The sequence below is a fragment of the Modestobacter lacusdianchii genome (assembly GCF_054177765.1).
Map to the genome: position 1 here is coordinate 57,339 of NZ_JBJJTJ010000011.1, position 54,495 is coordinate 111,833.

Consider the following 54,495-nt stretch of genomic DNA (forward strand, 5'->3'; position numbering starts at 1 on the left):
AGCCCGGGTTCGCCCCGCCCTGGCCGGAGGTCACTTCGACTCCCCGGCCTCCGCCTCGGCCCGCCGGGCCTGGGCGAACTCGGCCAGCGCGTCGACCAGCGGCCCCACGGCCGCCGTCTCGGGCTGGACGTCGACCCGCAGACCGAACTCCGTGGCGCTGGCCGCGGTGGCCGGGCCGATCACCGAGACGACGGTGCGGGCGTGCGGCTTGCCGGCGATGCCGACCAGGTTGCGCACCGTGGAGGACGAGGTGAAGCAGACGGCGTCGAAGCCACCGCCCTTGATCGCCTCGCGCACGGCGGCCGGCGGCGGCGCAGCCCGGACGGTGCGGTAGGCGGTGACGTCGTCGATCTCCCAGCCGCGCTCCTTGAGCCCTGCGGCGAGGGTCTCGGTGGCGATGTCGGCGCGGGGCAGCAGCACCCGGTCGATCGGGTCGAACACGTCGTCGTACGGCGGGAAGTCGGCCAGCAGGCCCTCGCTGGACTGCTCCCCGGAGGGCACCAGCTCGGGCACGATGCCGAACTCGCGCACCGCGTCGGCGGTCTGCTGCCCGACGCAGGCGACCTTGACCCCGGCGAAGGCGCGCGCGTCCAGGCCGAGCTCGGTGAACTTCTCCCGCACCGCGCGGACGGCGTTGGTGGAGGTGAAGACGATCCAGCCGTAGCGACCGGTGACCAGGCCCTTGACGGCGCGGTCCATCTGGGCCGGGCTGCGCGGGGGCTCGACGGCGATGGTCGGCACCTCGACCGGCACGGCGCCGTAGGCGCGCAGTCGCTCGCTCATGTCGCCGGCCTGCTCCTTGGTGCGCGGCACCAGCACCCGCCAGCCGAACAGCGGCCGGCTCTCCCACCAGGAGAGCTTGGCGCGCTTGTCGACGGCCGCACCGACGGTGACCACGGCCGCGCCGCTGAGCGAGTCCAGCCCGGCGCTCTTCTCGGCGACCGCGGACAGCTTGGCGGCCACGCTCTTCTGCGCCGTCCCGGTGCCCTCGGTGGTGACCAGCACCGGGGTGTTGCCGGAGAGGCCGCCCTCGACCAGGCCGGCCGCCGTGCCGGCCAGCTGCTCGGCGTTGGCCTGCAGCACCAGCGGGCTGCCGGTGCCGGTCGCGGCGGCGGCCAGCGCCGCCAGGTCCACGGCGGCGTCGACCGCACGCAGGTCGGCGTGCACCGAGCCCGCGCCCAGCGGGACGCCGGCGTAGGCCGGCACCGCGGTGCCGACGGCGACGCCCGGGACGACGTCGAACGGCACGCTGGTGCGGGTGACGGCCAGCGCCTCCTTCACCACGGCGTCGCTGGTGAACGGGTCACCGGCGACCAGCCGGACGACGACCGAGCCGTTCTTGGCGGCGGCGACCGCGCCCTTGGCGACGTCGGCGGGCTCGCCGCTGACGGTGGTCAGCTCCAGGTCCGGGTGGGCCTCCTGCAGCGCCTCGCGCACGGCGGCGGAGACGTCCGGGTCGGCCAGCACCGTGTCGGCGCCGGCGATCGCGGCGCTGGCCCGGGCGGTCAGCAGCTCCGGGTCACCGGGCCCGGCGCCGACGAAGACGACCGTGCCCTTCCCGTTGCCGTTCTGCTTGCGTGAGCGCGTCATCGCGTGCTCCTGTTCCTGCCCCTGGTGGGGGTCGCTGCGGGTGGTACGGGACGAGTGGGGCGGGCGGCGCACCGGGCGCCGGCCGCGGGGTGGGGCCTCATCGGCACAGCGGAGCTCATCGGCCCAGCGCCATGAGGGTGGCGGCGCCGCGGTCGAGCAGCTCCTCGGCGAGCTGGCGGCCCAGCGCCTCGGCCTCCACGGCCGGCCCGGTGACCGAGCCCCGGACGCCGTCGCTGCCGTCGATCGCGGTGACCGAGGCCCGGAGGTAGAGCTCGGCGGTGCCGTCCTCGGCCTCGGCGAACTCGGCGTGCGCGGCGACCGGGGCGCTGCACCCGGCCTCCAGCGCAGCGAGCACCGAGCGCTCGGCGGCCACGCAGGCGCGGGCGGACGGGTCGTCGAGGGCGGCGAGCAGGTCGCGGACCCGGGTGTCGTCGGTGCGGCACTCGACGGCGAGTGCGCCCTGCGCCGGGGCCGGGAGCACCTGGATCGGGTCGAGCACCTCGGTGACCGCCGCCATCCGGTCGAGCCGGGCCAAGCCGGCCCGAGCCAGGACGACGGCGTCCAGCTCACCGGAGGTGACCTTGCCCATCCGGGTGTCGACGTTGCCGCGGATCGGCACGACGTCCAGCCCCAGCCCGAGGGCCCGCAGCTGCGCCATGCGGCGCGGTGCGCCGGTGCCCACCCGGGAGCCGGGGGGCAGCTCGCCGAGCGTGAGGCCGTCGCGGGCCACCAGCACGTCCCGCGGGTCCTGCCGCGGCGGGACGGCGGCCACGGTGAGCCCGGGGGCGGCCGCGGTCGGCAGGTCCTTGAAGCTGTGCACGGCCAGGTCGACGGTGCGGGCGTTCAGCGCGTCGCGCAGGGCGCTGACGAAGACGCCGGTGCCGCCGAGCTGGCTGATCGCCTCGGTCGAGCGGTCGCCGAAGGTGCTGACGTGCACCAGCTCGACGGGGACGCCGCTGGCCGCGGTCAGCGCATCGGCGACGTGCTGGGACTGGGTGAGCGCCAGCTGGCTGGCCCGGGTGCCCAGCCGCAGCGGGGCCTGCGCGGCGGTCACGGGGCACCGCCGTCGCGGGCGGCGTCGATCCGCGGGTCCAGCGCCGACAGCGGGGTGCCGGCCGGCAGCTGCGGGTCGACGGCGACGGCGTCGGAGAGGGTGGCCCGGTCGCCGTCCAGGCCGAGGCCGAACAGGGCGCGCAGGGCGTCGGCGTAGTCGGTGCCGCCGGGGGCGCCGGCCAGCTCCTTGACCCGCACGGTGGGCTCGTGCAGCAGCTTGTCGACCACCCGGCGCACGGTGCGGGCGATCTCGCTGCGCGCCTTCGCGTCCAGGTCCGGCAGCCGGGTGGACAGCCGCAGCAGCTCGGCGTCGACCACCTCGGCGGCCTGGCTGCGCAGCGCGGAGACGGTGGGGGCCACCGCGGCGGCCTGCCGCTCGGCGCGCAGCAGGGAGGTCTCCAGCTCGACCAGGGCGTGCGCGGCGGCGATGTCGTCGGCGGCCACCGACCCCTCGACCGGCCGGCCGGGGTGCGCGGCGCGCTCGCCCTGCAGCATCGCCAGGTCGACGACGTGCACGCCGGGCAGCGCGGCGACGCCCGGGTCGACGTCCCGGGGCAGGGCCAGGTCCACGATCGCCAGCGGCCGGCCGGCCCGGGCCGCCAGCGCGGTGCTGACCACGTCGGTGCCGATGACCGTGCCGGTGGCGCCGGTGCAGGTGACCAGCACGTCGGCCGCGGCGAGCTCCTGCGGCAGCTGCTCCAGGTCGGCCTGCCGGCCGCCGATGGCCTCGGCCAGCCGGGCGGCGCTGGCCGGCGTCCGGCTGCTGACGGTGACCGCGGCGCCGCGGCGGGCGAGCGTGGTCGCGGCCAGGGCGCCCATCGACCCGGCGCCGACGACCAGCACCGGGCGGCCGGACAGCTCGCCGAGGGCCTCGGTCACCCGGTCCAGGGCCACCGACACCAGGGAGGCCCCGGCCCGGTCGATGCCGGTCTCGGCGTGCACCCGCTTGCCGACCCGCAGCGCCCGCTGGGCGATCGGGTGCAGCTCGCGCCCGACCGTGCCCTCCTCCTGGGCCAGCGCGTAGGCCGCCCGGAGCTGGCCGAGCACCTGCGTCTCGCCCACGACCATCGAGTCCAGGCCCGCGGCGACGGTGCACAGGTGCCCGATCGCCTGGTCCTCGTAGTAGACGGTGACGTACGGGGAGAGCTCCTCCACCGTGGCCCCGGCGTGCCGGGCGAGCACCCGGCTGACGTCGGTGACCCCGCCGTGGAAGCGGTCGACCTCGGCGAAGACCTCGATGCGGTTGCAGGTGGCCAGCACGATGGCCTCGCTGACGTGGTCGCTGTCGACCAGCTCGTGCAGCGTCTTGACCTTGTCGTCGCCGGTCATGCTCACCTGCTCGAGCAGGGAGACCGGGGCGGTCTGGTGGCTGATGCCCACGGCGAGCAGGCTCATCGGAGCGCCCCCTGGGCAGTCGCCCGCACCGGGGCGAGCACCGGCGGGGCGCCGTCCCGCTGCTGGTCGAGGAACGCCAGCACCTGCAGCTCCACCGAGAGGTCCACCTTCCGGACGTCGACCCCGGCGGGGACCGACAACGCCACCGGCGCGAAGTTCAAGATGCTCCTCACCCCGGCCGCGACCAGGCGGTCGCAGACCGACTGGGCCACGTCGGCCGGTGTCGTGATGACCCCGATGGTCGCCTGGGTCTCGGCGACGAGGCCCTCCAGCTCGGCCACCGGGCGGACGGTCAGCCCACCCACCTGGTGCGCGACCGTGGCCGGGTCGGTGTCGAGCAGCCCGACGAACTGGAACCCGCGACTGGCGAACCCGCTGTAGTCGGCCAGTGCCGACCCCAGCCGGCCGATGCCGACCAGCACGCAGGCCCGGGAACGCTCCCCGCCCAGCGCCTCGGTGAGCCGGTCACGCAGGCCGGCCACGGAGTACCCGACGCCGCGCACCCCACACGGGCCCAGGTAGGACAGGTCCTTGCGCAGGCCGGCGGGGTTCACCCCGGCTGCGGAGGCGAGCTCTCCCGAGGAGACGTGACTGCGACCGCCGTCGGCGAGACCGGCCAGCACGCGCAGGTACACGGCCAGCCGGGCGACGGTGGCCTCCGGGACGATCCGGGGCCGCGACTCGGGCACGGGCAGACTCCACAGCGATCCGACCGCGACCGGCGGGAGCCGGGGACGACCGGGGGGACTCAGGGGCAGACGGGCGCATCGGCGCCCGGCAAACGCCACGGTAACCGCTTGTGAACGCCTGAACAAAGTCGCCGACCGCGTCTGCGCAGGTCGGCGGGGTCGGTTGTGGTGAGGACCACCCTGCCCGGCACCCGGACGGGTGGCCGGTCAGCTCGGGCCGGGCACCCCGAGGTCACGCCGCAGCCGGACGACGTCCACGGTGAAGTGGCTGTGCTCCCGGCCGTCCAGCAGCACGACCGGCACCCGGTCGCCGTACTCGACACGCAGCTCCAGGTCGGCGTCGACGTCCACCAGCTCGACGCCCAGACCCGCCTCCCCGGCGATCCTGGTCAGCGTCTCGGCCGCGACGACGCACAGGTGGCAGCCCGCCCGGGTGAGCAGCTGCAGGCGCTCCTCAGGCACCGGCGTCCTCCGTCCCGGTCGCGGCAGCGGCGGCCCGCTCCAGCCCCAGCTCGCGCAGCCGGGCCCGGCTGACCTTGCCGGCCAGCGAGTGCGGCAGCTCGGGCACGAAGTGCACGGCGACCGGCACCTTGAACCGGGCCAGCGACCGGCCCGCGTGCTCCCGCAGCTCGGCCTCGGTGACCTCGGCGCCCGGCGCCCGGACGACGACGGCGTGCACCGCCTCACCGGTCCGCTGGTCCGGGACGCCGATCACCGCGCTCTCGGCGATGCCCGGGTGCTCGGCCAGCACCCGCTCGACCTCGCCGGGGTAGACGTTGAACCCGCTGACCAGCACCAGGTCGCGACGCCGGTCGACCAGCTTCAGGTCGCCCGCGGCGTCCCGGTAGGCGATGTCACCGGTGAGCAGCCAGCCCTCGGCGTCCGGCCCGTCGGCGCCGTCGGGCCAGTAGCCGCTGAACAGGTTGGCACCGCGGACCCGGATCTCCCCGGCCTCCTCCTCGCCGTCGCCGTCCTCGTCGGCGAAGGGGTCGCCGAACACGTCGGCGCGCACCCGGCTGCCCGGGTCGGGGCCGGCGGTCGGCCCGCCGGCGGTGTCCTGCAGCACCAGCTCGATGCCGGGCAGCGGCCCGCCGATGCACTCGGGCTTGGCCCGGCCGGTGGCCAGGGTGCTGGCCAGCACCGGCGCCGCCTCGGTGAGGCCGTAGCCCTCCCAGACCGTCACCGCGGCGCGGGTGCGCATCGCCTCGAACAGCGCACCCGGCATGGGGGCGGCGCCGCAGCTGGCGGTGCGCACGGCGGCGAACCCGCGACGCAGCACGGCGTCGCTGCCGGCGGCGTCGGCCACCGCCAGCCAGGCCGCGTACATCGGCGGGGCCCCCGGCACCGCACTGACCTCCTCGGCCGCCATCAGCGCGAGCGTGGCGGCCGGGTCGAACTCCTCGACGACGACCGCGCAGGCCGCGGTGGCCGCGACCAGGCCCCAGCCGCTGTTGAGGCCGTAGACGTGGAACAACGGCAGCACCAGCAGCACCCGGTCCCCGGCCCGCACCGGCGGTGGGTCCAGGGCGAGCAGCTGCCGCTGGTTGGCCAGCAGGGCGCCGTGGGTGAGCATCGCGCCGCGGGGCCGGCCGGTGGTGCCGCTGGTGTAGGCCAGCAGGGCGAGGGCCGCGGGGTCGTCGGGGTCCGCCGGTGCCGGGCCGTCGGCCGCCGGTGGGCCGACGGCCACCGGGACACCGGCCAGCTCCGGCCGGACCGCCGCCACCACGAGCAGCCGGGCCCCGGAGTCGGTGAGCAGGTGCTCGACCTCGGGGTCGGTGAACGCGGTGTTGACCGGCACGACGACCAGCCCGGCGCGCAGCGCGCCCATCACCGCGACCACCCAGTCCACGCCGTTGGGCAGCTGGACGGCGACCCGGTCGCCGGCGGCCAGACCCCGGGCGGCGTACCCGGCGGCGGACCGGTCGACCAGCGCGTCGACCTCCGACCAGGTCAGCCGCCGCTGGCCGGCGACCAGGGCCGGGGAGCTGCCCGCCGTCCGCGCGGCCCGCCGGACCAGCGCGGAGAAGGTGCGCACCTCGCCGTCCGGCGCCCTGCCCACCTCGCCGTCCGGCGCCCTGCCGCCCGGCACGTCGTCGACCGGCACAGGTACCTCCGCGGGGCAGCGCCGTCTCGGACGGCAGGAACGTGGACGCAGCGGCACGATGGTGTCATCCGAGCCCGCGCGCCGCAGCCGCCCCACGCGCGCGCCCGGGCGGCAGGGACCGGACCGGCTGCCTCGGCGAGGCGGGAGGAGGTGCGGCCGGCATGACCCACCCCCGGCCCGCGGCCGGCACCGCTGCGCCGCCTCCGACGCCGGCCGCCGCCCGTCCGGGGTCACGTCCTCGCCTGGGCCCCCGCCCGCGTCCGGCGGCCGACGACAGCACCCCTCGCGAGGCTCGTGCTCTGCTGCCTCCCGGGCAGCAGAGCACGAGCTCCCGTGGGGGCCTGGTCCCGGTCGACCGTCGACAGGCCGCCACGCCCGTCGACGTGCCCGTCGTCCCTGCCGGGCAGGTGGACGTCTGGGAGCTGGTCCGCCGGGCCCAGGCCGGCGACCCCGAGGGGTTCGGCCGGCTGTACGACCGCTACGTCGGGGTGGTCTTCCGCTACCTGCTCCCCCGGGTCGCCGACCGGGCGACCGCGGAGGACCTCACCAGCGAGACGTTCGTGCGGGCGCTGCGCCGGATCGACACGCTGTCCGCCCAGGGCCGGGACGTCGGTGCCTGGCTGGTCACCATCGCCCGCAACCTCGTGCTGGACCACCTCAAGAGCGGCCGGTACCGGCTGGAGGTCAGCACCGCTGACATGCGGGAGGTCGACCGGGCCACCGACGGCCCGGAGGAGGCCGTGCTGCGCAGGCTGGCCTCCGCCGAGGTGCTCGCCGGGGTGCAGCAGCTGTCCGCCGACCAGCGCGAGTGCCTCGTGCTGAGGTTCCTGCACCAGCTGTCGGTGGCCGAGACGGCCGCGGTGATGGGCCGCAAGGACGGCGCGGTCAAGGCGCTGCAGCACCGGGCGGTGCGCCGGCTCGCAGCCCTCCTGCCCGACGGCCTCCGGTGACCGGGCCGCCACGCACCGCGGACGCGCCGACCGGCGGCCGGCGGGAGGACCAGCGAGGCTAGGGTCGCCAGCGACGAGGAGCAGACGCACGGAGGTGGTCCGGAGTGGTCCGAGTGCCGTTCCGGGGCCGTGCTGCCTCCGCACCCGCCGAGCTCGAGGACGAGGAGGCCCGCGCCCTCGTCGCCGGCGCCGCCTCGGCGGCCGCCGCGGAGACCGAGCCCACCACCCCGGCGCCCGACCGCACCGCCGCGGCGTTCTTCGACGTCGACAACACGATGATGATGGGCGCCTCGCTGTTCTGGTTCGCCCGTGGGCTGGCCGCGCGCAAGTACTTCACCTCCCGGGACGTCGCCTCGTTCGTCTGGCAGCAGGCGAAGTTCCGGATCGCCGGCAGCGAGAGCGCGACCGACATGCACACCGTGCGGGACAACGCGCTGGCCTTCGTCGCCGGCCGCGAGGTGCAGGAGATCATCGACGCCGGCGAGGAGATCTACGACGAGCTGATGGCCGACCGCATCTGGTCGGGCACCCGCAACCTCGCCCAGCAGCACCTCGACGCCGGCCAGCGGGTCTGGCTGGTCACCGCCACCCCGGTCGAGCTCGCCTCGATCATCGCCCACCGCCTGGGCCTGACCGGCGCGCTGGGCACCGTCTCCGAGGTCGTCGACGGCCGCTACACCGGCCGGCTGGTCGGCGAGATGATGCACGGGGAGTCCAAGGCGCAGGCGGTGCGGGCCCTGGCCGAGCGGGAGGGCCTGGACCTGTCCCGCTGCACCGCCTACAGCGACTCCACCAACGACCTGCCGATGCTCACCCTGGTGGGCTCCGCGGTCGCGGTGAACCCCGACACCGAGCTGCGCGCCGTCGCCCGCTCGCGCGGGTGGACCGTGAAGGACTTCCGCACCGGCCGCAAGGCCGCCCGGATCGGCGTCCCGACCGTCGGCGCGGCCGCGGTCTCCGGCGGCGTCGTCGGCGGCCTCATCTCCCTCCGGCGCCGCAACCGCTGGCCGTTCTGACCCCGCCTCAGCCCCCGGCCTGGCGCAGGGCTCCGGGTCGAGCGGAGCGAGTACGAGAGGGCAGCGAGGTCCTTCGTCAGCTGAAGACGCTGCGGCGCTGGAGCAGCAGCCGGTAGAGCGAGTGCTGGATGGTCTCGCGGACCTGGTCGGTCAGGTTGAACACGGTCATCGGGTCGTCGGCGGCCGCCGGGCCGTAGGACGCCGTCTCGATCGGCTCACCGAAGGCGATGAACCACTTCGACGGCAGCGGGACCGCACCCAGCGGGCCCAGCAGCGGGAAGGTCGGGGTGATCGGGAAGTACGGCAGGCCGAGCAGCCGGGCGGCGGTGCGGGCGTTGCCGATCATCGGGTAGATCTCCTCGGCGCCCACGATCGCGCACGGCACGATCGGGGTGCCGGTGCGCAGGGCGGCGCTGACGAAGCCCCCGCGGCCGAACCGCTGCAGGGTGTACCGCTCGTGGAACGGCTTGCCGACGCCCTTGAAGCCCTCGGGGAAGACGCCCACCAGCTCCCCGCCGGACAGCAGCCGCTCGGCGTCCTCGTTGCAGGCCAGGGTCACGCCCAGCTTCCGTGCCAGCGACCCGATGAAGGGCACCTGGAACACCAGGTCGGCGCCCAGCAGCCGCAGCCGGCGGGCCGCCGGGTGCTCGTCGTGCAGGGCGACCGTGGCCATCAGCGCGTCGACCGGGATGGTGCCGGAGTGGTTGGCCACCACCAGCGCGCCGCCGACGTCGGGCACGTGCTCCAGCCCCTGGGTCTCCACCCGGAACCACTGGTGGAACAAGGGCCGCAGCCCGGGCAGGAGGACGTGGTCGGTCAGGTCGGGGTCGAAGCCGAACTCGTCGGTGTCGTACTCCCCGGTCAGCCGGCGCCGCAGGAACTCCAGCCCACCGGCCAGCTGTTCGTCCCAGCTGGGCTCGGGTCGCGGCGGGGCCGGCTGCTCGTCGTCCGGGCGCAGCGGGATCACCCGGGCCTCAGGCATCGCGCACCGCCCGCAGGCCGGGCACCGGGGGCGCGGCCCGGCGCCGGTCGCCGAGCAGGCCCGGGACAGCGGTGAGGCCACCGGCGACCCGGCCGACCACCGAGCGGGCGGTGCCGGTCACCTCGGCGACCAGCTGCGGATCGACCACCGGGGGCACGGTACGGGCGTAGTCGGCCAGCGCCTCGGCGGTGGTGTACCGCGGGCGGTAGCCGAACTCCTCGCGCAGCACGCGGGTGTCGACGACCCGGCCGAAGTTGAGGAAGCGCATCTGCTCCGGCGACCAGTCGACCAGGGCGCCGCGGCGGGTGAGCCGGCCGAGGGAGCCCATCGCGGCCTCCGGCACCGGGAGCGCCACCCGGCCGAGCCGGCGGATCGCCTGCGACAGCAGCACGGTGCCCTGGGCGCCGACGTTCACCGTGCCGACGAAGTCACCCGTGGCCGCCTGCTGCAGCACGGCCACGGCGTCGTCCTCGTGCAGCAGCTGGACCCGGGCGTCGTAGCCGAGCGCCGTGGGCACCACGGGCATGCGCAGGAAGCCCGACAGCAGCGAGTCGATCCGCGGGCCGATGAGGTTGGTGAAGCGGAGCACGGCCACCCCGACGTCGGGCCGGCGGCGGGCGAAGGCGCGCACGTAGCTCTCGATGTCGAGGCTGTCCTTGGCGAAGCCACCGCCGGGCACCCGGCGGGCCTGCATCGCCTCGGTGAAGACGGCCGGGTCTCGGGAGCTGGCACCGTAGACCGCGCTCGTGCTCTTGAGCACGAGCCGGCGGACCTGCGGGGACCGCTGGCAGGCAGCCAGCAGCTGCATCGTGCCGATGACGTTGAGCTCCTTCATCGACACCCGCCCCCCGGCACCGGCCGGGGTCGCGCTGATGTTCATGTGGACGACGGTGTCCACGGACGCCGACTCGATCACCTTCCCGATCAACGGGCTGCGGATGTCGGCGCGGACGAACTCGGTGCGTCCGAGGCGGCGGAGCACCTCGGGGGCCGGGGGGACGGTGTCCACCCCGATGACCCGGTCGATCGCCGGGTCGGCGGCGAGCTCGGCCGCCAGCGCGCCGCCCAGCCACCGGCTCACGCCGGTGACGAGGACGACCGCGGGCGGCACGAGCGTCAGCTCACTTCTTGTTGCGCCGCTGCACGCGGGTCTTCTTGAGGAGCTTGCGGTGCTTCTTCTTCGCCATCCGCTTGCGGCGCTTCTTGATGACCGAACCCATGTCCTGCTCCCGACGTCGTGTCCGCCCAGCGGCCGGGGAGCGTGACCGGGGTGGTCACACGGCTCCGTGGTCCGGGTACCGGGCGAGTGATCTGCTCGTGCGCGTGATCTGCTCGTGCGCGGCCGCCCCCACGAGAGGGGGATCGACCGCTCAGCGCCCGAGCCTACCCGGCGGACCGCCGGCGAGCCGGGACGGCCGCCACCACCGTCGGGTGAGCCTCCGGTCGGCCCCGTCCAGAGGCTCGCCCCGAGCTCGCGAGGGGTGAGGAGGACGGGGTCCTTCGACTTCTTCAGGCGATGTCGGTGTAGGCGTCGCGCAGGTAGTCGTGCACGGCGCGCTCCGGCACGCGGAAGGAGCGGCCGACGCGGACGGCGGAGAGCTCGCCACCGTGGACGAGGCGGTAGACGGTCATCTTCGAGACGCGCATCAGGGCGGCGACCTCGGCGACGGTCAGGAAGGCGACGGCGGCGCGGGGGGCCGGCACGGCGGCCGGACGGCCGACCGGGACGGCGGCGGGGTGGGCCGCGGGCACCGGGCGGGACAGGGCAGCGGCGTTGATGGGGCGACCCATCGGACGCGGGGCCGGGACACCCGGGCGGGTGGTCTGGATGGCGGCGCGCTGGGGCATGGTCACGTCGATCGTCTCCGGTCTCAGCGCTCCCGCGGCCACCGGCTTCCCCACCGGCGGGCGTGTCACGTTCGCGCTGGAAAGACCATATGGGGGCCGGAGTGACAGAAGCGATGGGTGAAACGGACAGGCGGACCGGTCCGTCTGGGCACAAGTGGACAGAGACACCCTGTGACACACCAGTAACGGCGTGTTGTCCCCAAGTCGACTCGTCCGACCAGCCGTCGATCCACAGGAAACTGTGGAAAAACACAGGCTTGTGATTCAGCTGAGCACCTCTGGGACGGACCGACACGAGTTCTCAAGGCGCGTCGGCTGCAGTGTGCGCCCGACCGGTGACCGATCGCGGCGTCGCGCGGGTCAGCCGTCGGTGCGGCCGAGCTCCACCGACCGGTGGTGCGCCGCCTCGATCGCGGCGATCAGCGCCGCACGCACGCCGTGCCGCTCCAGCTCCCGGACGGCGGCGATCGTCGTCCCCCCGGGGCTGGTCACGGCCTCGCGCAGCTGCACCGGGTGCTCACCGGAGTCGCGCAGCATCACCGCCGAGCCGTAGGCGGTCTGCACGATCAGGTCGGCCGCGAGGTCACGCGGCAGGCCGAGCAGGATCCCGGCGTCGATCATCGCCTCGACCAGGAAGAAGAAGTACGCCGGACCGCTGCCGGACAGCGCCGTCACGGCGTCCTGCTGGCTCTCCGGCACCCGGCGCACCTGCCCCACCGGTGCCAGCAGGGCCTCCGCCTCGTCCAGGTGCTCCTCGGTCGCGTGCGCACCCGCCGACAGCACGCTCATGCCGGCCTCGACCAGGGCCGGGGTGTTCGGCATGACCCGGACCACCGGCGTCCCGGCGGGAAGGAACCCCTCGATCCGGCCGGTCGGCACCCCGGCCGCCACCGAGACCACCAGGTGGTCGGTGGTCACGTGCGGCGCCAGCAGCGCCAGCAGGGCGTCGATGTCCTGCGGCTTCACCGCCAGCAGCAGCACCCGCGCGCGAGCCGCGGCCTCGGCGAGGTCGGCGGTGCCCACGCCGTGCCGGGCAGCCAGCTCCGCGGCCCGCTGCGGGCTCCGCTCCACCACCAGCACGCCCTCGCCGGTACCGGCCCGGCGCACGAGACCGGCGAGCAGCGCCTCACCGATCTTGCCGCCGCCGATGATGGCCAGCTGGGCGCCCGAGTCGCCGCGTCCCGCAGTGATCATGTCCGCGACGGTAGTGCCCGCCCGTGTGTGCCGCGGACCGGCGGGGTAGGCGCCGCCCATGTCTGGAGAACTGAACGGCAAGCGGGTGGCGGTGCTGGCCACCGACGGCGTGGAGCAGGTCGAGCTCGACCAGCCGTGGCAGGCCCTGGTCGAGGCGGGGGCCCGGCCGGAGCTGATCGGCCTGGCCGCCGGGAGCATCACCGCCTACGACCACATCGACGAGGGCGACACCAAGGACGTCGACGTCGCCCTGCCCGACGCCGACCCCTCGTCCTACGACGCGCTGGTGCTGCCCGGCGGGGTGATCAACGGTGACTTCGTCCGGGCCGACGCGGCCGCCGTCTCGTTCGTCAAGGCGTTCTTCGACGCGGGCAAGCCGGTGGCGGCGATCTGCCACGCACCCTGGGTGCTCGCCGAGGCCGACGTCGTCCGTGGCCGCCGGATGACCTCCTGGCCGTCCCTGCAGATCGACCTGCGCAACGCCGGGGCGGAGTGGGTCGACGAGGAGGTCGTCGTCGACGGCAACCTCACCACCAGCCGCAAGCCCGACGACCTGCCAGCCTTCGGGCGGACCCTGGTCGAGCAGTTCGCCGCTGCCGGCTGACGCCGGGCGCCCCGGTCAGCCGGCCGCGAGCAGGCCGGCGGCCGGGGCGATCACCAGCACCGTGGCGGCCAGCAGCAGCACCGCGAGCAGCTGCACGCCCACCGGGCCCTGCCCCTGGCGCTGCCGCCAGGCGCCCACGCCCGCGATCAACCCGGTGATGGTCAGCGGCGCGGCCACCAGGGCGCCGTAGGGCACCAGCTCCCACAGCACGGTGAAGAGGAAGTACACGCCGACCCCGACGGCCAGGGCGACCACCAGCTCCCCCACGAACCGCGCCCAGGCCAGCGCGCCGTCCCGGCCGGTGAGCGGTTCGGGCTCCGCGGCGTCGGCCGCCGCCTGCGCCGCGACGACCGGGATGGGTCCGGTGACCGGGTGGTCGGCGGCCCGCCGGGCCCGGGCGGCCGCCTCCGCCGCCTTCGACTGCGGGGTGGACCGCGCCGTGGCCGCCGACGAGCCCGTGCTGGGCGAGCCGGCCGGGATCGCCGACGTCGAGGGGCCCTGGCCGTACAGCGCGTGCCCGGGGTCGACGTCGCTCTTGCGGCGGGCCGGCACGGCGGGCGGGGACGCCGCGTCGCTCCGCGATCCGACCGGCCCGGTCCCGGACAGCGGCCCCGGCCCGGCCGGCGCGGGTTGCGGTGCGGCAGCCGGGGCGCGGGGTGGCGTCGGGGTCCGGGGCGGGGCGTCCGGGCCGGCCAGCCCGGCGGCCGGGCGCCACGCGGGCTCCGGCGCCGGGGTCCAGACCGGCTGCGAGCGGCCGGGGGCCGGCGCGGCGGCCGTGCCGCGGGCGGCCGCACCAGGGGCCCGCGACGGGCGGGGGGCCTGCGGGGCCGGGTCGGCGCGGCCGGCGTCGACGCGGGCGTTGCGGCCGGTGGTGGGCACGCGGGCGTTGCGGCCGGTCGCCGACGGGTCCTCGCCGGTCTTGCGCCGCCGGCCCGGGCGGGTGCCCAGCTCGCTCTCCAGCCCGTGCTCGCGCAGGATCTCCGCCAGCGAGCGGACGCTGTACTCCCCTGAGTCGGGCTGCGACATCAGGCTCCCTCCAGCTGGTCCAGGCGGCGGAGGATGACTCCCTCACGCAGCGCCCACGGGCAGATCCGCACGCACGGTACGTCGACCGCCCGCATCGCGGCCTGCGCCACGACGGCACCGGCCGGCACCTGGTGCGCCCGCTGGGCGGAGACGCCCTGCAGTTCGGCCAGCGCGGAGGACTCGATCCGCGAGACGAAGCCGAGCACCTGGGACAGCCCGGTGTCCGTCAGCTCCCGGGGGGCGCGCAGCCCGGCGGCGGACGGCGCGGCGCCGGCCAGCCGGGCGAGGGTCCGGAACGTCTTGGAGGTCGCGGCGACCAGGTCGGGGTCACCGGCGCCACGCAGCTCCTTGCCGACCGGGGCCAGCAGCTCGGCGGCGTAGCGGTCGAGGTCGGCGAGGGCGGCCAGGTCCGGCCGACCGCCCGTCTCGGCGCGGGGCAGGAACCGGCGGGTCATCCGCCCCGCCCCCAGCGGCACCGACAGGGCGACGTCGGGGTCCTCGTCCACGCCGGTGGCCAGCTCCAGCGAGCCGCCACCGATGTCGAGCACCAGCAGCCGGCCGGCGCTCCAGCCGAACCAGCGGCGGACGGCGAGGAAGGTCAGCCGCGCCTCGTCCGCGCCGGAGAGCACCTGCAGGTCGACCCCGGTCTGCTCGCGCACCCGGCGGAGCACCGCCGCACCGTTGTCGGCCTCGCGGATCGCCGAGGTCACGAACGCCATCAGCTCGTCACAGCGCCGCTCGGCCGCCTGCTGCCGAGCCCTCTCCACCGCGTTGAGCAGGGACTTCTCCCCCGCCTTGGACAGCTTGCCGTCCGGGCCGATCTGCTCGGCCAGGCGCAGCACCGAGCGGTCGTCGTGCATCGGCGTCGGGTGCGCACCGCGGTGCGCGTCCACCACCACCAGGTGCACGGTGTTCGAGCCGACGTCCAGCACCCCGAGTCGCATGCCCGAGAGTCTGCCTGGCCCCCTCCAGAGGCTCGCGCCGAGCGGAGCGCGGTGTGAGGAGGAGGGGGTCTCTCACTACGCTGCGCCGGTGGACCCGAGCACCTCCGCCGACCCCCCGTCCGAGGTCGGTCCGGACTTCCCCCGCGAGTGGGTCGAGTTCCTCGACCCGGCCGACCCCGAGCACCTCGTCCGCGCCGACCTGACCTGGCTGACCAGCGCCTGGACCTGCGTGTTCGGCCGCGGCTGCGCCGGCGTGGTGGCCGGTCGCGCCGAGGACGGCTGCTGCAACCACGGCGCGTTCTTCACCGACACCGACGACCTGGACCGGGTCGAGGCCGCGGTCGCGGAGCTGACCCCGGCCGACTGGCAGCGGCACCCCGGGAGGGCGACGGGGCGCGACGACTGGACCGAGCCGGACACGCTCACCGAGCCGGCCCCTGGCGAGACCGCCGAGCAGGCGCTGCGCACCCGGGTGGTCGACGGGGCCTGCGTCTTCCTCAACCGGCCGGGCCACCCGGCCGGCCAGGGGTGCGCGCTGCACGCCATGGCCCTGCGCCAGGGCCGGCACCCGCTGGAGACCAAGCCCGACGTCTGCTGGCAGTTGCCGGTGCGCCGGGAGCAGGAGTGGGTCGACCGGCCGGACGAGACGCGCGTGCTGGTCTCGACGATCGGCGAGTTCGACCGCCGCGGGTGGGGGCCCGGTGGGCACGACCTGCACTGGTGGTGCACCGGTTCACCGACGGCACACGTCGCCGCCGAGCCGCTGGTCGCGACCTACGGCCCGGAGCTCACCGCGCTGCTCGGCCCGGCCGCCTACGCCGAGCTACGCCGGCTGACCGAGGCCCGCCTCGACGCCGGCCTCGTCGCGCCCCACCCCGCCAGCCCCCGGCCGGTGCCCGTGGAGCTGCTCCGGCGCCGTCCCGACTGAGCCGGCGGCCCGGAAGGTCTGCCGGTAGGCCCGCGGGGACACCCCGCGGCGGCGGGCGAACTGCTCGCGCAGCCCGGCGGCGGTGCCGAAGCCGACCAGCCGGGCGATCTCCTCGACCGGGGCGTCACTGCCCTCCAGCAGCGCCTCGGCCGCGGCCAGCCGCTGGCCGAGCAGCCAGGCGTGCGGCGTCGTCCCGGTGGTGGCCTTGAACCGCCGGGCGAAGCTGCGGGGGCTCATCAGCGCCCGCCGGGCGAGCAGGTCGACGGTGAGCTCCTCGGCCAGGTGCGCCCGGGCCCACTCCAGGACGGCGCCGAGCAGGTCGTCCTGGACGCGGGCGACGGGGGTGTCGATGAACTGCGCCTGCCCGCCGTCGCGGTGCGGGGGCACGACCATCTCCCGGGCCAGCGCGTTGGCGGCGGCAGCGCCCCACTCCCGGCGGACCAGGTGCAGCAGCGCGTCGATGCCGCTGGCCGTGCCCGCGCCGGTGATCACCTGGCCGTTGTCGACGTACAGGACGGCCGGGTCGACCTGCACCTGCGGGAACCGCGCGGCCAGCTCGCCGGCGTACTTCCAGTGCGTGGACGCCCGCTGGCCGTCGAGCAGCCCGGCCCAGGCCAGCACGAACGCCCCGGTGCAGTGGCTGACGACCATCGCCCCGCGGGCGTGGGCGGCGCGCAGCGCGTCGAGCAGTTCCGCCGGCGGCTGCTGGTCCAGTTGCTCCCAGGCGGTGATCAGCACGATGTCGGAGACCGCCAGCCGGTCCAGCCCGTGGTCGACGAGCATCGCGAGCCCGGTGTCGCTGCGGAGCACGCCCGGTCGCTGGCAGACGAGCGCGAAGTCGAACCGGGGCAGCCCCATCTCCCGGCGGTCGTAGCCGAACACCTCGACGGCCACGCCGATCCCGAAGCTGCCCACGACGCCGTCGGTGACCACGAGGCTGACGACCAGCGGACGGTCCGATGTGCTCATGGACACATCATGGCAGGAACCTTGCGACCGTGGTCGGTCCTGCCACTCGTCGGGTCACTCGCGTCCGCGCAGGCTCTGTCCATGCTGCTGATCACCTGCCCCGTGACCCGGACCGACGAGCTGGTCGCCCACCGGCGCATCAGGTCGGTCGCCAACCACCCCACGTACATCGCCGTCGCCGTCGACTGCCCGGCCTGCGGCGGCAGCCACGTCTACCGGACCGGACGCCGGTGGGAGGCCGCCCGCGCTCGCGCCGCCTCCCGGGCGGGCGCGCAGGCCTCGATCGCCGACGCCGCTCGCGCTGCGCGCACCGGCGTCCCGGCGTAACTTCGAACACATGAGCGAAGCGAACAGCACCGGCCCGGACAGCCCGCAGAGCACCGAGAAGGACCCCGCGGACTGGGTCACCGGCGGCGAGCCGGCCACCGGCGCGCAGAAGAGCTACCTGAACACCCTGGCCCGCGAGGCCCAGGAGGACGTCCCCGACGACATCAGCAAGGCCGACGCCTCCAAGAAGATCGACGAGCTCCAGGAAGAGACCGGCCGCGGCCAGTAGCCGGTCCGCTCGCTGCCCGCGGCGCCGGCTCCGGGCAGCGAGTGCCGAGCCGCGCTCCCGCCATCACCGGGTGCCGATGGCGGCCGGCCGGGGACGCGGAGTCAGTCGCGGCGTGGGTCGCTCGTGTCCGGCTGCGTGAGCCGCAGCGGGACGACCTCGTCATCGGCGAGCAGGAAGACGCCGCGTTCGCTGACGTACACGAGAGCGGCGCTGTCACGCAGCCAGGCCGCGTCGGTCACGGAGTCCAGTGGCCGCTGTTCCAGCAGTTCGCCGTCCGGAGTGAGCCGGATGAGCGCGCAGCCCACGCGATCCCCCTGGTCCACGCTGGTCAGCGCTCGCCAGGTCCCGGTGCTGGCGTCGAACGCCACCCGACGCACGTGTCCACCCGGCACCGGGTACGCCGCCCGTTCGCTGCCGTCCAGGCGCAGGAACCGCAGGTCACCGGCCGCCTCTGCCAGTGCCACGAGGCCGTCACCGGCGGCGGCGTCCAGGACCGAGAAGGACCGCAGGGCGACCCGACTGCCCCGCGGCACCAGGTCGGCGCCGGTCACCTGGACGTGTGTCCTGCTGACCAGCAGCACCATCTCCGGGGTCAGTGCCACCACCTGGACGACCGCCCGCAGCTCGTCACGGGGGCGCCCGGTGGCCGCGTCGAGCACGATGGCCGACCCACGCTCGAAGCCGACCGCGACCCGGCCACCGGCCAGGGCGGTGACGTACTGGACCTGGGACCGCTCCCGGTACTGCCAGATCCGCTCACCACTCAGCGCGTGGCCACAGACGCCGTGCCGGGCCCACGCCCCGGCGACGACCACCGGCTCGGCCTGACCGTCCGTGACCAGGGCGAGCCGCTGACCGCCGAAGTCCAGGACGGTGTCCATGACGGCCAGCGGCGCGAGCCGGGCCAGTGACCAGACCTCCACCCGCCGCTCGTGGGCCCCGACCGCCACGAGATCGGGCTCCCACGGCAACGCCGCGACGTGGGAGACCAGGACGTCACTCACCCGACCCCACCGGTGCGGGCGGGTGGCGTCACGCCTCGAACTTGTAGCCCAGCCCGCGGACGGTGACCAGGTAGCGCGGGTTCGCCGGGTCGGGCTCGAGCTTGGCGCGCAGCCGCTTGACGTGGACGTCGAGGGTCTTGGTGTCCCCGACGTAGTCCGCGCCCCAGACCCGGTCGATGAGCTGGCCGCGGGTCAGCACCCGGCCGGCGTTGCGCAGCAGCAGCTCGAGCAGGTCGAACTCCTTGAGCGGCAGCGAGATCGGCTCACCGTCGACGGCCACGACGTGCCGGTCGACGTCCAGCCGCACGGGGCCGGCGGCGAGGGCCGCCTCCGCCGACGGCTCGGCCTCGGTGCCGCGCCGCAGCACGGCCCGGATGCGGGCGACGAGCTCCCGCGCGGAGTAGGGCTTGGTGACGTAGTCGTCGGCGCCGAGCTCCAGGCCGACGACCTTGTCGATCTCGGCGTCCTTGGCCGTCAGCATGATGATCGGCACGGAGCTCTTGGCGCGCAGCGACCGGCAGACCTCGGTGCCGGAGAGCCCGGGCAGCATGAGGTCCAGCAGCACGATGTCGGCCCCGGCCCGGTCGAACTCGACGAGCGCGTCCGTCCCGGTGGCGGCGACGACGGTGTCGTAGCCCTCCCGCCGCAACATGTAGGACAGCGCGTCGGAGAAGGACTCCTCGTCCTCCACCACGAGCACTCGGGTCATGACCGTCCCTTCTGCAGGGCCCCGGGGGGCCCGTCATCGGCCCCGGCGGGGCCGTCGTCGGTTGTCTGGCGGCCGCGCAACGGTGGCACCGGCGGGCGCTCCTGCGCGCCCTCGTCCAGCGCCTCCTCACCGGCGGCGAGCGGGATGCGCAGGGTGAACGTCGAGCCGAGGCCCTCCTCGCTCCACACGGTGACCGCGCCACCGTGGTTGCTGGCCACGTGCTTGACGATGGCCAGCCCCAGCCCGGTGCCGCCGGTGGCACTGGCCCGCGACTGGTCGACCCGGTAGAAGCGCTCGAACACCCGGGAGCGGTCCTGGCGCGGGATGCCGATGCCCGAGTCGGTCACGGCGATCTCGGCGAAGCCGGCCCGCGCCCGGGCACCGACGGCGATGGTCGTGCCGCCGGGGCTGTAGGCGACGGCGTTGGCGAGCAGGTTGGTCAGCGCCGTGGCCAGCTGCGCCTCCGCCCCGCGGACGACGAGGCCGGGCTGGGCGGCGACGGCGAGCTGGATGTCCTTGGCGGCGGCGGCGGCGCGCGTCCGGTCGACCGCCTCGCCGATCACGGTGCCGACGGCGACGGGCACCAGCTCGGGCAGCGGCTCGGCGCCCTGCAGCCGGGAGAGGTCGATGAGCTCGCGCACCAGCCGGGCCAGCCGGTCGGCCTCGTGCTGCATCCGGGTGGCGAAGCGCTGCACCGTCTCGGGGTCGTCGGCAGCGCCCTGGACCGCCTCGGCGAGCAGCGCGAGCGCACCGACCGGTGTCTTGAGCTCGTGCCCGACGTTGGCGACGAAGTCCCGGCGGACGGCCTCGACCCGACGGGCCTCGGTGACGTCCTGGAGCACCAGGGCGACCGGGCCCGGGGCGCCGACCGGCCCGCTGCCCAGCCGGATGCCGTGCACGCCGACCATCCGCGGGCCGCTGCCCCCCAGGTCGCCGGGGAGGGAGACGTCGGCGCGCCGGCTGCCCGAGGCCTGCACGTCGCGGGCGACCTCGACCAGGTCGGGCACCAGCAGCCGGTCGCCGCGCAGGATGCCCAGCGCCCGGGCCGAGGGGTTGGCCAGCAGGACGCCCTCGTCGGGGCCGAGGAGGACGACGGCCGGGTCCATCAGGTCGACCAGCCGGCGGCTGAGCACCGCGTCGGAGTCGCCGCCCGGCGCGAGGCGCTCGACCGGGGCGGCGTCGCTCGGGCCGGCGGCGCCACGCACCCGGGCGCGCAGCGACGGCACGGCCAGTGCCGCCGACGCCGTCAGCAGCAGGCCGATCACCAGGCCCACCAGCAGGGCGACCACCGGGTCCACGACGTCGATGCTAGACATCGATGCCCCGCTGACCAGCCGGTCCGGTGACCGTCACCCGGTCGGGGCGGGACTGTTCACCGGCCCGCACCTGCCCGTTCACCTGGTGGCTGCCTCCGGCCGGCGCGCGGGTCTCTACCCTCGGTCCTACACGTGTCGCGCGCGTCGGGCGGGTCGCCGACGTGCTGCGGGGACGGCGTCGCCCCCGGGCACCGCCCTGGACGCGGCGACGGGACGAGGAGAGGCCATGCTGCGGGAGAGCTACCGCGAGGAACTGGACGACATCAACGCCTGCCTGGTGGAGATGGCGAACTCGGTCGGGTCGGCGATGAGCACGGCGACCACCGCCCTGCTGGACGCCGACGTGGCCCTGGCCGACCTGGTGATCGCCGGCGACGAGCGGATCGACGCCGTCCGGGAGAGCATCGAGGAGCGCTGCTTCACCCTGCTGGCCCGCCAGCAGCCGGTCGCGACCGACCTGCGCGTGATCACCACCGCGATGCGGATCGTCGCTGACCTGGAGCGGATGGGCGACCTGGCCGAGCACATCGCCAAGGTGGCCCGGATGCGCTTCCCGGAGCACGCGGTGCCGCAGGAGGTCCGGCCGATCTTCCTCGACGCCGGCCACGTCGCCGAGGGCCTGGTCACCAAGGCCGGCACGGTCATCGCCAAGCGCGACGTCGAGGCCGCCGCCGAGCTCGAGGCCGAGGACGACCTGATGGACCAGCTGCACAAGCAGCTGTTCCGTGAGCTCCTGCTGCCCACCTGGGGCCACGGCATCGAGGCCGCCATCGACGTGACGCTGCTGGGTCGCTACTACGAGCGCTTCGCCGACCACGCGGTCAGCGTCGCGCGCCGGGTGGTCTACCTGGTCACCGGCGAGAAGGCGATGGCCGCCTCGCAGGACTGAGCGGCAGGACCGAGCCACACGACGAGGGCCCCGGGAGCGATGCTCCCGGGGCCCTCGTCACGTGGCCTGGTCGACTACTTCTTGCCCTGGTTCTTGACCGCCTCGATGGCGGCGGCCGCGGCGGCGGGGTCGAGGTACTGACCGCCCGGGGTGACCGGGCGCAGGTCGGCGTCGAGGTCGTAGCGCAGCGGGACGCCGGTCGGGATGTTCAGCCCGACGACCTCGTCCTCGCCCATGCCGTCGAGGTGCTTCACCAGCGCACGCAGGCTGTTGCCGTGCGCCGCCACCAGGACGGTCCGGCCGGCGCGCAGGTCGGGGACGATCGCGTCGTACCAGTACGGCAGCATCCGGGCGACCACGTCGGCCAGGCACTCGGTGGCCGGGCGGGCCTCCGGCGGCAGGAAGACGTACCGGGGGTCGGCGTCCTGGCTGTACTGGCTGCCGGCCTCGATCGGCGGCGGCGGGGTGGCGTAGCTGCGCCGCCAGGTCATGAACTGCTCCTCGCCGTACTCGGCGAGGGTGGCGGCCTTGTCCTTGCCCTGCAGCGCGCCGTAGTGCCGCTCGTTGAGCCGCCAGGAGCGCCGCACCGGGATCCACTGCCGGTCGGCGGCGCCGAGGGCGAGCTCGGCGGTGGTGATGGCCCGCTTGAGCAGCGAGGTGTGCAGCACGTCGGGGAGCAGGTCGTGCTCGACGAGCAGCTGCCCGCCGCGGACCGCCTCGGCGCGGCCCTTCTCCGACAGCTGGACGTCCACCCAGCCGGTGAACAGGTTGGCCTTGTTCCACTCGCTCTCGCCGTGACGGAGCAGGATGAGGGTCCCGGTGGGGGTCGCGTCGGTCACGCGGCCCATCCTGCCCGACCGCCACCGGGCGCGTGGGAACGGGCAGCCCGGCGACCCGCTACGCCATCGCCTCGGCCCGCTGGGGCGAGCGCACCCGGCGGACGGCGTCGGCCACCAGCTCACCGGCCCGGCGCAGCTGCTCCTCGGTGTGGGTGGCCATCACCGCCAGCCGCAGCACCCCCTGGCCCCGCGGGACCGCCGGGTAGCCGACCGCGTTGGTGTAGACCCCGGCCTCGTGCGCGGCGGCCCAGGCCGCCCGGGTGTCCTCGTCCTCCCCGGTGCGCACGGCGATGACCGCGCCCTTGCCCGGCAGTGGCGGGGCGCCGTGCTCGGTGAGCACCCGGCGCAGCAGGTCGCCGTTGTCCCGCAGCCGCTGCATCCGCTCCGGCTCGCGGCGCAGCACCCGCAGCGAGGCGAGCGCCGCCGCGACGGCCGCCGGGTCGTTGGCCGCGCTGAACACGTAGGGCATGGCCGAGGCACGGATGCCGTCGGCGATGGCCCGCGACGTCATCACCGCACCGCCGACGCTGGCCAGCGCCTTGCTGAAGGCCACCGTGACCGCGTCGACCCGGTCGAGCACCCCGGCCGCCTCGGCGGCGCCCCGCCCGTGCTCGCCGAGGACGCCCAGCCCGTGGGCCTCGTCGACCACCAGGCGGGCCGAGAAGCGCCGGCAGAGGCCGGCGATCGCCGCCAGCGGCGCCGACTCCCCGCTCATCGAGTAGACGCCGTCGACGACCACGACCGCGCCGACCTCGGGGTCCAGCCGGTTCAGCCGGCGCTCCAGCGAGGCCACCGAGTTGTGCGTGAAGCGCAGCACGGTGCCCCGGCTGGCCGCCGCTGCGGCGTGCAGGCTGGCGTGCGCGTGGGCGTCGACCAGCAGCGCGTCCCCGGCGGCGCCGGCGGTGGAGAGCATCGCGACGTTGGCGTTGACCCCGGCGGAGGTGAGCACGGCGTCCTCGGTGCCGAAGTGCTCGGCGAGCTCCCGCTCGAGGGTCAGGTGCAGCCGGGTGGTGCCGTTGAGGATCCGGCTGCCGGCGGCGCTGGTGCCGTACTGCCGCAGCGCGCTGACCGCGGCCTCGACGACCTGCGGGTCCCCGGCCAGGCCCAGGTAGTTGTTGGTGCCCAGGTTGATCCGCGCGCGGCCGTCGTCGAAGACGGTGACCGGCTCCGGCGCCCCGGCGGTCGGCACCGAGTGCGTGGCCATCCCCTCCCTGGTGTGCCGGCGCATCATCTCGGCCCGGCTGCACTCCAGCAGGGGTGCGAAGGCGTCCCGGCGGACCACCGGGGACGGGACGGATCGGACCGGTGCGACGTCGAGCACGGCAGCTCCTCCACTGTCGGCGCGCGGATCGCAGCCGTTCGAGGACCGACCCTGGCGGTCGGCACGCTCCGTGGTCAACAGGTGTCACGCAGTTCGGTCGAGGGTCACCCGACCAGGCGTGGGACCGGTCACTCCTCGACGGACGGTGACCGGGGCGGGGAGCTCGACAGCCCCGCTCGGGTGACACCCGGCGGGGAGGCGCTCGGGAGGGCCCCGACCGGCGGCGCCTGCGCGCAGCGGCCGGTGCCCGGTCGGCAGGAGGCTCGGACGCGGGGCGGTCAGCCGCGAGGCGGTCAGCCAGCGGGGCGGTCAGCCAGCGGGGCGGTCAGCCAGCGGGGCGGTCAGCCGGCGCGGCGGCCAGCCGGCGGGGTGCCCGAGGGCGGGCGGTCAGACCGTGCTGCGCCGCCGGCCCGGCAGCCAGACCAGGACGACGACCGCGGCCACCACCGCGCACCCGGCGGTGCCCACCGCGGTCAGGTGCATCGCGCCGACGAAGGCCTCCCGAGCCGGGTCGACCACCGCCGCGGCCGCAGTGGCGCCGTCGCCGCCGGCGGCCTCGGCCCGCTCGACCGCCACCAGCGTCGCCACGATCGACTCGCCGGCCTGCTCCCGCGCGCCGGCCGGCAGCGCGTCGACGTCGTCCCCGAGCCGGCTGGCGTAGGCGCCGGCCAGCACCGACCCGAGGATGGCCACACCGAGCGCCCCACCCACCTGCCGGACGGCGTTGTTGACCGCCGCACCCGCCCCGGCCTTCTCCCGCGGGACGACCGACATGATCGACTCGGTCGCCGGGGCCATCACCGAGCCCATCCCGATGCCCTGCAGCGCGAGGTCGGCGAGCACGAGCCAGAGCGGGGCGTCGGCGTCCAGCAGCTGGATGCCGGCGAAGGAGAGCGCGATGAGGGTGAACCCGAACGCGCAGACGGCCTTGGCCCCGAACCGCTCGGCCAGCGCCGAGGTGCGCGGCGCCATCAGCGCGATGCCCAGCGCGACGGGCACGAGCGTGGCCCCGCTCTGCAGCGGCGAGTACCCGCGCACCCCCTGCAGGTAGTAGACGAGGTAGAAGGTGGCGCCCTGCAGGGCGAAGAAGTTCAGCGCGAGCGCCCCGGCCGCGGCGGAGAACGCCGGGTTGCGGAACAACGAGACGTCCAGCGCCGGGTGGGTGGTGCGTCGCTGCCACCAGACGAAGACGGCCAGCAGCGCCGCACCGGCGGCGAGCGGTCCCCAGGTCTGCGGCTCACCCCAGCCCTCCGAGCCCCCGCGGATGATCCCGTAGACCAGCCCGACCAGCGCCGCGATCGACAGCAGCACCCCGGGGACGTCGAGCCGGCCGGGGTCGGGGTCCTTGGACTCCGGGACGACCGTCAGGATGCCGACCATGCCGACGGCGGCGACCGGGACGCCGAGCAGGAAGACCGCGCCCCACCAGTAGTGCTCCAGCACCAGCCCACCGGCCAGCGGGCCGCCGGCCACGGCCAGCCCGGAGGCACCCGCCCACAGCCCGATCGCCTTGCCGCGCTCACCGGCGGGGAAGACGTTGGTGATCACCGCGAGGGTGGCCGGCTGCACGGCGGCGCCGCCGACGCCCATCAGCGCCCGCCAGCCGATCAGCTCCAGCGCCGAGCCGCTGAAGGCCGCCAGCACCGAGCCGACCGCGAAGATGCTCAACCCCGCGAGCAGCACCTTGCGCCGGCCGATCCGGTCGCCGATCACGCCCCAGCTGAACAGCAGGCCGGCGAAGACCAGGATGTAGGAGTCGATCGCCCACTGCAGCTCGCCCTGGGTGGCGTCCAGCTCGCGCTGCAGTGTCGGCAGCGCGACGTTCAGGATCGTGTTGCCCATGATCACCATGAGCAGGCAGACGATCATGGTGCCGAGCACCCACCACCGGCGCTCGTACCCGGTGGGCAGCGCCGTGACGTCCGGGGCCGAGTGCTCGGCGGTGCTCACCCCTGCGGGTCCCGGGGCCGCCGTTCCGGGTCGGCGAAGGCGGCGAACGCCTCCAGGTTGCGCAGCGACTCCCCGCGCTTGACCCGCCAGTCCCACTCGCGGCGGATCGAGGTGCCGAAGCCGATCTCCAGCATGGTGTTGAAGTGCTCGTCGGCGTAGGTGAGCACCGCGCCGAGCAGCCGGTCGATCTCCTCCGGCGTCACCATCGCGTGGCCCAGCCGGCCGGTCAGGTAGACGTCACCGACGGTGTCGATCGAGTAGGCCACCCCGTACATCCGGGCGTTGTGCTGCAGCAGCCAGGCCCACAGCTGCTCCCGGTTCTCGTCGGGCTGGCGGCAGACGAAGGCCTCCACCCGGAAGCCGTGCTCCCCCACCGTCAGCCCGACCAGGGTCTTGAGCTTCTTGACCCCCGGCAGGGTGACGACGAACCGGCCGAGACCGGGGCGCTCGTACTCCAGCTCGGCGGCGCGCAGCGTCTCCTCGACGACGGCGTCGAGCTCGGCGACGCTGCGCTCGCTCATCGGGCGCCGCTCATCGTGCGCGCAGCCCCACCGGTGACCGGAACCTGGTCTCGGTGCGCCCCCGCAGCGCAGCACCCCGCATCTCGGCCATCGCGGCGGCGTAGGCGTCGACCAGGGAGTCGGTGGTGCGGTCCCAGCTGAACGCGGCGGCGTGCCGGCGGGCGCCGGCGGCCAGCAGCTCACGGCGGGCCAGCACCCGGCGGATCGCCGCGGCGTACCCCTCCGGGTCGCGGCCGGTCACCAGGAGGCCGGAGACGCCGTCGTCCACCGCGGTGGGCAGGCCGCCGACGGCGGCGGCCACGACCGGCGTCCCGCAGGCCTGCGCCTCCAGCGCGACCAGGCCGAAGGACTCGTTGTGGCTGGGGACGACGGCGACGTCGGCGGCCCGGTAGTGGTCGGCCAGCTGAGCCGGCGCCTGCGGCGGCAGGAACCGGACGACGTCGGCGACGCCGAGGCTGACGGCGAGCTCCTGCAGCCGCTGCGGCTCGGCGAGCCCCGACCCGCTGGGGGCGCCGACGACGAGCACCTGCAGCCGCGACCGCAACGCCGGGTCGGTGGCGAGCATCCGGGCCGCGGCGTGCAGCAGCATCTCCGGGGCCTTGAGCGGCTGGATCCGGCCGACGAACAGCAGGACGACGGCGTCCGGGGCGACCCCGACCCGCTCGCGGGCCTGCTGCCGGTCACCGGGGCGGAAGCACTGCAGGTCGACGCCCGGCGGGATGACCAGCGTGCGGCGCGGGTCGGCGTCGTAGAAGTCGACGAGCTGCCGGGCCTCCTCGGCGGTGTTGGCCACCAGCCGGTCGGCCTCGGCGACGACCTGCTCCTCACCGATCACCCGGGCACGCGGCTCGGGGGCGTCACCCTCGGCCAGCGCGGCGTTCTTCACCTTGGCCAGGGTGTGCGCGGAGTGCACCAGCGGCACGCCCCAGCGGTCGCGGGCCAGCCAGCCGACCTGCCCGGACAGCCAGTAGTGCGAGTGGACGACGTCGAAGTGCCCGGGGTCGTGCTGGGCCTCCTCGCGCAGCACCGCCGCGGTGAAGGCGCACATCTGGGCGGGCAGCTCGTCCTTGCCCAGGCCCTCGAACGGCCCGGCGCTGACGTGCCGCACGGTCACCCCGGGGACCATCTCGACCACCGGCGGCTGCTCGCTGGAGGTGGCCCGGGTGAACACGTCGACCGCGATGCCCCGTGCGGCCAGCCGGCGGGAGACCTCGACGACGTAGACGTTCATCCCGCCGGCGTCGCCGGCCCCGGGCTGCTCCAGCGGACTCGTGTGCACCGAGAGGGTCGCCACCCGGCGCGGCAGCAGCGGGGCCAGCGGCTCCGGGGCCGGGCCCGCACGCCACGGCGTGGGCCGGCGCGGGGAGCGTCGAGCGGGCACGGAGCTCCTCCCGCTCGGGCACGTCGCGGGGCCGTCGTGGGCCCGCAGTGGCTGGTGTGGCACCCGGTGGCGGGCACCCTGTCGTGCTCTCAGTCTGCAACAGCGCCAGGATGGGCACATGTCCAGCCCCGTCGCCCCGCCGTCCGCCTCCCCGTCCGGCGCAGCCGCCTCCTCCGCCGGGCAGGGTCGCGTCGCCGTCGTCACCGGCGCCTCCAGCGGGATCGGCGCCGCCACCGCCGAGCGGCTGGCCGCCGACGGCTTCGACGTCGTCCTCGCCGCCCGCCGGATCGACCGGCTCACCGAGCTGGCCGAGCGGATCGGCGGCCGCGCGGTGCAGCTCGACGTCACCGACCCGGACTCGGTGGCCGCGCTCGCCGCGGGGCTGGACCGGGTGGACGTGCTGGTCAACAACGCCGGCGGCGCCTTCGACACCAACCCGGTGGCCGAGGCCGACCTGGGCTCCTGGGAGCACACCTACGCGGTCAACGTGCTGGGCACGGTGCGGGTGACCAAGGCGCTGCTGCCGGCCCTGCGGGCGTCCGGCGCCGGTGACCTGGTGTTCGTCAGCTCCACCGCCGGGCTGGTCAGCTACGAGGGCGGCGCCAGCTACACCGCGGCCAAGCACGGGGTGCACACCATGGTCGAGACGCTGCGGCTGGAGCTCGTGGCCGAGCCGGTGCGGGTGGTCGAGATCGCACCGGGCATGGTCAAGACCGAGGAGTTCTCGCTCAACCGCACCCGGTCGCAGGAGAAGGCCGACGCCGTCTACCGCGGGGTGCGCGAGCCGCTGGTGGCCGCCGACGTCGCCGACTGCATCGCCTGGGCGGTGACCCGGCCGCACCACGTGAACGTCGACCTGCTCGTCGTCCGGCCCCGGGCGCAGGCCGCCCAGCACAAGGTGCACCGCGAGACCGACTGACGGTGCCCGCCTGGGGCTCGATCGGCAGCGAGCGGCTGCCGGTCGGCTGGTCCTACCCGGTCGGCCGCGACGAGGTGGACGCCGCGCTCACCTCGGCCGGCACGCGGGTCGGCACGCTGGCCTTCGGCGTCCCGGAGCCGGTCACGCTCGGCGAGCCGATGGTCCTCGACGTCCGGTGGCTGGCCGCGGCCGCGCCGGCGCGGATGCCGTCCGAGCGGCTGGTGCTGCACGTCTGGGCAGTGCCGGACGCCGACCTGCCGGTGGTCGCCGGGCTGCTGACCGGCGACGGGCTGGCCCGGGCGTGTGCCTGGGCGGCCGCCGCAGGCGCGGAGGGGTCACCGCACGCGCGCCGCTTCGTGCTCACCCACGCGGGTGGTGCGCTGCACGTCCTCCAGGGCTGACCACCCTGCGTCGAGACGCACCTCACCGCTGGGTCCGCGCCCCGCGACCCAGCAACTGGCCGTAGCTCGCTGCCCCTTCGATCCGGACCGGCTTCGCCGCGGCGAGTGCCCACCGGCACTTCAGCGGTGAGCGGGAGGCCCACCTGGGCGAGCTCGTCGTGGCCCCGGCCGCACGTCGGCGCGGTGTCGCCGGGCAGCTCGTCACAGGGGTCGAGGCGTGGGCCCGGTCCCGCGCGCTGCACCGGGTCACCCTGGACACCGGCACGGCCGACCAGCCGGCCCGTGAGCTCTACGCCCGGCTGGGCTACGCCGAGGAGCAGGTCACCCTGACCCGGGCGATCGATCAGCCCGCGTGGCGGTGCAGCAGCTCGTAGGCGCGGGTGACGCGGGTGGGGTCGGCGGAGGTGCCGCTGCGCTCGAACAGCGACTGCGCGTCGGTGACCTCGGCCGGGGTGGCGGTGCCGGCGTTGAGCACCCGGGAGATCAGCCCGGCCAGCGCGGCGTCGGCCTCGACCCGCGCCATCCAGCCGGTCAGCTGCGCCGGATCGGCCGGCATGGGCGCCGGGGTGCGGAGCGCGTCGTAGAGGGCGCCCAGCTGCAGCGACTCGTCCGGCCTCACGGGCGCACCGCCGTCGGCTCGGGCACCAGGGTGACGCCGAACTGCTCCCGCACCGCGGCCACCACCTGCTCGGCGAAGGCCATCAGCTCCGCGGCGGTGGCGCCGGGCTCGGTGGTCAGCGCCAGGCTGTGCCGCGACGACGTCCCCACCTTGCCGGCGCGGGTGCCCCGGCCGTAGCCGGAGTGCTGCACCAGCCAGGCGGCGCTCAGCTTCACCTGGGCGGCGCCGTCGGCGCCGATCCCGGCCGGCCAGGACGGGCACTCGGGCACCGAGGTGCCGACCGGCACGACCGGGTTGGTGAAGAACGACCCGGCGCTGCGCGAGTCGGGGTCGGCCGGGTCCCAGACCATGCCCTTGCCGCGGCGCAGCGCCAGGACGGCGTCGCGCACCTGCGCCAGCGGAGCGGTCTCCCCCAGCTCGACCCCCAGCGACTTGGCCAGCTCGGCGTAGCTGACCGGGCTGGACTGCGCGGACTCCCGCAGCGCGAACGTGACGGCGAGGACGACGTACGCGCCGGGCTGCTGCTTGAGCCGGCTGTCCCGGTAGGCGAAGCCCAGCTCGGCGGGGAGGAGGACCCGCTCCGCACCGGCCGCGCGGTCGTACACGCGGACCTGCGTGATCAGCGCCGCGACCTCCTGGCCGTAGGCGCCGACGTTCTGCACCGGCGTCGCCCCGGTCGAGCCGGGGATGCCCGAGAGCGCCTCCATGCCGGCCAGCTGCGCCTCGACCGTGTGCGCCACCAGGTCGTCCCAGGGCTCACCGGCCTCGACCTCGAGCTCGACGCCCTCGTCGGTGTCGGTGCGGGCGATGCCGCGGCTGCGCACCAGGACGACGTCGCCGGGCCAGCCGGCGTCCGGGGCGACGATGTTGGACCCACCGCCCAGCACCAGCAGCGGGGTGCCCGCCTCGTCGGCGTCACGGACCGCGGCGACCAGCTCCGCGCGGGTGGTCACCTCGATCAGCCGGTCGATCGGACCGCCCACCCCCAGGGTGGTGAGGTCCGCCAGTCGGGCGTCGCGGCGTACCTGCACGACACCACCGTAATCCGCCGGGCGGCTAACCTCGTCCACCGTGAGCGACCACACCCAGCGTGCGTCGCTGCCCCCGGTCCGCAAGGCCCCCCGACTCGCCGCCGGCCGGGCGCGGGCGCTGGGTCTGCCCACGCGGGGCACCACGAACGCCAACCGGCTGCGCCGGGTCGACCGCTGGCTCGTCGCCACCCAGGTCGCCCGGCTGCGCGACGCCGCCCGGCCGCTGGTCGTCGACCTGGGCTACGGCGCCTCGGCGGTGACCACCCTGGAGCTGGTCGACCGGCTGGCCCCGGAGTGCGACCGCCTCGAGGTGGTCGGCCTGGAGATCGACCCGGAGCGGGTGGCCGCGGTGGCCGCCGACCGCGACCCGCCGCGGGTCGACTTCCGGGTCGGCGGGTTCGAGCTGGCCGGGCTGCGGCCGGTGCTGGTGCGGGCGTTCAACGTGCTGCGCCAGTACGACGAGGAGTCCGCCGGCCGTGCCTGGGACACCATGCGCGGCACACTGGCCCCCGGTGGCCTGCTGGTCGAGGGCACCTGCGACGAGTGGGGACGACGGGCGAGCTGGGTGGCCCTGGACGAGGACGGTCCGCTCACCCTCACCTTCGCCGCCCGGGTGTCGGACCTGGAGCGCCCCTCCGACCTGGCCGAGCGGCTGCCCAAGGCGCTGATCCACCACAACGTGCCCGGCCAGCCGGTGCACGACTTCCTCCGCGCCTTCGACGCCGCCTGGGCCTCGGCCGCCGGGTTCTCGACGTTCGGCCCCCGCCAGCGGTGGGCCGCGGCGGTGGAGGGCCTGGCCGCCGACGGCTGGCCGCTGGTCGGGCCGACCCGGCGGTGGAAGCACGGCGAGGTCAGCGTCCGCTGGTCCGCGGTCGCACCCGTGGTGTCGTGAGCCGGCGCGACCGGGGTCACCTCACCGCACTGCCCGGGCCCACCGAGGTCGCCGGTGGGACGGCGGAGCTGCTGGCCGACGCCGACCGGGACGGGTCCTGGCAGCTGCTGCTCGACGGCACCCCGCAGTCCCACGTCGACCTGACCGACCCGACGTACCTGGAGTTCGAGTACGTCCGCCGGATGGGCCACGTGCTCGACCTGGTGGCCGAGCCGGGCACCCCGCTGGACGTCGTCCACCTGGGCGGCGGCGCGCTCACCCTGCCCCGGTACGTCGCGGTCACCCGGCCGGGCTCGGCGCAGCGGGTGATGGAGCTGGACGAACCGCTCACCGAGCTGGTCCGCCGGGAGCTGCCGCTGCCGCGGAACGCGCGGGTCCGGGTGCGCGGGATCGACGCCCGGGCGGGCCTGGCGGCGCTGCCCGACGCCAGTGCGGACGTCGTCCTGGTCGACGTGTTCGCCGGTGCCCGCACCCCGGCGCACCTCACCACGGTGGAGTTCGCCACCGACGTGGCCCGGGTGCTGCGCCCGGGCGGCACGACCGCCTGGAACGTCTCCGACGGCCCGCCGCTGCGGTTCGCCCGCGCGGAGGCCGCGACCCTGCGCGCGGTGTTCGGCCACGTGGCCCTGCTGGCCGAGCCGGGGACGCTGCGCGGCCGGCGGTTCGGCAACACCGTGGCGGTCGCCTCGGACGGCGAGCTGCCGATCGCCGCGCTCACCCGGCGCTGCGCGGGCGACCCGATGCCCTCCCGGGTGGTCAGCGGGGAGGAGCTGGACCGGTTCGTCGGCCAGGCGGCGCCGGTCACCGACGCCGACGCGCAGCCCTCGCCGCCACCTCCAGCCGGGGTCTTCGACTGATCACCCGCGGGTGTCCGGCCGTAGGGTCGGGGCATGACTGCTCCCGCGTCCCGACGGATCACCCGCGACAGCCGGCACAAGGTCATCGCCGGCGTCTGCTCAGGCCTCGCCCGGCGGTTCGGGTTGTCCCGCACCGGCCTGCGGATCGCCTTCGTGGTGTCCTGCGTCCTGCCCGGTCCGCAGTTCATCGCCTACATCGTGCTGTGGGTCGTCATGCCCTCCGACGACCGCTACTGACGCCCACCGCAGGGCGCCTGCTCACCAGCTGGTGTTGCCCCGGGAGAGACCGCGGACGGCGGGCCGTACGTCGACCAGGTACACGACGGCGGCGATGACGGCGGGCAGGCCGAGGAAGCTGAGCGGGCCCTGCCACAGCAGCACGAGCGTGGCGATGCCGGTGATCGCCATCCAGGCGGGCTTGGTGAGCTTGCCGGTCGCGACGAACCCCGCCGCCGGACGGATCAACGCGTCGACGAAGGCCCACACCGCGAGGGCGAGGGTCGCGTAGACGACGACGAGGTTGACGAGCCCGTCGAAGGTGGCCATGCCAGCAGGATAGGCGCGTTCACGGCCGGACCGGTCCGGTGTCCCGTCTCGGCCCCCTGGGATGCCTCGGCGGGGTGAGACGCACCGCGCCCCGGCCCCCGCGGGTGCGGGTGCCGGGGCGCGGTGTCGGAGAGCCGCTGCGCGCAGCGGGTGGGGCGTCGTCAGCCGGCGGTGTCGGGGGACTTCGCCGGGACGGACAACGGGTCGGGCAGCGTCGCGGCCGCGGGCGCGGTGGCCTTCGCCGTCCGCTTCGGGGCGGCCTTGGCCGGGGTCGCCTTGGCGGCCTTCGCGGGCTTGGCGGGCTTGGCGGCGGCCGGCTTCGTGGTCCTGGCGGCGCCACGGACCGTGCGCTTGGCCGACTCGGCCGCCGCCTCGGTGTCCTGGCCGACCTCGTCGAGGGCCTTGTCGGTGCGCGCCTTGGTCTTCTGCGCGACCGAGGTGACCTGGTCGGAGGCCTTGCCGACGGTCTCGCCGGTCTCGGCCAGCACGTCCTCCACGCCGTCCTCGACGGCGTCGACGGCGCGCTCGGTGCGGGCGACGACCTTGCGGAACACCGGCTGGGTGCGCAGGCCGCCGACGACCTTCTCGCCGCGGCCGGCGAGCTCCTCGATGGCGGACAGGGCCTGGGCGCGGGCGGTGTCGACCAGCCCGGTGACCGTGCCGAGCACCGTCTCCGGGCGCACGGTGGAGGCTGCGCTGGTCACGGCGGCGCGGGCCTGCGTGGCGGCGTCCTCGGCCTGGCTGCGGGCCTGGCCGGCCCGGGCGCGCGCCTCGGCGGCGGCGCGGGTCGCGCGCTCGCGGGCCTGCTCGGCGCGGGTGCGGGCGTCCTTGGCGGCCAGGTCGGCCTGCACCTGCGCCTCGCCGGGCAGGGCCTCGGCCCGCGAGCGGAACGTGCCGACGACGGAGCGGGCGCGGTCGACCGCCGCGTCACCGGCGCCGAGGGCGGCCAGCAGGCCGGTGCGGACGATGTTCTCGCCCTGCTGCTTGAGGGTCTGGGTGTCGGTGCGGCTCATGCCGTCTCCTCCTGGTCGTTCGGGGTGGTGGGGGCAGCGGCCTGCTCACGGGCCAGCTGGGCGGCGTGCTCGCGGGCGTAGGTCTCGTACAGCTCGAGGAGCACCGCCTTGTGCCGCTCGGACAGCGCCTCGTCGGCGCGGATCGCGGCGACCGTGCCGGCGGTGCCGGAGCGGCGGTCGAGGATGCCGGCCTGCTCGTAGAGCGTCTCCGCGGAGATCTTCAGGCCGCGGGCGATCTGCGCCAGGATCTCCGCCGACGGCTTGCGCAGGCCGCGCTCGACCTGGGAGAGGTAGGGGTTGCTGACCCCCGCCGCCCGGGCGAGCTCACGCAGGGACACCTGGGCGGCGCTGCGCTGGCTGCGGATGAAGTCGCCGACCTGGGAACCGACGGCCGGCACGTTCGAGGCCACCGTCGACGCCTCGGCGGCAGCCGTGGCCACGGTCTCCCGGACCGCGGTCACCTGCTCCCGGACGAACTCCGTGGGTCGCTGCACGGCACCACGCTAACCCAGGGTGCTAGCTCCTGCAAGCGGTCGGCTAGCGCCCGGGTCGACGAGGTGCAGCCCGGTCAGCCGAGGACGGCGGACGCCCGCACCGAGCCGACCACGCCCTCGCCGCCGGACACCGGAGTGCTGACCCAGCGGGACAGCGTCTCGGCCGGCACGCCCAGCCGCAGCAGCCCCGCCGCCAGCGCAGGCGTCCGGCCCCGGTCGCCGCCGTCGTCCAGCTTCAGGGCCACCGCGCCCTTGCCGGGCAGCGCGGCCACGTGCACGCCGTCGGCGCCGCCCTTGACCAGCAGGCCGCCCACCGCCTGCATCAGCTCGGTGTCCTCCCGGCCGGTGCCGGCGATCAGCCACGGGTGGGCGCGCATCGCGTCGGCGACCAGTCGCTCCGGGGTGCCCGGCTCGGCCTGCACCAGGGAGAGCACGCCGCGGGCCAGCCCGGTGAGCGAGATCGCGTGCTGCGGGGCGCCGCAGCCGTCGACGACCACGGCGGCCACCGGCTCACCGGAGGCCTCGCCCAGCCGCGCCTCGATCGCCCGCTGCAGCGGGTGACCGGGGTCCAGGTAGCCCGCCGTCGGCCAGCCGGCGGCCACGCAGGCCGACAGCATCGCCGCGTGCTTGCCCGAGCAGTTCATCGCCAGCCGCTCCGGCGCCCGGCCGGCGACCAGCCACTGCGCCCGGGTCGCCTCGTGGCCCGGCAGCGCGGGCGGGCAGCCCAGGTCGTCGGCGGTCAGCCCGGCCGCGGCGAGCAGTTCGGCGGCCAGCTCACGGTGCCCGTCCTCACCGCTGTGCGACGCCGCGGCGATCGCCAGCTCGCGGTCGTCGCGGGGGCGCCACCCGGCCCGCAGGTAGGCCGTCGCCTGCACCGGCTTGTTCGACGAGCGCGGCAGCACCGGCCGGGCGACGTCCCCGGCCGTGAGCAGCGGCTCGCCGTCGGCGCCCAGGACGACCAGCGCCCCGCGGTGCACCGACTCCAGCACCTCGTCGTCGAAGCCGGCCCGCCAGACCTCGACGAGCACCGGGTCCTCGGGCCAGGTGGTCAGCCCGCCAGCGCCCGCCGGCATCAGGCGCCGTGCCGGGACTCGTCGGCCAGCAGCTGGGCGACGTCGGCCAGGCCCTCGCGGTAGCGCCGCGCCAGCTCACCGGCGACGGCGTCCATGACCTGCTGCACCCCGCGGCGCCGCTCGGAGAGGTTGCGCTCCCCCTCACCGAGGGCGCGGGCGGCCTGCTCCAGCCGCTCGTCGGACAGCGACGGGACGTCGGAGAGGTCCACCCCCGGCGCCAGCCCGTTCACCCAGGTCTCGAACTGCTCCGGCGAGGTCGGCTGCACGGTCTGGTGCCGGCCGAGGCCGTGCGCCGGGCCGCGGCCCTTCTCCGAGAGGATCTCCGGCAGCAGGTCGACCAGCGACCGGCCGTCGTGCTCGGCCCGCCGCTGCAGTTCGCGGCGGACGATGTCCAGCCGGCCCTGCAGCAGGCGCCGGGTGTAGGAGAGGTTGACCTCCTCCTGCTCCGCCCGGTGCCGCAGCGCGCGGACCTCGGTCATCGGCAGCTGCTCGACGCCGTCCAGGAACGACGGGTCGAGCAGCGCGTCGACGGACGCCCCGCCGGCCGGGGCGGGGGTGGGGGCAGTCATCGCGGGACCTCCACGGGAGCAGGAGCGGTGCGGGGGGTGATGCCCAGCAGCTGCCGGGCCTCGGTGGTGGACAGCGGCGGCCGCTGGGCGATCCGGGCGAGCCCGGCCGCGCGCGCCACGAGCTGGGCGTTGTCGCGCACCGGCTCGCCGGGCGCGTAGGTGAGCGTGTCCTCCATGCCGATCCGGAGGTGACCACCGGCCGAGAGCGCGGCGAGCATGACCGGCAGCGAGGTGCGGCCCACGCCGGTCGCGGCGAAGGTGGCCCCGGCGGGGAGGGACGGCAGACAGGCGGCCAGCGCCGCCGTCGTCCCGGGCATGCCGCCCGGCACGCCCATCACCAGGTCGACGTGCACGTGGCCACCGTGCGGCGGGCCGTGCCGGTCGAGCAACCGGGTGAGCGTGGCCAGCTGGCCGAGGTCGAACACCTCGTACTCCGGCACGATCCCGCGCTGCTGCATCTGGGTGTGCAGCTCGACGATGAGGTCCCAGGGGTTGTAGAAGACGTCGCGGCCGAAGTTCACCGTGCCCAGCGACAGCGAGGCGGCGTCCGGCTCGGCGTCCAGCACCGCCAGCCGGGCCTCGGCCGGGTCGGTGACCGCACCGCCGGTCGAGAGCTGCACGACGAGGTCGGTGGCCTCCCGGACCGCGGCGACGACCTCGCGGACCCGGGGCAGCTCCAGCGTCGGCCGGGTGTCGGTGCCGCGCACGTGCAGGTGCAGCACGGCTGCGCCGAGGGCCTGGCAGTCACGGGCGGTGGCGACCACCTCCTCGACGGTGACCGGCAGCGCCGGCACGTCCGCCTTGGCCGACTCCGCGCCGGTGGGCGCGAGGGTCAGGAGGGTGCCGGGCGTCACCGGCCGATGGTCGCAGACCGGACGGCGCGCACGCGGTCACGGGCCGCTGCCCGGGTGTCGTCGAGCCCGGCCGGGCCGTCGTCGGGGTCGATGGCGGCGGTCGCCTCCCCCACGGTCAGCGCCGCGTCCTGGGCCACCGACTGCTTCACCAGCGCCAGCGCGACCATGCCCAGCTCGTGGTGCCGCACCGCGGTGCCCACCCGGCCCACCTCGCGGGTGCCGCTGGTGACCGGCGTGCCGGCGGCGGGCAGCGTCTCGCTCATCCCGTCCAGGTGCAGCAGCACCAGCCGCCGCGGCGGGCGGCCGAGGTTGTGCACCCGGGCGACCGTCTCCTGGCCGCGGTAGCAGCCCTTGTCCAGGTGGACGGCGGTGTGCAGCCACTCGAGCTCGTTGGGGATGGTGCGGTGGTCGGAGTCGACCCCGGCCCGCGGCCGGCGGGCCTCCACCCGCAGCGCCTCGAAGGCGTCCAGCCCGGCCAGCACCGCACCGGCGCCCAGCAGCGCGTCGGCCCGGGCGGCCAGCTCGGCGCGGGGCACGAGCAGGTCGACGACCGCCGCCGTCCCGTCGCCGATCGCCGGCATCCGGCGGGCCCAGCCTCCGCCGTCCAGCAGGACGACGGAGTACGGCCCCTGCGGCACCGGCCACCCGGCGGCGCTCAGCACCTCGTCGCCGCGCGGCCCGACCAGGGACAGCAGGGCCCACCCACCGGTCACCAGTTCCGGGTCGACCCGGAGCATGAACCGCATCCGCTGCAGGAACGCCACCAGTGCGGCCCCGGTGCCCGGCTCCACGTCGCCCCAGGCGGTGCCGGCCAGCTCGGTGAGGACGACGTGGTGCTCGACGTGGCCCTGCGGGGAGAGGACCAGGGCCTCGGAGCCGGCGGCGTCACCGAGGCGCTCCAGGTGCTGGCTGGTGAGACTGTGCAGCCAGGTCAGCCGGTCGGCGCCGGGGACGACGAGCACGTCCCGGTCGCTGCGGTCGACCAGCCCGGCACCCTCGGCGAGCCGGCGCTGCTCGAGCAGCGGCTCCCCGTAGTGGGCCGCGACCGGGCCACCCCCCTCGACGTCGAGGGCGACGGCGCCGGGGCGCCGCAACAGGGGCGAGGGACCGATCCCGGTGGCTGCCTGCTCGCCGGTCGTCTCCGCGCTCATGCGTTCTCCTTGTCCGCGCAGGCTCGACAGGTGCCGGACAGCGCCACGTGGCCCACGTCGAGGGTGAAACCCAGCTCGGCGCCCAGACGTTCCGCCGCCCCGTCGAGCACCGTGGGGTCGACCGAGCTGATCTCCCCGCATGACTGGCAGACCACGTGCACGTGCCGGTGCTGCCGGCCGGCGTGGTAGATCGGCGCGCCCTTGCCCAGGTGGGTGTGCCAGACCAGGCCGAGCCGTTCGAGCAGCTCGAGGGTGCGGTAGACCGTCGAGGTGTCCGGGGCCGCGCCGTCCGGGCCGGCGTCGGCCCGCAGCCGGGCACCGATCTCCTCGGGGGTGCCGTGCTCCAGGGCGGACACCGCCGCCAGCACCCGCTGGCGCTGGCTGGTCAGCCGCAGCCCACGCGCGCGCAGCTCGGCCGCCAGCGGTGGCGCGCTCTCCTCACCGGACACGGTCGGAGCCTAGTTCGCCGGTACGGCAGGGTGGAGCCGTGAGCACCTCTCGAGTGGCGGTCTGGCGGAACGGCGCGGCCGCGGTGGTCGGCGCGGACGAACCGGTGGTGACCGCCTTCGACCTGGGCCTGGGCCGCGGTGACGGCGTCTTCGAGTCCGTCCTCGTCGCCGGCGGGACGACGCCGCACCTGGACGCGCACCTGGACCGGCTGCGCCGCTCCGCCGGGATCATGGGGCTGACCCACCCGGGGGACGACGCGGTGCGCGCGGTGGTCGCCGCGGTCACCGACGGCTGGCCCACCGGCGCGGAGGGCGCCTGCCGGGTGTTCCTGACCCGCGGCCTGGGCGACGGCACGCCGCCCACCCTGCTGGCGCTGCTGGCGCCGGTGCCGGCCGAGACGCTGCGGCAGCGGGCCGCGGGCATCGCCGTCGTCACCCTGTCGCTGGGGGTGCCGGCCGACCTCCGGGCCACCGCACCCTGGCTGCTCGGCGGGGCCAAGACGTTGTCGTACGCGGTCAACATGGCCGCCCTCCGGCACGCGCACGGCACCGGCGCCGACGACGTGGTGTTCACCTCACTGGAGGGCCGTCTGCTGGAGGGGCCCACCTCGACGGTCGTCTGGGCGGCCGGGGGCCGGTTGCACACCCCGCCGGTCGAGACCGGGATCCTGCCCGGCACGACCCAGGCCCGGCTGTTCGCCCGGGCCGGGGCCGACGGCTGGCCCACCTCGGTCACCTCCGGGACCGTGGACGACCTGCACCGGGCCGACGCGGTCTGGCTGCTCTCCGGCATCCGCGGCGCCACCCCGGTCACCCGGCTGGACGGCGTCGAGCGCGGGGACGGCGGGCTCACCGGGCGGGTGCAGGAGCTGCTCGCCCGGTAGAGTCCTCCGAGGTGCGCCGGGAAGTCTGGTCGGCAACTCCCTTCCCGACCCCGCACATCGGAGCCGCCACGTGACCTCACCCACCCGCCTGTTCAGCCGGGGCTCCTACCCCGAGGCCAAGCGCATCGCCGAGGTGCTCCGCAAGGAGACGATCGGTGGCGCACTGCTGCTGGTGGGCACCGTGATCGCCCTGGTCTGGGCCAACTCCCCCTGGTCGGCGGCCTACGAGTCGCTGCGCGACACCCGGGTGGGCCCGGAGTCGCTGCACCTCGACCTCACCCTCGGCACCTGGGCCGCCGACGGCCTGCTGGCGATCTTCTTCTTCGTGGTCGGCCTCGAGCTCAAGCGCGAGTTCGTCGCCGGCGACCTGCGCGAACCCCGCCGGGCGATCCTCCCGGTCACCGCCGCGGTCGGCGGCATGGTGGTGCCCGCCCTGCTCTTCGTGCTGGTCAACCTGGGCACCGGCGACGGGGCGCTGCGCGGCTGGGCCATCCCCACGGCCACCGACATCGCCTTCGCCCTCGCCGTCCTGGCGGTGATCAGCACCCATCTGCCCACCGCGCTGCGCACCTTCCTGCTGACCCTCGCCGTGGTCGACGACCTGCTGGCGATCACGGTGATCGCGGTCTTCTACACCTCGAGCCTGGCGATCACGCCGCTGCTGCTCGCGCTCGTCCCGCTCGCCGTCTTCGGCTTCCTGGTGCAGAAGCGGATCCGCTCCTGGTGGCTGCTCATCCCGCTCGCCGTCATCACCTGGGTGCTGGTGCACGAGTCCGGGGTGCACGCGACCGTCGCCGGGGTGCTGCTGGCCTTCACCGTGCCGGTCGTGCGCAGTCAGGCCGCCGGTGGCCCGGACGCCGGGCCGGGGCTGGCCGAGCACTTCGAGCACCGCATCCGCCCGATCTCCGCCGGGTTCGCCGTGCCGGTGTTCGCCTTCTTCGCCGCCGGCGTCACCATCGGCGGCCTGTCCGGCCTGGCCGAGTCGCTGTCGGACCCGGTGGCCGTGGGCATCGTGGTCGGCCTGGTGGCGGGCAAGACGATCGGCATCACGGGCGCCACGTGGCTGGTCTCCCGGTTCACCCGGGCCGAGCTCGACGAGTCGCTGGGCTGGCCCGACGTGATCGGCCTGGCCATGCTCGCCGGGATCGGCTTCACCGTCTCCCTGCTCATCGGCGCACTCGCCTACGGGGAGGGGTCGCTGCGCGACGAGCACGTGAAGGTCGGCGTCCTCGTCGGCACCCTGACGGCGGCCCTGCTGGCCTCGATCCTGCTCAAGACCCGTGACCGCCGGTACCGCCGGATCGCCGCGACCGAGACCGAGGACCGCAACCGGGACGGCGTGCCCGACGTCTACCAGACCGAGGACGGCCGCGAGATCCGCACCGTGGACGACAAGGCCAACCACGACTCGGACTGGAGCGGCACGACCCCGCCCGGGCGCACCGCCGGCCCGTCGTCGGAGTCCTGAGAAAAGGTCGTTGCCGAGCCTCTCTGCGCGTCGTACCGTCGAGGTACACGAGAGAGGAGGTGGTCCCTAAGTTGATGACTTACAGGACGCGTGAGGTGGCTGTCCGCTAGCCGCCGTCCAGATGGGCCGCCCGCTCGGGACCCGTGGAAGACCCACGGCGACCGAGCAGCGGCATCCCGCCCGTCCGTCGATGGCGGCGAGCGAGAACCGGACAGTCACCCGACCCCCGGGCTGCCGATGTTGTCCAATCGGCCCGTGTGCAGCTCTCCCGCTACGGTGGGATCAGCGCCGCGGAGCAGCCCGGGGGTTGTCCGTTGTCTGGGGGTGGTGACGACCGTGCAGTTCGCCGGACGGTCCGTCGCGCTCGACACCTCCGCCGGCATCTGGCTGGCCGAGGCCGCCCGCACCGCCGCGCCCGACACGGTCGCCGCACTGGTCCCCGCCTCCTTCGAGGCCGTCGCCCGGGTCTTCCACCCGGCCGTGCGCTACGTCGGGGACGACGACGTCGAGGTGCCCTGGGCCTCCGTCGCCGCTGCCAACGGTACCGCTGCCCACCCGCTCATGCAGTGGGGGTCGGTCACCGGCTCGATGGAGTACTTCGAGAACGACGACCAGGCACCGCTGTGGCACGGGGCCCCGGCGCGCGGCCACCTGCCCGCCCCGGTCGCCGAGCGACTGGTCGAGGTGCTCACCCGGTGGACGACGACGCCGGACGTGTGCTGGCTCGCCGTCGCGCAGGGCGGCGCGGTGATCACCGACCACCCGACGCTGAGCCTGCCCGGCCGGGAGTACTGGGTGGTCAACGGCCCCATCTCCCTGGCCGCGGTGAACATGGCGGCCGAGCCGTTCGAGCAGAGCGCCAACCTGTGGTGGCCGGCCGACCGCGCCTGGTGCGTGATGACCGACATCGACCTGGTCACCACCTACGTCGCCGGCAGCGCCGGGTGCATCGCCGACGTGCTGGCCACCGAGGGGCTGGAGACCGCGCCGGCCGAGTTCCGCCAGCGCACCACCTGGGACGCCGACCAGGTCAACCCGACCCCGGCCGACGCCCCGGACTGAAGAAGGACCCCCTTCCTCCCCACCCTTCGCACGCTCAGGGCGGGCCCCTGGAAGGGGGCCTTACAGCTGGGCGAGTTCGGCGGCGAGGTCGTCCAGGCCGAGGCTGCCCTGGGAGAGGGCGGCCATGTGCCAGGCCCTCGGGTCGAAGTCGGCGCCCCGTGCCGCCTGCACCGCCGCGCGCCCCTCGAGCCAGGCCCGCTCCCCCAGCTTGTAGCTGATCGCCTGCCCGGGCATGCCCAGGTAGCGCACCAGCTCGCTGTCCAGGAAGTCGGCGTCCCGGCCGCAGTTCTCCCCGAAGAAGGCCCGCGCCAGCTCCGGCGTCCAGGGCTGGCCGCGGTACGCCGCGACGGCGCCCTCCGCGTCGGCCGGGATCGGCAGCTCCAGGTGCATGCCGATGTCGACGACGACCCGCACCGCGCGCATCTGCTGGGCGTCGAGGTAGCCCAGCCGGGCGCCGGGGTCGGCGAGGAAGCCCAGCTCGTCCATCAGCCGCTCGGCGTAGAGCGCCCAGCCCTCGACGTTGGCCCCGACCGAGCCCAGCGACGTCTGGTAGCTGGACAGGTCGCCGGAGACGTAGGCCCACTGGGCCAGCTGCAGGTGGTGGCCGGGGACGCCCTCGTGGTACCAGGTGGAGACGAGGTCCCACAGCGGGAAGCGCTCCTTGCCCAGCGTGGGCAGCCAGGTGCGCCCGGGACGAGAGAAGTCCTGCGCCGGTCGGGTGTAGTACGGCGCCGCGGCGCTGCCGGGCGGGGCGATCATCGCCTCCACCTGCCGCACCGGCCCGGCGATGGTGAAGTGGACGCCGTCCAGCGCCTCGATCGCCTCGTCCATCATCGACTGCAGCCGCTGCCGGATGGCCTCGACGCCCTCGACGGCCTCGCCGTGCTCGGACAGCCAGCGCATCGCCTCCATCGGGGTGGCACCGGGCAGCACCTTCGCAGCCTCCGTGCGCTGCTCGGCCAGGATCCGCTGGTGCTCGGCCCAGCCCCAGGCGTAGGCGTCCTCCAGGCCCGTGCCGGCACCGAGGTCCGAGCCGTTCCACGACCGGGCGAACCGGGCGTACCGCTCCCGGCCGACCGCGTCGGGGGTGCCGGTCGCCTGCCAGGCGTACTCGTCGCGCAGGAAGTCCCGCACCTCGGCCACCGCGCCGTCGGCGGCCGCGGCGGCGGCGTCGAGCTCGGTGCGCAGCTCGTCGGGGCCGGCCGCCACGAGGCCGGCGAAGTACGGCCCGGCCAGCCACTCGTCGAGCTGACCGACGACGGTGAGCACCTGGCGCGGGGCGGCGAACAGTCCGCGCGCCGCACCGGCGGTCAGCGACTCGCGGTAGCCGCGGTAGGCCTCCGGCACCCGGGCCAGCCGGCGGGCCAGCACCGCCCAGTCCTCGGTGGTCCGGGTCGGCATCATGGAGAAGACCTGCCGGATGGAGTGCACCGGGGAGAACAGGTTGGAGACGGCGCGGAGGTCCTCCCCCGCCTCGTGCAGGTCGAGGGCGGCGGTGAGGCGCTCGCGCAGCAGCCGGGCGCAGCGCCGCTCGACCGGGTCGTCGTCCAGGCCCGGGTCCGCGGCGAGCACCCGGTCGAGCTCGGCCAGGGTGGCGCGCATGAGGTCGGCCTCGGCGGCGAGACCGGCCGGGCTGGTGTCCGGGAGCCGGTCGTCCCCGGGGCGGGTGCCCAGCTGGGTGGCGACGATCGGGTCCAGGTCGCAGACCGCGTCGACGTAGCGGTCGGCGACCTGGCGCGGGGTGGTGGGGGCGCTCACGGTCAGCGGATCCTCTCGAGCCGGGCGGACATGGTGGGGCGCAGCGGCTGGTCGCCGGCCGCGCGGTCGACGGCGTAGAGCAGCGCCCCGTCGACGATGCCGTAGAGCCGCTTGGCCCGGCTGGTGTCGGGGTGGTCGGGGGTGCGGGCCAGGACGTCGGTGTCCAGCTCCCAGCTGGTCGTCGTCCGGGCGGTGCCCACGTAGATCTCCACCAGGCCGGCCGGGGAGCTGACCAGCAGCTCGACCTCGTCGCCCTCCCGGGGGCGCAGGAAACCGGACTCGCGCTGGTCGGGGCCGGTGACCTGGCCGTCCTCCCCGATCCGCCAGGTCCGCGACTCGTAGGTCAGGAAGTCGCGACCGTCGTGGGCGAACCGCACCCACTGGCCGAAGCGGTGGTCGCCCTCGGCGCCGGCCGCCTGTCCCTCGCCGTGCCACTCGCCCAGCAGGGGCAGCACCGACAGCAGCTCGTGGGCCACCTCCGGGCCCTCGCGCACGTCGACGGTGTCGACGACCGGCAGCTCGGTCGGGCCCTGGACCGGGCCGGTGGGCAGGCCGGGCGGGACGGGGGCGCTCATCGCGTCCGCTCCGGTCGCTGATCGGAGCGCGTCGCCCGCCACGCGGAGGCGGCGAACCCCAGCGCGGCGAGCCCGGTGAGGGTGATGAGCACCCAGGCGGAGACCAGACCCATGCCCGTCACGGTATCCGCGCCACCCTCCCCGGGCAGTCGGTGCCCCGGGTCAGGCCGGCACCGCCGCCCCCACGGTCGCCCGGACGACGTCGTCCCAGGGCGTCGCGCGCAGGCCGAGGACCGCCGTCGTCTCGGCGGCGTCCAGCACGTACTCCTGGTCCCACTGGTGCCGGATCGCCACGAGCTCGCGCATCAGCGGGACGGCGAGCCCCGCGGCGCGCAGCACCGGCCAGGGGGTGCCGCTGACCCTCGCCGGCGGGGCGCCCATCGCCCGGGCCAGGTCGGTCAGCGCCTGCCGCTGGGTGCGCGCCGAGCTGGGCACGTGCCATGCGCGCCCCCAGGACCGGTCGTCGCCGCCCAGTGCGATCAGGGTGGCCGCGGCGTCGGGCACGTGGGTCCAGCTGCGCGGGACGTCGGGGTCGCCGATCACCCAGGCCCGCCGGCCGCGGCGCAACGTGTCCAGTTGACGCACCAGGTGTGACTGGGCGGCGGGCACACCGGGGCCGACGAAGTCCGAGGCGCGCACCTCGGTGACCCGCAGCCGGCCGGCCTGCTGCGCGGCCAGCGCGTCGCTCCACATCCGGGCCCGCAGTCGCCCCTTGACGTCCGTGGCGGACAGCGGGGTCTGCGGCGTCATCGGTCCGGCCGGCCGGCCGTAGCCGTAGAGGTTGCCCATCACCACCAGCCCGGCGCCGGAGCGCTCGGCCGCGGTCAGCAGCGCGGCGGCGATCGGCGGCCAGTCCCGGGTCCAGGTCGTGTAGTCCCTCGGGTTGACGGCGTTGTAGAGCACCTCGGCCCGGCCCACGGCGCGCACCAGCGCCTCGGCGTCGGCGGCGTCGACCGTGACGTGCCGCACCGCGTCGGTGCTCGTGCCGCCGCTGCGCGACAGGACGACCACCTCGTGCCCCTGCTCGGCCAGCAGCCGGGCCGTCGTCGAGCCGACCGGCCCCTTGCCGACCACCACGTGTCGCGCCATCTCGATCTCCTCCGCTCACTGGGAGAGCACCGCTCTCGGACGAGCCGACAGTGCTCGCTCCGCCGGACTCTGTCAAGAGCGGTGCTCTCGATTGCGAGCACCGATCCGGAGTGGCACGCTGCGCTGGTGCCGCCGACCGCTCGCGAACGCGCCCGAGCCGAGCTCACCGCCGAGATCACCGACCTGGCCCGCGCCCAGCTGGCCACCGTCGGCGCCGCCGGCCTGTCGCTGCGGGCCGTCGCCCGCGAGCTCGGGATGGCCTCCTCGGCGGTCTACCGCTACTTCCCCAGCCGCGACGACCTGCTGACCCGGCTGATCATCGACGGCTACGACGACCTCGGAGAGGCCGCCGAGCAGGCCGACGACCCGGCGGCGCCGCCGGTGCAGCGCTGGCTCGACGTCTGCCGGGCGGTGCGCCGCTGGGCGCTGACCCACCCGCACGAGTACGCCCTGCTCTACGGCTCGCCGGTGCCCGGCTACCGCGCCCCCCGGGACACCGTCCCGGCGGCGGTCCGGGTCGGTGCCGCCCTGGGCCGGGTCCTCGGGGACGCCGCCCGGGCCGGGCTGCTGCCGCCGGCGACCGGCCGGCAGACCGGCACGATCGCCCCGGGCGTCGCGCCACTGCTGGGCGGGGAGCACCCGAGCCTGGACGACGCCGTCCGGGGCCGGGCACTGCTGGCCTGGAGCAGCGTCTTCGGCACCATCAGCTTCGAGCTCTTCGGCCACCTCACCGGGGCCTCCGCCGACCCGGACGCGTTCTTCGACGACGCGATGCGCGACCTGGCCGGGCTCGTCGGCCTGCCGGGGGCCGCGCCTGCTGCGGGTCGACCCGCGTGAGGCAGGGGTGAGCCGGGGGCGCACGCGGCTCCACCCCGCCCAGGACGGGTCGAGCTCCGCCGGCCGGCGCGCGCGGGCAGACGACAGCGCCCGCCCCGGCCGGAGCCGGGACGGGCGCTGATCGGGCCGCTCCACGGAGCGGCGGGGTGCTGCGTCAGGCGATCGCGAGGGTCGTCTCGTTCAGGCCGACCTCGGCGTCGACCGCACGCTCGGCGCGGCCGACCGGCGACAGCGAGCGCAGGGTCCACTGCCCCGGCGCGGCGAAGAACCGGAACTCGCCCTCCGGGCTGGTCACCACCTCGGCGGTGAACTCACCCGTGCCGTCCAGCAGCCGCACGTAGGCGCCGGCGACGGGCGACCCGTCGTGCCAGACCGAGCCCTGGATCACCGTCTGGGTGCTCAGGTCGACACCGGCGAGACCGCCGCCCTGCTCCGGGGCCCCGCACACGGTCAGGCGCCCTTCTGGATCGGGACGCCGACCAGCGAGCCGTACTCGGTCCAGGAGCCGTCGTAGTTCTTGACGTTCTGGTGGCCCAGCAGCTCGCGCAGCACGAACCAGGTGTGGCTCGAGCGCTCACCGATGCGGCAGTAGGCGATGGTGTCCTTGCCCTCGTCCAGCCCCGCCTCGGCGTAGAGCTTGGCCAGCTCCTCGTCGCTCTTGAAGGTGCCGTCCTCGTTGGCCGCCTTGCTCCACGGCACGTTGACCGCGCTGGGGATGTGACCGGCGCGCTGCGCGCCCTCCTGCGGGAGGTGCGCCGGGGCGGTCAGCTTGCCGGCGAACTCGTCGGGCGAGCGGACGTCGACCAGGTTCTGCTGGCCGATCGCCGAGACGACCTCGTCGCGGAAGGCGCGGATCGAGGTGTCGGGCTCGGCGGCGGCGTACTGCGTCGCGGGGCGCTGCACGGCGTCGGCGGAGAGCGGGCGGCTGTCCAGCTCCCACTTCTTGCGGCCGCCGTCGATCAGCTTGACGTCGCGGTGGCCGTAGACCTTGAAGTACCAGTAGGCGTAGGCGGCGAACCAGTTGTTGTTGCCGCCGTAGAGCACCACGGTGTCGTCGTTGCTGATGCCCTTGGCCGACAGCAGGGCGCTGAAGCCCTCGCGGTCGACGAAGTCACGGGACTCGGCGTCCTGCAGGTCGGTCTTCCAGTCCAGCTTGACGGCACCCTCGAGGTGCCCCTTGTCGTAGGCGCTGGTGTCCTCGTCGACCTCGACGAAGACGATGCCCGGGTCACCCAGGTGCTCCTGGGCCCAGTCGGCGGTGACGAGCACGTCACTGCGGCTCATGGTGGTTCCTCCATCAGTGGGGGCTGGTGGTGCGGACGTCGTGCGGTGCTGCGGTACGGAGCCGGTCCACGGTGCCGGTGGCACGGGGCGGCGACGGACGGCGGCCCTGGAGCGGCGGGACGGGCGCGATGCGACGGGCACGTCCGGGCGGGAAGACCCTCAGCTGGCCGGACAGAGGCAGCTGCCAAGGCGGCACAGGTCGACTGTGCGGCGCGAGGTCAGCAGGGTGCCCACGGCTGCCGAGGGTATCGGATCACCGCGGCACCGGCGCGTGGGCGTCGGCCAGGGCGGCCAGCTCCGCGGCACCCGGCGCGCCGGTGGACCGCACGACGACGACCCCGGAGCGGTCCAGCCAGAACACGGTGGGCGTGACCCGGACGTCCAGCGCCCGGACGGCGTCCAGGTGGCTCTCGGCGTCGACGTGCACGTGCGCCAGACCCGGCCGGGTGCGCTGCAGCTGCTGCAACCGCGCCCGGGTGGCGCGGCAGGGACCGCAGAACGCGGTGGAGAACTGCACGGCGGTCAGCTCGGCGTTCCCCGGGCGCACGCCGAGCCCGGCCAGGACGGCGAGCACCCGGTCGTCGGGTGCGGCAGACGGGCTCACCCCAGCGGCAACGGGTGCTCCGCCGGGGGCATTCCGCCGCCGCTCAGCCCTGCAGCACCGTGTCGGTCGCCTCGACCCGCACGTCCACCCCGCCGGACGCCGGCTCCACACCGGTCAGCTGCAGCCCGAACGGGAGCGCGGGCACCGCGTAGGAGAAGTCGAGCAGGTCCGCCGCCCGGTCCACGACGACCCCCGGCACGTCGACGCCGGCCGCGGCCGCGGTGTCGACGTCCACGACGACGTCCTGCCCGTCCAGCGCGAGCGTGCCGGTGGCGGTGACCGGGAACTCGACGCCCAGCACCTCCAGCGTCCGGGTGATCCGCAGCCCGTCGCCGTCCTGCTCCAGCACCGTGTCACCGCCGAGCTGCTGGGCCAGCAGCTCGTAGGAGAGGGTGGCCGTGCCGTCGACCTGCTCGACCGGGATCTCCCGCACCGACCCCGACAGCGCGTCGGAGAGCGGCACCTGCACCCCGCGCAGCGACACGTCGGCCCGGGTGCCCGCCGGCTGCCCGAGCTGCTCGGCGGTCAGGCTGATCCGCACGTCCTCGTACCGGCCGGCCACCGCCTGGGTGAGGAAGGGGAACCCGGTGATGTCGACCTCGGGCGTGCCCGCCAGCCCACCGCGCTCGGCCAGCTGCTCGGCGACCCGCCCCTCGGCGACCCGGACGCCCACCCGGTCGGCGACCACCAGCAGGCCGACGACGATCAGCAGGGAGACCAGCAGCGCCTTCACGCTCCCGAGTGTGCCTGCCCGGTCAGCTCGTGCCGTGCACCGCGAGGGCGTAGGCCACCGGCGCGGCGACGGCCAGCGGCATCACCGCCTGCACCACCGGCAGCGCCCAGCTGCGCTCCCCCCGCTCGACCGCGACGTAGGACGCCGCGAGGGCCCCCAGTGCGGCGACCGCGCCCAGCGCCGCCCCGTAGATCGTCGCCGAGAGGGCGTCCAGCAGCGCGCCCTCGGGGCGCCGCAGCACGGCGACCGCGACGGCCGTGGCCACCGCCAGCGCGAGGCCGAGCAGCCCTCGCGGCACGCCCGCGGCGATCTGCGGCCGCGGCAGCACCAGGTCGACCAGGTGACCGACCAGCAGCGCGGCGCCGACGACCAGCACCGCCGTGTCCACCGCCCGCGCGCCGCCGTCCAGCCGGGCCACGGCCAGCAGCACGGCGAGAGCGCACACCGAGCTGAGCAGCAGCACGACGCCGGCCAGCGACGCCACCAGGTACAGCCGGGGCGCCGGCCGGGTCATCTGGTGGACGACGGCCGCCAGGAAGCCCAGGCCGAGCACCGCCAGCACGACGTCCAGCTCGGGACGGTCGGGCAGCAGCAGCGCCAGGTCTGCACCGACGGCGGCGACCGCGCCCAGCGCCAGCGACCCGGCGAAGCCGCGGATGCCGGTGGCCACGACCCACCCCGCCACCAGCGCGAGCTGCAGGGCGAGCACCGCGGCCACCCGGCCGGCGTCACCGAGCAGCGCCGGCACGCCGGCGGCGACCAGCACCAGGACGGCGACCGCACCGGCGGCCGGCAGGTGGTGGACGCGCGGCGACAGCGTCGGGTGCACGTCGGCGTCGCTCACCCTGCGATGGTCGCAGAGACGGCCGGGCCGGCCGGGACCGTGCGCCCGCCCGTGTCGCCCCCGCCGGCCGCGCCGCGCGGCCGAGCAGGTCGGCCACGCCGGCCGGCGGCGGCCGACGGCCCGGGCGCCGGTGACACGTCGCCCGCGGCGGGACGGGGACGGGCGTGCACGTCGGCTATCCTGCCCTCTCACCTCGACAGCGCGGTCGACGGCCTGGGACCACACCCCAGTGAGGAGACGACATGCGACTCGTGCTCATGACCTCGGCCCGCCAGGCGACCACCGAGGTCCTCCCCGCGCTGGGGCTGCTGGCCCACCAGGTGCGCGTGGTGGCCCCGGAGCTCTCCAGCCTGCTCGACGGGGACGCCGGCGACGTCGTGCTCGTCGACGCCCGGCACGACCTCGTCTCCGCCCGCACGCTCTGCTCCCTGCTGGCCTCCACCGGGGTCGCCGCCTCCCTCGTCGCCGTCCTCTCCGAGGGCGGGCTGGTCGCGCTGTCGGCCGACTGGGGCGTCGACGACGTCGTCCTGGACACCGCGGGCCCGGCCGAGGTCGACGCCCGGCTCAAGTGGGCGACCGCCCGCCGGCTGGCCGCGGCGACGCCGGCCGACGGCGCCGACGGCGGGGTCACCAAGGCCGGCGAGCTGGTCATCGACGAGCACAGCTACTCGGCCAAGCTCCGCGGCCGGCCGCTGGACCTCACCTACAAGGAGTTCGAGCTCCTCAAGTACCTGGCCCAGCACCCGGGCCGGGTCTTCTCCCGCGCCCAGCTGCTGCAGGAGATCTGGGGCTACGACTACTTCGGCGGCACCCGCACCGTCGACGTCCACGTCCGGCGGCTGCGCGCCAAGCTCGGCACCGAGCACGAGGCGCTGATCGGCACCGTCCGCAACGTCGGCTACAAGCTCGACCAGCAGGTCGCCGACGCGACCGCCGCGGCGAACGTGGCGGCCGGCGACACCGGCGCCCCCCTCTCCTGAGCCCGGTCCGCTGAGCACCGACCCGGTCCTCGTCGAGGCCGTCGACCGCCTGCCGGCCGCCGCCGTCCCCGAGGTGCGGGGCCTGCTGGCCGCGGCGTCGGCCGCCGACGGCGTCCGGCCGGTGTCGGAGGAGGCGGAGCTGCGGCTGCAGCACGGCGGTCCGGCCGGCGGCGCCGACCTCACCGCCCGCGCCGCCGACGGCACGCTGCTGGGCTACGCCCGGCTGGAGGTCCCCCCGGCCGAGCCGGAGGCGGAAGCGGAGCTCGTCGTCGCCCCGGCCGCCCGCCGGCGCGGCGTGGGCTCCGCGCTCGCCGCCCGGCTGGAGACGACGGCCGGCGACCGGCCGCTGCGCGTCTGGGCGCACGGCGAGCTGCCCGGCTCGGCCGAGCTGGCCCGTGGTCGCGGCTACGAGCGCGCCCGGGTGCTGCTGCAGATGCGCCGTCCGCTGGCGGGCGTCGACCCCGATCCGCAGCTCACGCTGCCCGAGGGCGTGCGGATCGCCCCCTTCCGCCCCGGCGTGGACGAGGACGCCTGGCTGCGGGTCAACGCCCGGGCCTTCGCCGCCCACCCCGAGCAGGGGCGCTGGACCCGCGACGACCTCGCCCTGCGGGAGGCCGAGCCGTGGTTCGACCCGGCCGGGCTGTTCCTGGCCTGGCGGGACGAACCCGGCGGCCCGCGCCTGCTGGGCTCGCACTGGACGAAGGTGCACCCGGCCGGCGACGTCGGCCCCGACCCGGTCGGCGAGGTCTACGTGCTGGGCATCGACCCCGACGCCCAGGGCATGCGGCTGGGCCGGGCGCTGACCGACGTGGGGCTGGCGCACCTGCGCGCCCGCGGGCTCGCGGAGGTCCTCCTGTACGTCGAGGAGGACAACACCGCCGCCGTCTCGCTGTACGAACGGAGCGGCTTCACCCGGTACGCCGTCGACGTCTCCTGGCGGCGCGCCCCGCGGGGCTGAGCAGCGTCCAGACGCCTCCGTGAGCCCCTCCGGGAGGCCGGTTCACCCGTTGGACGTACACCGTCGGCCGAGTCGTGGCCCAGGTCTCAAGACGCGTTCATCCCTCGTTCATCGAGCCACCCGGATCCGTCCACCTGCCCTGCTTAGCGTCCTCGTCGTTCGGTTCCCCCTGCCCGGCTCCGACGTCCGGGCACACCAGCGAAAGGCACTGAGTTGAAGCTCAGCACCACGACGCGCGCCACGGCCGTGTCCGCGGCGCTCGCCGCATCCCTCGCTCTCGCCGCCTGTGGCGCCTCCAACGAGGACACCGGCAACGACACCGCTTCGGGCGGGAGCGACAGCGCCGAGCAGCTCAGCGGCACCCTCGTCGGCGCCGGCGCGAGCAGCCAGCAGGCCGCGATGCAGGGGTGGACCGCCGGTTACTCCAGCGTCCAGCCCGACGTGACGGTCAACTACGACCCGGTCGGCTCCGGCGGTGGCCGTGAGCAGTTCCTCGCCGGCGGCACCGACTTCGCCGGCTCCGACGCCGCCCTCGACGAGGAGGAGCTCGCGCAGGCCGAGGAGCGCTGCGGCGCCTCCGGCATCTTCGAGCTGCCGAACTACATCTCGCCGATCGCCGTGGTCTACAACCTCGAGGGCGTCGACGAGCTGAACCTCACCCCCGAGGTCGTCGCCGGGATCTTCAACCAGCAGATCACCAACTGGAACGCCCCCGAGATCGCCGAGGCCAACCCCGAGGCCACCCTCCCCGACCTGCCGATCACGCCGGTCAACCGGAGCGACGAGTCGGGCACCACGGAGAACTTCACCGAGTACCTCGTCGCCGCCGCCGGCGACGCGTGGCCGCACGAGGCCAGCGGTGACTGGCCGGTCGCCGGTGGCGAGGCCGCGCAGGGCACCTCCGGTGTGATCAGCGCCGTCGGCGCCGGCAACGGCAGCATCGGCTACGCCGACCTGAGCCAGGCCGGCGACCTGGGTGTCGCCTCCATCGGTGTCGGCGAGGAGTTCGTCGCGCCGTCGGCCGAGGCCGCCGCTGCGGTGGTCGAGAACTCGGAGACGCTCGAGGGCCGTGGCGAGTACGACTTCGCCATCGAGCTCGCCCGCGACACCACCGAGTCGGGCAACTACCCGATCGTCCTGGTCAGCTACCACGTCGGCTGCATCGAGTACGAGGACCAGGAGACCGCCGACCTGGTCAAGGACTTCATCGGCTTCGTGATCAGCGAGGACGGCCAGGACGCCGCGGCCGAGGCCGCGGGCAGCGCCCCGATCTCCGACGCACTGCGGGAGCAGGCCCAGACCGCGGTCGACGCCATCACGGCCGGCAGCTGACAGAGTCAGCGACCAGCACCACGCGGCGGCCCGGAGTGTCCACTCGGACACCCCGGGCCGCCGTGGCACGTCCCACCCCCCGCAGGCCCCTGCACACCGCACCACGAACACGACGGAGCGATCGGTGACCACCACCAGCGCACCCCCCGCGACCCCGCGCCCCAAGCGCCGGCCGGGCGACCGCATCTTCGCCGGCAGCGCCAAGGGCGCCGGCATCCTCATCCTGGTGATCCTCGCCGGGGTCGCTGTCTTCCTGATCTCCGAGTCCGTCCCCGCGCTGACCGCGCCGTCGGAGGACGTCCCGGGCGGTGAGGGGCTCTTCTCCTACGTCGGCCCGCTGGTCTTCGGCACCCTGCTGTCCGCGGTGATCGCCCTGCTGGTCGCCACGCCCCTGGCGGTGGCGATCGCGCTGTTCATCACCTACTACGCGCCCCGCCGGCTGGCCGCCGGGCTGGGCTACCTGATCGACCTGCTCGCCGCCATCCCGAGCATCGTCTACGGCTTCTGGGGCATCGCCTGGTTCGCCCCGCGGCTGGTGCCCTTCTACCGCTGGCTCGAGGAGAACCTGGGCTTCCTCCCGTTCTTCGCCGGCCCGGTCTCCTCCACCGGCCGCACCATGCTGACCATCGGGCTGGTGCTGGCGGTGATGATCCTGCCGATCATCAGCGCCATCTCCCGCGAGGTCTTCTCCCAGGTGCCCACGCTGCACCAGGAGGCGGCGCTCGCCCTCGGGGCGACCCGCTGGGAGATGATCAAGATGGCGGTCATCCCCTACGGCAAGTCCGGCGTCATCGGCGGCGCCATGCTGGGCCTGGGGCGCGCCCTGGGCGAGACCATGGCCGTGGCGATCATCCTGTCCGGCTCCGCGGCCGGGATCACCTGGGCCCTGATCTCCAGCGCCAACCCGCAGACGATCGCGGCGAACATCGCCCTGCAGTTCCCCGAGTCGACCGGACTCGCGGTCAACACGCTGATCGCCAGCGGCCTGGCGCTGTTCGTGATCACCCTGCTCGTGAACATGCTCGCCCGGTGGGTCGTCAACCGCCGGGCCGACTTCTCCGGAGCGAACTGATGAGCACGTCCACGCAGCAGCAGAGCACCGGGTCCGACGCCCCCATCACCTCGTCCCACCCGGGTGGGCACCGCACCCTGCCGTCCTGGGCGGTCTGGGCGGTGTTCGCCGCCGCCGCGGTGGTCGCCGCGCTGATCGGTGTGGCGACCAGCTGGAACATCGTGCTGTTCGTCATCTACACGGTCGTGCTCGGCACGCTGGCCACCTACGTGGTCTCCCGCGTGGTCGAGGGGCCGCGCAAGGCGACCGACCGGCTGGTCACCTGCCTGGTGGTCAGCGCCTTCGGCATCGCCCTGGTGCCGCTGCTGTCCCTGGTCTACGAGGTCGTCCGGCGCGGTGCCACCCGCTTCGACGGGGAGTTCTTCGGGG

The 54,495-nt window shown here is 75.5% G+C and carries 63 protein-coding genes (2 of these 63 running past the window's edge); 22 read left to right on the top strand and 41 right to left on the bottom strand.

The features are described 5' to 3' along the window. From hemB to ACJTNH_RS10235, 7 genes are all read right to left on the bottom strand, one after another. Positions 1–34, bottom strand: the start of a protein-coding gene (hemB, locus tag ACJTNH_RS10205) for a porphobilinogen synthase (RefSeq protein WP_458175209.1). 965 nt of this gene lie to the left of the window's left edge; the window shows 34 of its 999 coding nt (coding positions 1–34); it begins with the start codon at positions 32–34; its stop codon lies off the left edge, out of view. Then, the gene (locus ACJTNH_RS10210; protein ID WP_458175211.1) at positions 31–1,590 is read right to left on the bottom strand and encodes a uroporphyrinogen-III synthase; all 1,560 of its coding nucleotides are present in this window, start codon (positions 1,588–1,590) and stop codon (positions 31–33) included. The genes hemB and ACJTNH_RS10210 overlap by 4 nt, the downstream gene beginning before the upstream one ends. 115 nt (positions 1,591–1,705) lie before the next feature. Continuing rightward, positions 1,706–2,644: a hydroxymethylbilane synthase gene (gene hemC, locus ACJTNH_RS10215; protein WP_458175213.1), complete on the bottom strand. Its 939-nt coding sequence runs from the start codon at positions 2,642–2,644 to the stop codon at positions 1,706–1,708. Next, positions 2,641–4,038: a glutamyl-tRNA reductase gene (locus ACJTNH_RS10220; protein ID WP_458175215.1), complete on the bottom strand. Its 1,398-nt coding sequence runs from the start codon at positions 4,036–4,038 to the stop codon at positions 2,641–2,643. The genes hemC and ACJTNH_RS10220 overlap by 4 nt, the downstream gene beginning before the upstream one ends. Further along, positions 4,035–4,727 (bottom strand): redox-sensing transcriptional repressor Rex, encoded by a 693-nt coding sequence (locus ACJTNH_RS10225; RefSeq protein ID WP_458175217.1) that lies wholly within the window; start codon positions 4,725–4,727, stop codon positions 4,035–4,037. Before ACJTNH_RS10225 ends, ACJTNH_RS10220 begins: the two co-directional genes overlap by 4 nt. Before the next feature lie 207 nt (positions 4,728–4,934). Then, the gene (locus tag ACJTNH_RS10230; RefSeq protein WP_458175219.1) at positions 4,935–5,189 is read right to left on the bottom strand and encodes a glutaredoxin family protein; all 255 of its coding nucleotides are present in this window, start codon (positions 5,187–5,189) and stop codon (positions 4,935–4,937) included. Further along, positions 5,182–6,831 (bottom strand): class I adenylate-forming enzyme family protein, encoded by a 1,650-nt coding sequence (locus ACJTNH_RS10235; protein ID WP_458175221.1) that lies wholly within the window; start codon positions 6,829–6,831, stop codon positions 5,182–5,184. The genes ACJTNH_RS10230 and ACJTNH_RS10235 overlap by 8 nt, the downstream gene beginning before the upstream one ends. A gap of 383 nt (positions 6,832–7,214) precedes the next feature. On the opposite strand from ACJTNH_RS10235, the gene ACJTNH_RS10240 reads away from it, so the two are divergent. Continuing rightward, the gene (locus ACJTNH_RS10240; protein WP_458175223.1) at positions 7,215–7,781 is read left to right on the top strand and encodes a sigma-70 family RNA polymerase sigma factor; all 567 of its coding nucleotides are present in this window, start codon (positions 7,215–7,217) and stop codon (positions 7,779–7,781) included. 104 nt (positions 7,782–7,885) lie between these two features. Next, entirely contained in the window at positions 7,886–8,797 is a 912-nt protein-coding gene (locus ACJTNH_RS10245; RefSeq protein WP_458175225.1) for an HAD family hydrolase, read from the top strand. 76 nt (positions 8,798–8,873) lie between these two features. On the opposite strand, the gene ACJTNH_RS10250 is transcribed toward ACJTNH_RS10245, so the two are convergent. From ACJTNH_RS10250 to proC, 5 genes are all read right to left on the bottom strand, one after another. After that, positions 8,874–9,779 carry a lysophospholipid acyltransferase family protein gene (locus ACJTNH_RS10250; RefSeq protein WP_458175227.1) on the bottom strand — a complete coding sequence of 302 codons (906 nt, stop codon included), beginning with the start codon at positions 9,777–9,779 and terminating at the stop codon, positions 8,874–8,876. Then, entirely contained in the window at positions 9,772–10,890 is a 1,119-nt protein-coding gene (locus ACJTNH_RS10255; protein WP_458175229.1) for an NAD-dependent epimerase/dehydratase family protein, read from the bottom strand. The genes ACJTNH_RS10250 and ACJTNH_RS10255 overlap by 8 nt, the downstream gene beginning before the upstream one ends. 10 nt (positions 10,891–10,900) lie before the next feature. Continuing rightward, entirely contained in the window at positions 10,901–10,999 is a 99-nt protein-coding gene (locus ACJTNH_RS10260) for a 30S ribosomal protein bS22 (RefSeq protein ID WP_012854759.1), read from the bottom strand. Between the two features lie 289 nt (positions 11,000–11,288). Further along, positions 11,289–11,627, bottom strand: coding sequence for a helix-turn-helix domain-containing protein (locus ACJTNH_RS10265; RefSeq protein WP_458175418.1), 339 nt, complete (start codon positions 11,625–11,627; stop codon positions 11,289–11,291). A 360-nt stretch (positions 11,628–11,987) separates the two neighbouring features. Next, positions 11,988–12,821 (bottom strand): pyrroline-5-carboxylate reductase, encoded by an 834-nt coding sequence (proC, locus tag ACJTNH_RS10270; RefSeq protein WP_458175231.1) that lies wholly within the window; start codon positions 12,819–12,821, stop codon positions 11,988–11,990. A gap of 58 nt (positions 12,822–12,879) precedes the next feature. Between proC and ACJTNH_RS10275 the strand changes: the two genes are divergently transcribed. Further along, a complete protein-coding gene (locus ACJTNH_RS10275) occupies positions 12,880–13,425 on the top strand; it encodes a type 1 glutamine amidotransferase domain-containing protein (RefSeq protein ID WP_458175233.1) in 546 nt (181 codons plus the stop codon). Positions 13,426–13,440: 15 nt separating this feature from the next. Here the strand turns inward: ACJTNH_RS10275 and ACJTNH_RS10280 are convergent, their stop codons facing one another. Together ACJTNH_RS10280 and ACJTNH_RS10285 are read right to left on the bottom strand one after the other, a co-directional pair. Further along, positions 13,441–14,451, bottom strand: a complete 1,011-nt coding sequence (locus ACJTNH_RS10280) for a hypothetical protein (protein ID WP_458175235.1) — start codon at positions 14,449–14,451, stop codon at positions 13,441–13,443. Continuing rightward, a complete protein-coding gene (locus ACJTNH_RS10285; RefSeq protein WP_458175237.1) occupies positions 14,451–15,395 on the bottom strand; it encodes a Ppx/GppA phosphatase family protein in 945 nt (314 codons plus the stop codon). Before ACJTNH_RS10285 ends, ACJTNH_RS10280 begins: the two co-directional genes overlap by 1 nt. An 88-nt stretch (positions 15,396–15,483) precedes the next feature. Between ACJTNH_RS10285 and ACJTNH_RS10290 the strand changes: the two genes are divergently transcribed. Next, on the top strand, positions 15,484–16,323 hold the full coding sequence (locus ACJTNH_RS10290) for a hypothetical protein (protein ID WP_458175239.1): 840 nt from the start codon (positions 15,484–15,486) through the stop codon (positions 16,321–16,323). Here the strand turns inward: ACJTNH_RS10290 and ACJTNH_RS10295 are convergent. Next, positions 16,219–17,292, bottom strand: a complete 1,074-nt coding sequence (locus tag ACJTNH_RS10295) for a helix-turn-helix domain-containing protein (RefSeq protein WP_458175241.1) — start codon at positions 17,290–17,292, stop codon at positions 16,219–16,221. The genes ACJTNH_RS10290 and ACJTNH_RS10295 overlap by 105 nt on opposite strands. Before the next feature lie 81 nt (positions 17,293–17,373). Here ACJTNH_RS10295 and ACJTNH_RS10300 point away from each other — a divergent pair, with 81 nt between their 5' ends. Beyond that, positions 17,374–17,619: a hypothetical protein gene (locus ACJTNH_RS10300; RefSeq protein WP_458175243.1), complete on the top strand. Its 246-nt coding sequence runs from the start codon at positions 17,374–17,376 to the stop codon at positions 17,617–17,619. Positions 17,620–17,629: 10 nt separating this feature from the next. Then, positions 17,630–17,848, top strand: a complete 219-nt coding sequence (locus ACJTNH_RS10305; protein WP_458175245.1) for a DUF3072 domain-containing protein — start codon at positions 17,630–17,632, stop codon at positions 17,846–17,848. A gap of 101 nt (positions 17,849–17,949) precedes the next feature. On the opposite strand, the gene ACJTNH_RS10310 is transcribed toward ACJTNH_RS10305, so the two are convergent. Genes ACJTNH_RS10310 through ACJTNH_RS10320 form a run of 3 tightly spaced genes read right to left on the bottom strand, consistent with a single transcriptional unit; the run spans position 17,950 to position 20,877 of the window. Further along, on the bottom strand, positions 17,950–18,852 hold the full coding sequence (locus ACJTNH_RS10310; protein ID WP_458175247.1) for an outer membrane protein assembly factor BamB family protein: 903 nt from the start codon (positions 18,850–18,852) through the stop codon (positions 17,950–17,952). 28 nt (positions 18,853–18,880) lie between these two features. Continuing rightward, the gene (locus ACJTNH_RS10315) at positions 18,881–19,561 is read right to left on the bottom strand and encodes a winged helix-turn-helix domain-containing protein (RefSeq protein WP_458175249.1); all 681 of its coding nucleotides are present in this window, start codon (positions 19,559–19,561) and stop codon (positions 18,881–18,883) included. Beyond that, positions 19,558–20,877, bottom strand: a complete 1,320-nt coding sequence (locus tag ACJTNH_RS10320; RefSeq protein ID WP_458175251.1) for a sensor histidine kinase — start codon at positions 20,875–20,877, stop codon at positions 19,558–19,560. Before ACJTNH_RS10320 ends, ACJTNH_RS10315 begins: the two co-directional genes overlap by 4 nt. Before the next feature lie 226 nt (positions 20,878–21,103). Here ACJTNH_RS10320 and phoU point away from each other — a divergent pair, with 226 nt between their 5' ends. After that, on the top strand, positions 21,104–21,766 hold the full coding sequence (phoU, locus tag ACJTNH_RS10325) for a phosphate signaling complex protein PhoU (protein WP_458175260.1): 663 nt from the start codon (positions 21,104–21,106) through the stop codon (positions 21,764–21,766). Positions 21,767–21,840: 74 nt separating this feature from the next. On the opposite strand, the gene ACJTNH_RS10330 is transcribed toward phoU, so the two are convergent. From ACJTNH_RS10330 to mshA, 5 genes are all read right to left on the bottom strand, one after another. After that, positions 21,841–22,605, bottom strand: coding sequence for a phosphoglyceromutase (locus ACJTNH_RS10330; RefSeq protein WP_458175262.1), 765 nt, complete (start codon positions 22,603–22,605; stop codon positions 21,841–21,843). A gap of 58 nt (positions 22,606–22,663) precedes the next feature. Further along, positions 22,664–23,926: an aminotransferase class I/II-fold pyridoxal phosphate-dependent enzyme gene (locus ACJTNH_RS10335; RefSeq protein WP_458175264.1), complete on the bottom strand. Its 1,263-nt coding sequence runs from the start codon at positions 23,924–23,926 to the stop codon at positions 22,664–22,666. A gap of 387 nt (positions 23,927–24,313) precedes the next feature. Continuing rightward, entirely contained in the window at positions 24,314–25,876 is a 1,563-nt protein-coding gene (locus tag ACJTNH_RS10340; RefSeq protein ID WP_458175266.1) for an MFS transporter, read from the bottom strand. Next, positions 25,873–26,397, bottom strand: a complete 525-nt coding sequence (locus ACJTNH_RS10345) for a YbjN domain-containing protein (RefSeq protein ID WP_458175268.1) — start codon at positions 26,395–26,397, stop codon at positions 25,873–25,875. Before ACJTNH_RS10345 ends, ACJTNH_RS10340 begins: the two co-directional genes overlap by 4 nt. A 10-nt stretch (positions 26,398–26,407) precedes the next feature. After that, on the bottom strand, positions 26,408–27,778 hold the full coding sequence (gene mshA, locus ACJTNH_RS10350) for a D-inositol-3-phosphate glycosyltransferase (RefSeq protein WP_458175270.1): 1,371 nt from the start codon (positions 27,776–27,778) through the stop codon (positions 26,408–26,410). Positions 27,779–27,896: 118 nt separating this feature from the next. On the opposite strand from mshA, the gene ACJTNH_RS10355 reads away from it, so the two are divergent. From ACJTNH_RS10355 to ACJTNH_RS10365, 3 genes are all read left to right on the top strand, one after another. Beyond that, positions 27,897–28,697, top strand: coding sequence for an SDR family oxidoreductase (locus ACJTNH_RS10355; protein ID WP_458175272.1), 801 nt, complete (start codon positions 27,897–27,899; stop codon positions 28,695–28,697). A 2-nt stretch (positions 28,698–28,699) separates the two neighbouring features. Beyond that, positions 28,700–29,098, top strand: coding sequence for a hypothetical protein (locus ACJTNH_RS10360; RefSeq protein ID WP_458175274.1), 399 nt, complete (start codon positions 28,700–28,702; stop codon positions 29,096–29,098). Positions 29,099–29,178: 80 nt separating this feature from the next. Next, the gene (locus ACJTNH_RS10365; RefSeq protein WP_458175420.1) at positions 29,179–29,472 is read left to right on the top strand and encodes a GNAT family N-acetyltransferase; all 294 of its coding nucleotides are present in this window, start codon (positions 29,179–29,181) and stop codon (positions 29,470–29,472) included. Here the strand turns inward: ACJTNH_RS10365 and ACJTNH_RS10370 are convergent. Together ACJTNH_RS10370 and ACJTNH_RS10375 are read right to left on the bottom strand one after the other, a co-directional pair. After that, positions 29,442–29,717 carry a hypothetical protein gene (locus tag ACJTNH_RS10370; RefSeq protein ID WP_458175276.1) on the bottom strand — a complete coding sequence of 92 codons (276 nt, stop codon included), beginning with the start codon at positions 29,715–29,717 and terminating at the stop codon, positions 29,442–29,444. The genes ACJTNH_RS10365 and ACJTNH_RS10370 overlap by 31 nt on opposite strands. Next, a complete protein-coding gene (locus ACJTNH_RS10375) occupies positions 29,714–30,748 on the bottom strand; it encodes a UDP-N-acetylmuramate dehydrogenase (protein ID WP_458175278.1) in 1,035 nt (344 codons plus the stop codon). Before ACJTNH_RS10375 ends, ACJTNH_RS10370 begins: the two co-directional genes overlap by 4 nt. Positions 30,749–30,788: 40 nt before the next feature. Here ACJTNH_RS10375 and ACJTNH_RS10380 point away from each other — a divergent pair, with 40 nt between their 5' ends. From ACJTNH_RS10380 to ACJTNH_RS10390, 3 genes are read left to right on the top strand one after another with little or no spacing between them, the layout of a single operon-like run. Next, the gene (locus tag ACJTNH_RS10380; protein ID WP_458175280.1) at positions 30,789–31,640 is read left to right on the top strand and encodes a class I SAM-dependent methyltransferase; all 852 of its coding nucleotides are present in this window, start codon (positions 30,789–30,791) and stop codon (positions 31,638–31,640) included. Next, entirely contained in the window at positions 31,637–32,497 is an 861-nt protein-coding gene (locus ACJTNH_RS10385) for a spermidine synthase (protein ID WP_458175282.1), read from the top strand. The genes ACJTNH_RS10380 and ACJTNH_RS10385 overlap by 4 nt, the downstream gene beginning before the upstream one ends. A gap of 33 nt (positions 32,498–32,530) precedes the next feature. Beyond that, positions 32,531–32,734, top strand: a complete 204-nt coding sequence (locus tag ACJTNH_RS10390) for a PspC domain-containing protein (protein WP_458175284.1) — start codon at positions 32,531–32,533, stop codon at positions 32,732–32,734. A gap of 21 nt (positions 32,735–32,755) precedes the next feature. Here ACJTNH_RS10390 and ACJTNH_RS10395 read toward each other — a convergent pair whose 3' ends face one another. From ACJTNH_RS10395 to ACJTNH_RS10430, 8 genes are all read right to left on the bottom strand, one after another. Next, positions 32,756–33,043, bottom strand: a complete 288-nt coding sequence (locus ACJTNH_RS10395) for a DUF2516 family protein (RefSeq protein ID WP_458175286.1) — start codon at positions 33,041–33,043, stop codon at positions 32,756–32,758. A 161-nt stretch (positions 33,044–33,204) separates the two neighbouring features. Beyond that, complete coding sequence (locus tag ACJTNH_RS10400) at positions 33,205–34,056, bottom strand: hypothetical protein (protein ID WP_458175288.1); 852 nt, start codon at positions 34,054–34,056, stop codon at positions 33,205–33,207. Beyond that, positions 34,053–34,550, bottom strand: a complete 498-nt coding sequence (locus ACJTNH_RS10405) for a helix-turn-helix domain-containing protein (protein WP_458175290.1) — start codon at positions 34,548–34,550, stop codon at positions 34,053–34,055. Before ACJTNH_RS10405 ends, ACJTNH_RS10400 begins: the two co-directional genes overlap by 4 nt. 74 nt (positions 34,551–34,624) lie before the next feature. Beyond that, complete coding sequence (locus ACJTNH_RS10410; protein ID WP_458175292.1) at positions 34,625–35,623, bottom strand: asparaginase; 999 nt, start codon at positions 35,621–35,623, stop codon at positions 34,625–34,627. Continuing rightward, positions 35,623–36,192, bottom strand: a complete 570-nt coding sequence (locus ACJTNH_RS10415; protein ID WP_458175294.1) for an RsiG family protein — start codon at positions 36,190–36,192, stop codon at positions 35,623–35,625. Before ACJTNH_RS10415 ends, ACJTNH_RS10410 begins: the two co-directional genes overlap by 1 nt. Then, positions 36,189–37,046 (bottom strand): 3-keto-5-aminohexanoate cleavage protein, encoded by an 858-nt coding sequence (locus ACJTNH_RS10420; protein WP_458175296.1) that lies wholly within the window; start codon positions 37,044–37,046, stop codon positions 36,189–36,191. The genes ACJTNH_RS10415 and ACJTNH_RS10420 overlap by 4 nt, the downstream gene beginning before the upstream one ends. Next, a complete protein-coding gene (gene ygfZ / locus ACJTNH_RS10425; RefSeq protein ID WP_458175298.1) occupies positions 37,043–38,197 on the bottom strand; it encodes a CAF17-like 4Fe-4S cluster assembly/insertion protein YgfZ in 1,155 nt (384 codons plus the stop codon). The genes ACJTNH_RS10420 and ygfZ overlap by 4 nt, the downstream gene beginning before the upstream one ends. Next, positions 38,194–38,646, bottom strand: a complete 453-nt coding sequence (locus tag ACJTNH_RS10430; RefSeq protein ID WP_458175300.1) for a Fur family transcriptional regulator — start codon at positions 38,644–38,646, stop codon at positions 38,194–38,196. Before ACJTNH_RS10430 ends, ygfZ begins: the two co-directional genes overlap by 4 nt. Before the next feature lie 38 nt (positions 38,647–38,684). Between ACJTNH_RS10430 and ACJTNH_RS10435 the strand changes: the two genes are divergently transcribed. The 3 genes from ACJTNH_RS10435 (at position 38,685) to ACJTNH_RS10445 (ending at position 42,060) form a co-directional block, all read left to right on the top strand. Continuing rightward, positions 38,685–39,530: an aminotransferase class IV gene (locus ACJTNH_RS10435; protein WP_458175302.1), complete on the top strand. Its 846-nt coding sequence runs from the start codon at positions 38,685–38,687 to the stop codon at positions 39,528–39,530. A gap of 70 nt (positions 39,531–39,600) precedes the next feature. Next, positions 39,601–40,998, top strand: a complete 1,398-nt coding sequence (nhaA, locus tag ACJTNH_RS10440; RefSeq protein WP_458175304.1) for a Na+/H+ antiporter NhaA — start codon at positions 39,601–39,603, stop codon at positions 40,996–40,998. A gap of 327 nt (positions 40,999–41,325) precedes the next feature. Further along, positions 41,326–42,060 (top strand): hypothetical protein, encoded by a 735-nt coding sequence (locus tag ACJTNH_RS10445; protein ID WP_458175306.1) that lies wholly within the window; start codon positions 41,326–41,328, stop codon positions 42,058–42,060. Positions 42,061–42,120: 60 nt separating this feature from the next. On the opposite strand, the gene ACJTNH_RS10450 is transcribed toward ACJTNH_RS10445, so the two are convergent. From ACJTNH_RS10450 to ACJTNH_RS10460, 3 genes are all read right to left on the bottom strand, one after another. Then, positions 42,121–43,818, bottom strand: coding sequence for a DUF885 domain-containing protein (locus ACJTNH_RS10450; protein WP_458175308.1), 1,698 nt, complete (start codon positions 43,816–43,818; stop codon positions 42,121–42,123). Positions 43,819–43,820: 2 nt separating this feature from the next. Beyond that, complete coding sequence (locus ACJTNH_RS10455) at positions 43,821–44,393, bottom strand: FABP family protein (protein ID WP_458175310.1); 573 nt, start codon at positions 44,391–44,393, stop codon at positions 43,821–43,823. A 162-nt stretch (positions 44,394–44,555) separates the two neighbouring features. Beyond that, the gene (locus ACJTNH_RS10460; RefSeq protein WP_458175312.1) at positions 44,556–45,482 is read right to left on the bottom strand and encodes an NAD-dependent epimerase/dehydratase family protein; all 927 of its coding nucleotides are present in this window, start codon (positions 45,480–45,482) and stop codon (positions 44,556–44,558) included. A 126-nt stretch (positions 45,483–45,608) separates the two neighbouring features. Between ACJTNH_RS10460 and ACJTNH_RS10465 the strand changes: the two genes are divergently transcribed. Continuing rightward, entirely contained in the window at positions 45,609–46,319 is a 711-nt protein-coding gene (locus tag ACJTNH_RS10465; protein WP_458175314.1) for a TetR/AcrR family transcriptional regulator, read from the top strand. 154 nt (positions 46,320–46,473) lie between these two features. On the opposite strand, the gene ACJTNH_RS10470 is transcribed toward ACJTNH_RS10465, so the two are convergent. The 5 genes from ACJTNH_RS10470 to ACJTNH_RS10490 form a co-directional block, all read right to left on the bottom strand. Continuing rightward, positions 46,474–46,767 carry a DUF1416 domain-containing protein gene (locus ACJTNH_RS10470; RefSeq protein WP_458175316.1) on the bottom strand — a complete coding sequence of 98 codons (294 nt, stop codon included), beginning with the start codon at positions 46,765–46,767 and terminating at the stop codon, positions 46,474–46,476. A gap of 2 nt (positions 46,768–46,769) precedes the next feature. Further along, entirely contained in the window at positions 46,770–47,603 is an 834-nt protein-coding gene (locus ACJTNH_RS10475; protein WP_458175318.1) for a sulfurtransferase, read from the bottom strand. 253 nt (positions 47,604–47,856) lie between these two features. Beyond that, positions 47,857–48,207: a TlpA family protein disulfide reductase gene (locus ACJTNH_RS10480; protein ID WP_458175320.1), complete on the bottom strand. Its 351-nt coding sequence runs from the start codon at positions 48,205–48,207 to the stop codon at positions 47,857–47,859. A gap of 43 nt (positions 48,208–48,250) precedes the next feature. Further along, on the bottom strand, positions 48,251–48,940 hold the full coding sequence (locus tag ACJTNH_RS10485) for an LmeA family phospholipid-binding protein (RefSeq protein WP_458175322.1): 690 nt from the start codon (positions 48,938–48,940) through the stop codon (positions 48,251–48,253). Between the two features lie 22 nt (positions 48,941–48,962). Further along, positions 48,963–49,784: a hypothetical protein gene (locus ACJTNH_RS10490; protein ID WP_458175324.1), complete on the bottom strand. Its 822-nt coding sequence runs from the start codon at positions 49,782–49,784 to the stop codon at positions 48,963–48,965. 242 nt (positions 49,785–50,026) lie between these two features. On the opposite strand from ACJTNH_RS10490, the gene ACJTNH_RS10495 reads away from it, so the two are divergent. From ACJTNH_RS10495 to pstA, 5 genes are all read left to right on the top strand, one after another. Next, positions 50,027–50,764, top strand: a complete 738-nt coding sequence (locus ACJTNH_RS10495; protein WP_458175326.1) for a winged helix-turn-helix transcriptional regulator — start codon at positions 50,027–50,029, stop codon at positions 50,762–50,764. 49 nt (positions 50,765–50,813) lie between these two features. After that, on the top strand, positions 50,814–51,722 hold the full coding sequence (gene mshD / locus ACJTNH_RS10500; RefSeq protein WP_458175422.1) for a mycothiol synthase: 909 nt from the start codon (positions 50,814–50,816) through the stop codon (positions 51,720–51,722). A 213-nt stretch (positions 51,723–51,935) separates the two neighbouring features. After that, the gene (gene pstS, locus ACJTNH_RS10505) at positions 51,936–53,054 is read left to right on the top strand and encodes a phosphate ABC transporter substrate-binding protein PstS (RefSeq protein WP_458175328.1); all 1,119 of its coding nucleotides are present in this window, start codon (positions 51,936–51,938) and stop codon (positions 53,052–53,054) included. A gap of 124 nt (positions 53,055–53,178) precedes the next feature. Further along, positions 53,179–54,126 (top strand): phosphate ABC transporter permease subunit PstC, encoded by a 948-nt coding sequence (gene pstC, locus ACJTNH_RS10510; RefSeq protein ID WP_458175330.1) that lies wholly within the window; start codon positions 53,179–53,181, stop codon positions 54,124–54,126. Continuing rightward, a protein-coding gene (gene pstA / locus ACJTNH_RS10515; protein ID WP_458175332.1) for a phosphate ABC transporter permease PstA crosses the window boundary here: on the top strand, positions 54,126–54,495 show its 5' portion. The gene runs 716 nt beyond the window's last position; the window shows 370 of its 1,086 coding nt (coding positions 1–370); its start codon is at positions 54,126–54,128; its stop codon lies beyond the right edge, outside the window. The genes pstC and pstA overlap by 1 nt, the downstream gene beginning before the upstream one ends.

Excerpts from the sequence above, each read along its gene's own strand:
- ACJTNH_RS10210 (WP_458175211.1), bottom strand. The coding sequence starts at position 1,590 with ATGACGCGCTCACGCAAGCAGAACGGCAACGGGAAGGGCACGGTCGTC.
- ACJTNH_RS10220 (WP_458175215.1), bottom strand. The coding sequence starts at position 4,038 with ATGAGCCTGCTCGCCGTGGGCATCAGCCACCAGACCGCCCCGGTCTCC.
- ACJTNH_RS10250 (WP_458175227.1), bottom strand. The coding sequence starts at position 9,779 with ATGCCTGAGGCCCGGGTGATCCCGCTGCGCCCGGACGACGAGCAGCCG.
- ACJTNH_RS10260 (WP_012854759.1), bottom strand. The coding sequence starts at position 10,999 with ATGGGTTCGGTCATCAAGAAGCGCCGCAAGCGGATGGCGAAGAAGAAG.
- ACJTNH_RS10265 (WP_458175418.1), bottom strand. The coding sequence starts at position 11,627 with ATGCCCCAGCGCGCCGCCATCCAGACCACCCGCCCGGGTGTCCCGGCC.
- proC (WP_458175231.1), bottom strand. The coding sequence starts at position 12,821 with ATGATCACTGCGGGACGCGGCGACTCGGGCGCCCAGCTGGCCATCATC.
- ACJTNH_RS10275 (WP_458175233.1), top strand. The coding sequence starts at position 12,880 with ATGTCTGGAGAACTGAACGGCAAGCGGGTGGCGGTGCTGGCCACCGAC.
- ACJTNH_RS10280 (WP_458175235.1), bottom strand. The coding sequence starts at position 14,451 with ATGTCGCAGCCCGACTCAGGGGAGTACAGCGTCCGCTCGCTGGCGGAG.
- ACJTNH_RS10285 (WP_458175237.1), bottom strand. The coding sequence starts at position 15,395 with ATGCGACTCGGGGTGCTGGACGTCGGCTCGAACACCGTGCACCTGGTG.
- ACJTNH_RS10295 (WP_458175241.1), bottom strand. The coding sequence starts at position 17,292 with ATGAGCACATCGGACCGTCCGCTGGTCGTCAGCCTCGTGGTCACCGAC.
- ACJTNH_RS10300 (WP_458175243.1), top strand. The coding sequence starts at position 17,374 with ATGCTGCTGATCACCTGCCCCGTGACCCGGACCGACGAGCTGGTCGCC.
- ACJTNH_RS10305 (WP_458175245.1), top strand. The coding sequence starts at position 17,630 with ATGAGCGAAGCGAACAGCACCGGCCCGGACAGCCCGCAGAGCACCGAG.
- ACJTNH_RS10315 (WP_458175249.1), bottom strand. The coding sequence starts at position 19,561 with ATGACCCGAGTGCTCGTGGTGGAGGACGAGGAGTCCTTCTCCGACGCG.
- ACJTNH_RS10320 (WP_458175251.1), bottom strand. The coding sequence starts at position 20,877 with ATGTCTAGCATCGACGTCGTGGACCCGGTGGTCGCCCTGCTGGTGGGC.
- phoU (WP_458175260.1), top strand. The coding sequence starts at position 21,104 with ATGCTGCGGGAGAGCTACCGCGAGGAACTGGACGACATCAACGCCTGC.
- ACJTNH_RS10345 (WP_458175268.1), bottom strand. The coding sequence starts at position 26,397 with ATGAGCGAGCGCAGCGTCGCCGAGCTCGACGCCGTCGTCGAGGAGACG.
- ACJTNH_RS10355 (WP_458175272.1), top strand. The coding sequence starts at position 27,897 with ATGTCCAGCCCCGTCGCCCCGCCGTCCGCCTCCCCGTCCGGCGCAGCC.
- ACJTNH_RS10390 (WP_458175284.1), top strand. The coding sequence starts at position 32,531 with ATGACTGCTCCCGCGTCCCGACGGATCACCCGCGACAGCCGGCACAAG.
- ACJTNH_RS10395 (WP_458175286.1), bottom strand. The coding sequence starts at position 33,043 with ATGGCCACCTTCGACGGGCTCGTCAACCTCGTCGTCGTCTACGCGACC.
- ACJTNH_RS10400 (WP_458175288.1), bottom strand. The coding sequence starts at position 34,056 with ATGAGCCGCACCGACACCCAGACCCTCAAGCAGCAGGGCGAGAACATC.
- ACJTNH_RS10410 (WP_458175292.1), bottom strand. The coding sequence starts at position 35,623 with ATGCCGGCGGGCGCTGGCGGGCTGACCACCTGGCCCGAGGACCCGGTG.
- ACJTNH_RS10415 (WP_458175294.1), bottom strand. The coding sequence starts at position 36,192 with ATGACTGCCCCCACCCCCGCCCCGGCCGGCGGGGCGTCCGTCGACGCG.
- ygfZ (WP_458175298.1), bottom strand. The coding sequence starts at position 38,197 with ATGAGCGCGGAGACGACCGGCGAGCAGGCAGCCACCGGGATCGGTCCC.
- ACJTNH_RS10455 (WP_458175310.1), bottom strand. The coding sequence starts at position 44,393 with ATGAGCGCCCCCGTCCCGCCCGGCCTGCCCACCGGCCCGGTCCAGGGC.
- ACJTNH_RS10460 (WP_458175312.1), bottom strand. The coding sequence starts at position 45,482 with ATGGCGCGACACGTGGTGGTCGGCAAGGGGCCGGTCGGCTCGACGACG.
- ACJTNH_RS10475 (WP_458175318.1), bottom strand. The coding sequence starts at position 47,603 with ATGAGCCGCAGTGACGTGCTCGTCACCGCCGACTGGGCCCAGGAGCAC.
- ACJTNH_RS10495 (WP_458175326.1), top strand. The coding sequence starts at position 50,027 with ATGCGACTCGTGCTCATGACCTCGGCCCGCCAGGCGACCACCGAGGTC.